This window comes from Micromonospora sp. NPDC047521, from assembly GCF_055587305.1.
In genome coordinates this window covers 113,117-169,925 of the sequence record NZ_JBVJGN010000004.1, presented here as the reverse complement: position 1 = coordinate 169,925, position 56,809 = coordinate 113,117, and the positions used below count along the sequence as shown (strand labels likewise).

The 56,809-nt window shown below is 71.9% G+C and carries 49 protein-coding genes (2 of these 49 cut by a window edge); 30 read left to right on the top strand and 19 right to left on the bottom strand.

Features of this window, described 5'->3' with window-relative positions; genetic code table 11:
• Window positions 1–372 carry the 3' portion of an HIT family protein gene (locus ACZ6N8_RS11495; RefSeq protein WP_466009828.1) on the top strand. It extends 141 nt beyond the left edge of the window, so only the last 372 of its 513 coding nucleotides appear in the window; its start codon lies off the left edge, out of view; it ends in the stop codon at window positions 370–372.
• Window positions 373–408: 36 nt separating this feature from the next.
• Here the strand turns inward: ACZ6N8_RS11495 and ACZ6N8_RS11490 are convergent, their stop codons facing one another.
• Entirely contained in the window at window positions 409–891 is a 483-nt protein-coding gene (locus ACZ6N8_RS11490) for a hypothetical protein (RefSeq protein WP_466009361.1), read from the bottom strand.
• Window positions 892–988: 97 nt separating this feature from the next.
• Here ACZ6N8_RS11490 and ACZ6N8_RS11485 point away from each other — a divergent pair, with 97 nt between their 5' ends.
• Window positions 989–2,047, top strand: a complete 1,059-nt coding sequence (locus ACZ6N8_RS11485) for an aldo/keto reductase (protein ID WP_466009360.1) — start codon at window positions 989–991, stop codon at window positions 2,045–2,047.
• Between the two features lie 509 nt (window positions 2,048–2,556).
• Here the strand turns inward: ACZ6N8_RS11485 and ACZ6N8_RS11480 are convergent.
• A complete protein-coding gene (locus ACZ6N8_RS11480; protein WP_466009358.1) occupies window positions 2,557–4,713 on the bottom strand; it encodes an elongation factor G-like protein EF-G2 in 2,157 nt (718 codons plus the stop codon).
• A 250-nt stretch (window positions 4,714–4,963) separates the two neighbouring features.
• On the opposite strand from ACZ6N8_RS11480, the gene pgsA reads away from it, so the two are divergent.
• The 8 genes from pgsA to ACZ6N8_RS11440 all read left to right on the top strand — a co-directional run bounded on the left by pgsA (window position 4,964) and on the right by ACZ6N8_RS11440 (window position 11,866).
• Window positions 4,964–5,593: a phosphatidylinositol phosphate synthase gene (pgsA, locus tag ACZ6N8_RS11475; protein WP_364371315.1), complete on the top strand. Its 630-nt coding sequence runs from the start codon at window positions 4,964–4,966 to the stop codon at window positions 5,591–5,593.
• Window positions 5,594–5,639: 46 nt separating this feature from the next.
• The gene (locus ACZ6N8_RS11470) at window positions 5,640–6,572 is read left to right on the top strand and encodes a phosphatidylinositol mannoside acyltransferase (RefSeq protein WP_466009356.1); all 933 of its coding nucleotides are present in this window, start codon (window positions 5,640–5,642) and stop codon (window positions 6,570–6,572) included.
• 50 nt (window positions 6,573–6,622) lie between these two features.
• Window positions 6,623–7,783: a glycosyltransferase family 4 protein gene (locus ACZ6N8_RS11465; protein WP_466009354.1), complete on the top strand. Its 1,161-nt coding sequence runs from the start codon at window positions 6,623–6,625 to the stop codon at window positions 7,781–7,783.
• Between the two features lie 83 nt (window positions 7,784–7,866).
• Entirely contained in the window at window positions 7,867–8,370 is a 504-nt protein-coding gene (locus ACZ6N8_RS11460) for a hypothetical protein (RefSeq protein WP_139587601.1), read from the top strand.
• Window positions 8,371–8,495: 125 nt separating this feature from the next.
• Window positions 8,496–9,413: a pyridoxal 5'-phosphate synthase lyase subunit PdxS gene (gene pdxS, locus ACZ6N8_RS11455; protein WP_466009353.1), complete on the top strand. Its 918-nt coding sequence runs from the start codon at window positions 8,496–8,498 to the stop codon at window positions 9,411–9,413.
• A 42-nt stretch (window positions 9,414–9,455) separates the two neighbouring features.
• Window positions 9,456–10,058: a pyridoxal 5'-phosphate synthase glutaminase subunit PdxT gene (gene pdxT, locus ACZ6N8_RS11450; protein WP_466009351.1), complete on the top strand. Its 603-nt coding sequence runs from the start codon at window positions 9,456–9,458 to the stop codon at window positions 10,056–10,058.
• A gap of 258 nt (window positions 10,059–10,316) precedes the next feature.
• Window positions 10,317–11,069 (top strand): YebC/PmpR family DNA-binding transcriptional regulator, encoded by a 753-nt coding sequence (locus ACZ6N8_RS11445; protein WP_364371293.1) that lies wholly within the window; start codon window positions 10,317–10,319, stop codon window positions 11,067–11,069.
• A 179-nt stretch (window positions 11,070–11,248) separates the two neighbouring features.
• A complete protein-coding gene (locus ACZ6N8_RS11440) occupies window positions 11,249–11,866 on the top strand; it encodes a ribonuclease FAU-1 family protein (protein ID WP_466009349.1) in 618 nt (205 codons plus the stop codon).
• 152 nt (window positions 11,867–12,018) lie between these two features.
• Here ACZ6N8_RS11440 and ACZ6N8_RS11435 read toward each other — a convergent pair whose 3' ends face one another.
• The 7 genes from ACZ6N8_RS11435 to ACZ6N8_RS11405 all read right to left on the bottom strand — a co-directional run bounded on the left by ACZ6N8_RS11435 (window position 12,019) and on the right by ACZ6N8_RS11405 (window position 18,428).
• Window positions 12,019–13,080 (bottom strand): ABC transporter permease, encoded by a 1,062-nt coding sequence (locus ACZ6N8_RS11435; RefSeq protein WP_466009347.1) that lies wholly within the window; start codon window positions 13,078–13,080, stop codon window positions 12,019–12,021.
• The gene (locus tag ACZ6N8_RS11430) at window positions 13,077–13,970 is read right to left on the bottom strand and encodes an ABC transporter ATP-binding protein (protein ID WP_466009345.1); all 894 of its coding nucleotides are present in this window, start codon (window positions 13,968–13,970) and stop codon (window positions 13,077–13,079) included. The genes ACZ6N8_RS11435 and ACZ6N8_RS11430 overlap by 4 nt, the downstream gene beginning before the upstream one ends.
• 80 nt (window positions 13,971–14,050) lie before the next feature.
• Window positions 14,051–14,770, bottom strand: coding sequence for a response regulator (locus tag ACZ6N8_RS11425; protein ID WP_466009343.1), 720 nt, complete (start codon window positions 14,768–14,770; stop codon window positions 14,051–14,053).
• On the bottom strand, window positions 14,767–16,107 hold the full coding sequence (locus ACZ6N8_RS11420) for a sensor histidine kinase (protein WP_466009341.1): 1,341 nt from the start codon (window positions 16,105–16,107) through the stop codon (window positions 14,767–14,769). The genes ACZ6N8_RS11425 and ACZ6N8_RS11420 overlap by 4 nt, the downstream gene beginning before the upstream one ends.
• 122 nt (window positions 16,108–16,229) lie before the next feature.
• The gene (locus tag ACZ6N8_RS11415) at window positions 16,230–17,177 is read right to left on the bottom strand and encodes a permease prefix domain 1-containing protein (protein WP_466009340.1); all 948 of its coding nucleotides are present in this window, start codon (window positions 17,175–17,177) and stop codon (window positions 16,230–16,232) included.
• The gene (locus ACZ6N8_RS11410) at window positions 17,174–17,515 is read right to left on the bottom strand and encodes a PadR family transcriptional regulator (RefSeq protein ID WP_110564981.1); all 342 of its coding nucleotides are present in this window, start codon (window positions 17,513–17,515) and stop codon (window positions 17,174–17,176) included. The genes ACZ6N8_RS11415 and ACZ6N8_RS11410 overlap by 4 nt, the downstream gene beginning before the upstream one ends.
• 292 nt (window positions 17,516–17,807) lie before the next feature.
• Window positions 17,808–18,428 (bottom strand): L-threonylcarbamoyladenylate synthase, encoded by a 621-nt coding sequence (locus tag ACZ6N8_RS11405; protein WP_278138678.1) that lies wholly within the window; start codon window positions 18,426–18,428, stop codon window positions 17,808–17,810.
• 108 nt (window positions 18,429–18,536) lie between these two features.
• Between ACZ6N8_RS11405 and ACZ6N8_RS11400 the strand changes: the two genes are divergently transcribed.
• Window positions 18,537–19,094 (top strand): GNAT family N-acetyltransferase, encoded by a 558-nt coding sequence (locus tag ACZ6N8_RS11400; RefSeq protein ID WP_466009337.1) that lies wholly within the window; start codon window positions 18,537–18,539, stop codon window positions 19,092–19,094.
• 135 nt (window positions 19,095–19,229) lie between these two features.
• Window positions 19,230–22,760 carry a DNA polymerase III subunit alpha gene (gene dnaE / locus ACZ6N8_RS11395; RefSeq protein WP_466009335.1) on the top strand — a complete coding sequence of 1,177 codons (3,531 nt, stop codon included), beginning with the start codon at window positions 19,230–19,232 and terminating at the stop codon, window positions 22,758–22,760.
• Between the two features lie 51 nt (window positions 22,761–22,811).
• Here dnaE and abc-f read toward each other — a convergent pair whose 3' ends face one another.
• The 3 genes from abc-f to ACZ6N8_RS11380 all read right to left on the bottom strand — a co-directional run bounded on the left by abc-f (window position 22,812) and on the right by ACZ6N8_RS11380 (window position 27,116).
• Window positions 22,812–24,449 (bottom strand): ribosomal protection-like ABC-F family protein, encoded by a 1,638-nt coding sequence (gene abc-f, locus ACZ6N8_RS11390; RefSeq protein ID WP_466009333.1) that lies wholly within the window; start codon window positions 24,447–24,449, stop codon window positions 22,812–22,814.
• 388 nt (window positions 24,450–24,837) lie between these two features.
• Window positions 24,838–25,533, bottom strand: a complete 696-nt coding sequence (locus ACZ6N8_RS11385; RefSeq protein WP_466009332.1) for a response regulator — start codon at window positions 25,531–25,533, stop codon at window positions 24,838–24,840.
• Entirely contained in the window at window positions 25,530–27,116 is a 1,587-nt protein-coding gene (locus ACZ6N8_RS11380; RefSeq protein WP_466009330.1) for an ATP-binding protein, read from the bottom strand. The genes ACZ6N8_RS11385 and ACZ6N8_RS11380 overlap by 4 nt, the downstream gene beginning before the upstream one ends.
• An 82-nt stretch (window positions 27,117–27,198) precedes the next feature.
• Here ACZ6N8_RS11380 and ACZ6N8_RS11375 point away from each other — a divergent pair, with 82 nt between their 5' ends.
• Window positions 27,199–28,584 (top strand): cation:dicarboxylate symporter family transporter, encoded by a 1,386-nt coding sequence (locus tag ACZ6N8_RS11375; protein ID WP_466009328.1) that lies wholly within the window; start codon window positions 27,199–27,201, stop codon window positions 28,582–28,584.
• Window positions 28,585–28,660: 76 nt separating this feature from the next.
• Here ACZ6N8_RS11375 and ACZ6N8_RS11370 read toward each other — a convergent pair whose 3' ends face one another.
• Window positions 28,661–29,668, bottom strand: a complete 1,008-nt coding sequence (locus tag ACZ6N8_RS11370; RefSeq protein ID WP_466009326.1) for a hypothetical protein — start codon at window positions 29,666–29,668, stop codon at window positions 28,661–28,663.
• Window positions 29,669–29,895: 227 nt separating this feature from the next.
• Between ACZ6N8_RS11370 and ACZ6N8_RS11365 the strand changes: the two genes are divergently transcribed.
• Both ACZ6N8_RS11365 and ACZ6N8_RS11360 read left to right on the top strand, forming a co-directional pair.
• Entirely contained in the window at window positions 29,896–32,070 is a 2,175-nt protein-coding gene (locus ACZ6N8_RS11365; protein ID WP_466009324.1) for an FUSC family protein, read from the top strand.
• A gap of 196 nt (window positions 32,071–32,266) precedes the next feature.
• On the top strand, window positions 32,267–33,304 hold the full coding sequence (locus ACZ6N8_RS11360) for an aminotransferase class V-fold PLP-dependent enzyme (RefSeq protein WP_466009323.1): 1,038 nt from the start codon (window positions 32,267–32,269) through the stop codon (window positions 33,302–33,304).
• Window positions 33,305–33,352: 48 nt separating this feature from the next.
• Here ACZ6N8_RS11360 and ACZ6N8_RS11355 read toward each other — a convergent pair whose 3' ends face one another.
• Window positions 33,353–33,874, bottom strand: coding sequence for a peptidoglycan-binding domain-containing protein (locus ACZ6N8_RS11355; protein WP_466009322.1), 522 nt, complete (start codon window positions 33,872–33,874; stop codon window positions 33,353–33,355).
• 88 nt (window positions 33,875–33,962) lie between these two features.
• Window positions 33,963–35,135, bottom strand: coding sequence for an acyl-CoA dehydrogenase family protein (locus ACZ6N8_RS11350; protein ID WP_466009320.1), 1,173 nt, complete (start codon window positions 35,133–35,135; stop codon window positions 33,963–33,965).
• Window positions 35,136–35,232: 97 nt separating this feature from the next.
• Here ACZ6N8_RS11350 and ACZ6N8_RS11345 point away from each other — a divergent pair, with 97 nt between their 5' ends.
• The 4 genes from ACZ6N8_RS11345 (at window position 35,233) to ACZ6N8_RS11330 (ending at window position 39,428) form a co-directional block, all read left to right on the top strand.
• Entirely contained in the window at window positions 35,233–35,889 is a 657-nt protein-coding gene (locus ACZ6N8_RS11345) for a TetR/AcrR family transcriptional regulator (protein WP_466009318.1), read from the top strand.
• Between the two features lie 68 nt (window positions 35,890–35,957).
• Window positions 35,958–37,412: an aldehyde dehydrogenase family protein gene (locus ACZ6N8_RS11340; protein ID WP_466009317.1), complete on the top strand. Its 1,455-nt coding sequence runs from the start codon at window positions 35,958–35,960 to the stop codon at window positions 37,410–37,412.
• Window positions 37,409–38,572, top strand: a complete 1,164-nt coding sequence (locus ACZ6N8_RS11335) for an alcohol dehydrogenase catalytic domain-containing protein (RefSeq protein WP_466009315.1) — start codon at window positions 37,409–37,411, stop codon at window positions 38,570–38,572. The genes ACZ6N8_RS11340 and ACZ6N8_RS11335 overlap by 4 nt, the downstream gene beginning before the upstream one ends.
• Window positions 38,573–38,606: 34 nt before the next feature.
• Window positions 38,607–39,428, top strand: a complete 822-nt coding sequence (locus ACZ6N8_RS11330) for an NAD-dependent epimerase/dehydratase family protein (protein ID WP_466009314.1) — start codon at window positions 38,607–38,609, stop codon at window positions 39,426–39,428.
• Window positions 39,429–39,485: 57 nt separating this feature from the next.
• Here the strand turns inward: ACZ6N8_RS11330 and ACZ6N8_RS11325 are convergent, their stop codons facing one another.
• Window positions 39,486–40,343, bottom strand: a complete 858-nt coding sequence (locus ACZ6N8_RS11325) for an SPFH domain-containing protein (RefSeq protein ID WP_466009312.1) — start codon at window positions 40,341–40,343, stop codon at window positions 39,486–39,488.
• A 193-nt stretch (window positions 40,344–40,536) separates the two neighbouring features.
• On the opposite strand from ACZ6N8_RS11325, the gene ACZ6N8_RS11320 reads away from it, so the two are divergent.
• The 3 genes from ACZ6N8_RS11320 (at window position 40,537) to ACZ6N8_RS11310 (ending at window position 43,522) form a co-directional block, all read left to right on the top strand.
• Complete coding sequence (locus tag ACZ6N8_RS11320) at window positions 40,537–41,169, top strand: transcriptional regulator (RefSeq protein ID WP_466009310.1); 633 nt, start codon at window positions 40,537–40,539, stop codon at window positions 41,167–41,169.
• Window positions 41,170–41,333: 164 nt separating this feature from the next.
• On the top strand, window positions 41,334–42,902 hold the full coding sequence (locus ACZ6N8_RS11315) for an MFS transporter (RefSeq protein WP_466009309.1): 1,569 nt from the start codon (window positions 41,334–41,336) through the stop codon (window positions 42,900–42,902).
• Between the two features lie 11 nt (window positions 42,903–42,913).
• A complete protein-coding gene (locus tag ACZ6N8_RS11310; RefSeq protein ID WP_466009307.1) occupies window positions 42,914–43,522 on the top strand; it encodes a TetR/AcrR family transcriptional regulator in 609 nt (202 codons plus the stop codon).
• A gap of 10 nt (window positions 43,523–43,532) precedes the next feature.
• Here the strand turns inward: ACZ6N8_RS11310 and ACZ6N8_RS11305 are convergent, their stop codons facing one another.
• A complete protein-coding gene (locus ACZ6N8_RS11305) occupies window positions 43,533–45,452 on the bottom strand; it encodes a helix-turn-helix domain-containing protein (RefSeq protein ID WP_466009305.1) in 1,920 nt (639 codons plus the stop codon).
• A 14-nt stretch (window positions 45,453–45,466) separates the two neighbouring features.
• The gene (locus ACZ6N8_RS11300) at window positions 45,467–46,249 is read right to left on the bottom strand and encodes a 3-hydroxybutyrate dehydrogenase (protein ID WP_466009303.1); all 783 of its coding nucleotides are present in this window, start codon (window positions 46,247–46,249) and stop codon (window positions 45,467–45,469) included.
• A 616-nt stretch (window positions 46,250–46,865) separates the two neighbouring features.
• Between ACZ6N8_RS11300 and ruvC the strand changes: the two genes are divergently transcribed.
• The 8 genes from ruvC to ACZ6N8_RS11260 all read left to right on the top strand — a co-directional run bounded on the left by ruvC (window position 46,866) and on the right by ACZ6N8_RS11260 (window position 56,289).
• Window positions 46,866–47,393: a crossover junction endodeoxyribonuclease RuvC gene (ruvC, locus tag ACZ6N8_RS11295; RefSeq protein ID WP_364371210.1), complete on the top strand. Its 528-nt coding sequence runs from the start codon at window positions 46,866–46,868 to the stop codon at window positions 47,391–47,393.
• The gene (gene ruvA, locus ACZ6N8_RS11290; RefSeq protein ID WP_387123396.1) at window positions 47,390–47,992 is read left to right on the top strand and encodes a Holliday junction branch migration protein RuvA; all 603 of its coding nucleotides are present in this window, start codon (window positions 47,390–47,392) and stop codon (window positions 47,990–47,992) included. The genes ruvC and ruvA overlap by 4 nt, the downstream gene beginning before the upstream one ends.
• Entirely contained in the window at window positions 47,989–49,056 is a 1,068-nt protein-coding gene (gene ruvB / locus ACZ6N8_RS11285; RefSeq protein ID WP_364371205.1) for a Holliday junction branch migration DNA helicase RuvB, read from the top strand. Before ruvA ends, ruvB begins: the two co-directional genes overlap by 4 nt.
• A gap of 121 nt (window positions 49,057–49,177) precedes the next feature.
• Entirely contained in the window at window positions 49,178–49,537 is a 360-nt protein-coding gene (yajC, locus tag ACZ6N8_RS11280) for a preprotein translocase subunit YajC (RefSeq protein ID WP_387123399.1), read from the top strand.
• 280 nt (window positions 49,538–49,817) lie between these two features.
• Window positions 49,818–51,740, top strand: coding sequence for a protein translocase subunit SecD (secD, locus tag ACZ6N8_RS11275; protein ID WP_466009301.1), 1,923 nt, complete (start codon window positions 49,818–49,820; stop codon window positions 51,738–51,740).
• A gap of 1 nt (window position 51,741) precedes the next feature.
• Complete coding sequence (secF, locus tag ACZ6N8_RS11270; protein ID WP_466009299.1) at window positions 51,742–52,935, top strand: protein translocase subunit SecF; 1,194 nt, start codon at window positions 51,742–51,744, stop codon at window positions 52,933–52,935.
• 105 nt (window positions 52,936–53,040) lie between these two features.
• Entirely contained in the window at window positions 53,041–53,607 is a 567-nt protein-coding gene (locus ACZ6N8_RS11265) for an adenine phosphoribosyltransferase (RefSeq protein ID WP_364371193.1), read from the top strand.
• A gap of 171 nt (window positions 53,608–53,778) precedes the next feature.
• Window positions 53,779–56,289, top strand: coding sequence for a RelA/SpoT family protein (locus tag ACZ6N8_RS11260; RefSeq protein ID WP_466009297.1), 2,511 nt, complete (start codon window positions 53,779–53,781; stop codon window positions 56,287–56,289).
• 65 nt (window positions 56,290–56,354) lie between these two features.
• On the opposite strand, the gene ACZ6N8_RS11255 is transcribed toward ACZ6N8_RS11260, so the two are convergent.
• Window positions 56,355–56,809, bottom strand: partial view of a peptidylprolyl isomerase gene (locus tag ACZ6N8_RS11255; protein WP_364371190.1) — the 3' portion only. It continues 385 nt past the right edge of the window; the window shows 455 of its 840 coding nt (coding positions 386–840); its start codon lies off the right edge, out of view; it ends in the stop codon at window positions 56,355–56,357.

Below are 56,809 nucleotides of genomic sequence, written 5' to 3'. Positions count from 1 at the left end.
GTGGTGGCCCGCGGCGAGCACGTCTTCGTGGTGCTCAACCTCTACCCGTACAACCCGGGCCACCTGCTGGTCTGCCCGTACCGCCACGTGGCCGACTACACCGACCTGGACGTGCCGGAGACCACCGAGCTGGCCTCGTACACCCAGACCGCCATGCGGGTGATCCGCAAGGTGAGCAACGCGCACGGCTTCAACCTGGGCATGAACCAGGGCGGGGTCGCCGGCGCCGGCATCGCCGCGCACCTGCACCAGCACGTCGTACCCCGCTGGGGTGGCGACGCGAACTTCATGCCGGTGATCGGCCGCACCAAGGTCCTGCCGCAGCTGCTGCACGACACCCGCGACCTGCTCGCCCGCGCCTGGCCGTCCTGACCCGCGAGGTCCGCGCGGCGTCCGCGCCGGTCGGCGTCAGCCGGCGCGCAGCAGCGCGGTCAGCTCCGGCCAGCTCTCCACCCGGTGTACGTGCGGCAGCAGCGCGGCGTACGCGGCGACCTGTGCCGGGCGTGGTCGGAACAGGTAGCGGTGCGGCACCGAATCCAGGTAGCCCAGCACCTCCAGCTTGTCGTCCACGAAGTGGGTCAACCCGAGCCGCCTGGCGATCGGCGCCTTGTCCTGCCGGGTACGGCAGAAGTGCACCCGCTCGACCGGGATGCCCGTGCGGGCCGGGAAGTCGTGGTGGGCGAGCCACTGTCTGGTCCGCCGCTCGGTGGCCTCGCCGCACTTGGACACCAGGTGCACCTCGTCGAACGCCGGCCCGAGCGTCGCCAGAGCGTCGAAGGCCCCGTCGACAGGGGGTGTACGCAGGTAGTGCGCGCCGAAGAGGGACGTGTCGGCATCCTCGTCGGCCGGCTCGATGATCACGCCGCCGATGTCCACACCCAGCAGTCGCATGGCGAGATCATGCCGCATCGTGACAGTCGCCGCGCCCCGCGTGTTCCCGCCCCGGGAGTTGCTACGCGCCGCCCCACGAAGGTGGCACGATCGGCCGATGGCAGTGACGACACGGACGTTGGGGCGCAGCGGCATCGAGGTCAGCGCCCTCGGCATGGGGTGCTGGGCGATCGGTGGCCCCTGGGCGGAGGGTACCCAGCCGCTGGGCTGGGGCGCGGTCGACGACGACGAGTCGGTGCGGGCCGTACGTCGCGCGCTCGAGGAGGGTGTGACCCTGTTCGACACCGCCGACACGTACGGGGCTGGGCACAGCGAGCGGGTACTCGGCCGGGCGCTCGCCGGCCGCCGCGACGAGGCGGTGATCGCCACCAAGTGGGGCTACACGTTCGACGAGGCGACCCGGCAGGCGACAGGCGAGGACGCGTCACCGGCGTACCTGCGGCGTGCCGTCACCGCCTCGCTGCGCCGGCTGGACACCGACCACATCGACCTCTACCAGCTGCACCTGGCCGACCTGTCCGTCCCCCGGGCGGAGGCGCTCGTCGGCACCTGCGAGGACCTGGTCGCCGAGGGCCTGATCCGGGCTTACGGGTGGAGCACCGACCGCCCCGACCGGGCCGCCGCGTTCGGGCAGGCGGCAGCCGGGGCCACCGCCGTGCAGCACGCCCTGTCGGTGTTGCGCGACGCCCCCGAACTGCTGGCGGTCTGCGACAAGTACGACCTGGCCAGCATCAACCAGGGGCCGCTCGGGATGGGCCTGCTCACCGGCAAGTACACGGCCGCGTCGACGCTGCCCCGCGACGACGTGCGGGGGCTCGCGCCGGGCTGGCTGGAGTGGTTCCGGGGTGGCCGGCCGGCGCCGGAGTGGCTGCGCCGCGTCGGCGCGGTCCGTGCCGCGCTCACCGCCGACGGGCGCACCCTCGCCCAGGGCGCGCTGGGGTGGATCTGGGCGCGCAGCGGGCGCACCATCCCGATCCCGGGCTGCCGTACGGTCGCCCAGGTCGAGGAGAACGCCGCCGCGCTGCACCGGGGCCCGTTGCCGGCGGACCAGTTCGTCGAGGTGGAGCGCCAGCTGGCCGCCCTGCGGACCGCCGCCCTCCGCGACGCCGACCGCCCCCACTGGCCCCCTCCCACGCACCCCACCATCCACCCCTGAGCGGGCATCCGTACCCGTCCGGCGTATTCGTCCGGCGTACCCGTCCGGTCCGTGCCGCCGTTTCGTCCCGGACTCGGGTGCCCACCCCACCTGTGAGTGCGGCCTCCTGTAGAGCTGCCCCGTATCTGGGGCGGTGGCCATGGTCGGGTGGTGGTGGCTTGGTCGGGTGGTGGTGGCTTGGTCGGGTGGTGGTGGCTTGGTCGGGTGGTGGTGGCTTGGTCGGGTGGTGGTGGCTTGGTCGGGTGGCGGTGGCTTGGTCGGGTGGGGGTGGTCTGGTCGGGTGGGTGGTCTGGTCGGGTGGCGGTGGCCTGTGAAGCTGCGGTGTGCATGGGGCGGCGGCTCCGTCAGGTCCCGGCGCGCGGGTAGAGCTGCCCCAGATCTGGGGCAGCTCTACAGGGCGCACGACATGCCATGCCAACCCGCCGCACCACCCCTGTCGATCACGAGGTGTGGTGCCTCGCGGATCGTGGGCTCCAGGCTCAGGGGCTCAGGGCTCGGTGGGGCGATGGTCAGGGGGTGTGTTCCTTGCGGGCCTGGTCGGCCAGGTGGGTGGGCATGGGGTCGTGGCGGACGAAGTGACGGCGGAAGGTGCCGGTGCCGGCGGTCATCGAGCGCAGCTCCACCGCGTACCGGAGAAGTTCGATGGCCGGGACCTCGGCGCGGACGAGGGTGCGGCCCTCGGCGTCGGGGTCCGGTTCGGTGCCCAGCACCCGGCCACGCCGGCCGGACAGGTCACCCATCACGGTGCCGACCGAGCCGTCCGGGATCCGGATGGTGACCTCGTCGATGGGCTCCAACAGGGCCGGCTGGCCGCGCTCGGCCGCGTCGCGCAGGGCCAGCGCGCCGGCGGTCTGGAAGGCCGCGTCGGACGAGTCGACGCTGTGCGCCTTGCCGTCGACGAGGGTGACCCGCAGGTCCACGACCGGGTGGCCGGCGACCAGACCGCGTTCGAGCTGGGCGCGGACGCCCTTTTCCACCGAGGGGATGTAGTTGTGCGGCACGGCGCCGCCGACGACCCGGTCGACGAACTCGAAGCCACCGCCCCGGGGCAGCGGCTCGACCTCGATGTCGCACACCGCGTACTGGCCGTGGCCGCCGGACTGCTTGACGTGCCGGCCGTGCCCGGTCGTCGGAACGGTGAGCGTCTCGCGCAGCGACACCTTTACCGGTTCGGTGTCCAGTTCGACGCCGCCGGCGCGGAGCCGGTCGAGCACCACGTCGGCGTGGGCCTCACCCATGCACCAGAGCACCAGCTGGTGGGTTTCGGCGTTGCGCTCGAGCCGCAGGGTGGGATCGCCGGCGACCAGACGGGCCAGGTTGCGGGCGAGGGCGTCCTCGTCGGCGCGGCTGCGGGCGACGATCGCCACCGGCAGCAGCGGCTCCGGCATCTCCCAGGGGGCGATCAGCAGCGGGTCGTCCTTGGCCGAGATGGTGTCGCCGGTCTCGGCGCTGCCCGACTTGGTGATCGCGCAGATGTCGCCGGCCACGCAGTGCGGCACCTCCCGCAGCGTCGCACCCAGCGGGGTGTAGATGTGCCCCACCCGTTCGTCGGCGTCGTGGTCGGGGTGGCCCCGGTCGGCCATGCCGTGCCCGGAGACGTGCACGGTCTGCTCGGGGCGCAGCGTGCCGGAGAAGACACGGACCAGCGAGACCCGGCCGACGTGCCTGTCGACTGTTGTCTTGACCACCTCGGCGACGAGCGGCCCGCTCGGGTCGCAGGTCAGCGGCGGGCGGGGTGAGCCGTCCACGCCGGCGACCGCCGGCAGTTCGTGTTCCAGGGGTGACGGGAACGCGGCGGTCAGCACCTCCAGCAGCGCGTCCAGGCCGACGCCGGTCTCGGCGCAGACCGGCACCACCGGGTAGAAGTGCCCCCGGGCGACCGCCTTCTCCAGGTCCTCGATGAGCACCTCGGTGCTGATCTCCTCGCCGTCGAGGTACCGGTCCATGAGGGTCTCGTCCTCGCTCTCGGCGATGATCCCCTCGATCAGCTCGTTGCGGGACTCGTCGATGGCGGGCTGGTGCTCCGGGTCCGGGTCGCGCACGTCGGCCGGCAGCCCGGCGGTGTAGTCGAAGACCCGGCGGGTGATCAGGCCGAGCAGACCCTCGGTGGAGACGCCGTCGTCGCCGAGCATCGGCAGGTACAGGGGCATCACGTTGTCGCCGAACACTCGCTGGCAGAGCGCCACCGACTCGTCGAAGTCGGCGCGCGGCTGGTCCAGTCGGGCCACCGCCACGGCACGGGGCATGTCGACGGCTGCGCACTCCTCCCACAGCGCCACCGTGGCCGCGTCCATGCCGCCGGCCGCGGAGACGACGAACAGGGCGGCGTCGGCGGCCCGCAGACCGGCGCGCAGCTCGCCGACGAAGTCGGCGTACCCGGGGGTGTCCAGCAGGTTGACCTTGATGCCGTTGTGCAGCAGGGGCGCGCAGGACAGGCTCACCGAGCGCTGCTGGCGCACGGCCGCCGGGTCGTGGTCGCCGACTGTGGTGCCGTCGATGACGCTGCCGGCCCGCCCGATCGTGCCGGTGGCGGCGAGCAGCGCCTCGACAAGTGTCGTCTTGCCCGCGCCGGAATGCCCGACGAGCACCACGTTGCGTACCCGGTCGGGCTCGGTGACCACCGGCGCGCCGCCGGTGGACCCCTTCTCGTGATTCTTCTGCGCCATGGGGCGCACCTCCCTCAGCCGGTGGTGGGTGGCGACCGCCGCGCGACGGGAAGCGGCCCGGGGCGAGTGCGCGGCGATATCCTCCGGTGGTCTGCTGCACAGCGGGAACGGGACGGGCGGACGGGTGAGCTGGCTCACCTCCCCGGCTCGATCTCACACCCGTTGTCGGGTCGACACAAGCCTGCCCCGGCGGGTCGGCGGTACCGGCTGTGTCGGCGGAGCTGGGCGGACCGTTATCGTGGGGACCGCCATGGCGAAGATCTTCCAAGTGTCGGCCCGCGCGGGGATGACCCGCGTCGTCGAGCCGATTGCCCGCGCCCTGCTGCGCGCGGGCGTCACCCCCAATGCCGTCACCGTCGCGGGCACCGTTGGTGTGCTCGTCGGCGCGCTCGGCTTCGGTGCCCGCGGCCATCTGGTCGCGGGCGCGTTGATCGTCACCCTGTTCGCGCTCACCGACCTGCTCGACGGGACGATGGCCCGGATGAGCGGCGGCTCCACCAGGTTCGGCGCCTTCCTCGACTCGAGCATGGACCGGGTCGCCGACAGCGCCGTCTTCGGCGCTGTCGCGTACTGGCTGGCCACGCAGGGCAACCACTCCGGGGTGGCCGCCGCGCTTGTCTGCCTGGCCGCCGGCGGTCTGGTCTCCTACGTCAAGGCCCGCGCCGAGGGGCTCGGCATGACCTGCAACGTGGGCATCGCCGAGCGCACCGAGCGGCTGCTGATCGTCGGGGTCGGCGGGATCCTCACCGGCGTCGGCCTCGATCCGGCGCTGGAGATCGCGCTGTGGCTGCTCGCCGCGGTGTCGATCTTCACGGTGGGGCAGCGGATGGCACACGTCTACCGCCAGGCCCAGCAGCTCCAGCCGGACGGCCAGGCGTGAGCGGCGCGGTGCCGCCCCGGCGCCGGACGACCGGCGGCCGGGTCGCGTGAACCTCACCGAGCTGGGCTACGTCGCCGGCTGGCGGGTCGTCCGCGCGCTACCCCGGCCGCTGGTGGCTGCGGCGTTCCAGGCGGGCGCGGACCGCGCCCACCGGCGCGGCGGCGGGGGTACGGAGCGCCTGCGCGCGAACCTGCGCCGGGTGGTGGGCCCGGAGCTGCCCGAGGCCGAGCTGGACGATCTCGTCAAGCGCGGGCTGCGCTCGTACGCCCGGTACTGGATGGAGGCGTTCCGGCTGCCCGCGTTGAGTCGGGCGCAGATCCTGTCCGGGTTCCGGCTCGACGGCGCCGAACTGCTCGCGGCCGACGTGGCCGCGGGCCGGGGCGCCGTGGTGGCGCTACCCCACGCCGGCAACTACGACGCCGCGGGCGCCTGGGTGGCGGCCACCGGCTGGCCGATCACCACGGTGATGGAACGACTCAAGCCGGAGGGCGTGTACAAGCGTTTCGTGGCCTTCCGCGGGAGCGTGGGCATGGAGATCCTGCCCACCCACGGCGGGCCGCGTCCGGCGTTCGACGTGCTGCTGGACCGGCTACGTGCGGGCGCGGTGGTGCCGCTGCTGGCCGACCGGGACCTCTCCGCCCGTGGGGTGGAGGTGGACTTCTTCGGCGGGAAGACCCGGATGCCGGCCGGGCCCGCGTTGCTCGCGCTGCACACCGGAGCGCCGCTCTACGTGGCCTCGATGTGGTACGAACCGGACGCAGCGTGTGCGTCGCTCGCCGGTCCGCTGCCGGTGCCGGGGCCCGAGGCGGGGCCTTTGGACCAGCGTGTCCGTTCGGTGACGCAGCTGATCGCCGACCGTCTGGCGGCGGGTATCGCCAGGCATCCGGAAGACTGGCACATGTTGCAGCGGATGTGGCTGGACCAGCGGAGGTCGGGGGGCGGCACGGCGCTGCCCCCGTCGTCCGCCGGCCGGTCCTGAAGGGGGTGGGCACTGTGGGATGGTGTCCCGCGGACGAGGGGCGCTGACGCATGCGGATCGGCATCGTCTGCCCGTACTCCTTCGACGTCCCCGGCGGCGTGCAGAACCACGTGATGGACCTCGCCGAGGCGCTGATCGCCCTCGGCCACGAGGTGAGCGTGCTGGCCCCGGCCGACGAGGACTCCCCGCTGCCGCCGTACGTGGTGTCGGCCGGGCGGGCGGTGCCGCTGCCGTACAACGGGTCGGTGGCCCGGATCGCGTTCGGGCCGGTCTCCACGGCCCGGGTCCGACGTTGGATCACCAATGGCGACTTCGACGTGCTGCACGTGCACGAGCCGCTCACGTTGAGCCTGTCGCTGCTGGCCGTGCTCTCCGCGCGGGGGCCGGTGGTGGCCACGTTCCACACCGCGATGACCCGCTCGCGGGTGTTGGCGGCCGCCCAGGGTGTGCTCCAGATCGTGCTGGAGCGGATCACCGCCCGCATCGCGGTGAGCGCGCTGGCCCGCAAGGTGCAGGTCGAGCACATGGACGGCGGCGCCGTGGAGATCCCCAACGGGGTGGCGGTGGCCAAGTTCGCCGACGCCGAGCCGTTGCCGGGCTGGCCGGGGGAGTGCGCCACGGGTACGGGCGGCACGCTTGGCTTCTTGGGCCGGTTCACCGAGGCGCGCAAGGGTTTCCCGGTGCTGCGCGACGCGTTCGTGGCGCTTGCCGGCACGCGGCCAGGGCTGCGGCTGCTGGTGGCCGGCCCCGGTGACCCCGACGACCTGTACGACCAGTTCCCGCCCGAGCTGCACGAGCGGGTGACCTTCCTCGGTCTGGTCACCGAACCGGACAAGGCGCGGATGCTGCGAAGCGTGCACCTCTACGTCGCGCCGAACACCGGCGGCGAGTCGTTCGGCATGATCCTCACCGAGGCCCTGGCGGCCGGTACGACTGTGGTCGCCAGCGACCTGGACGCGTTCCGGCGGGTGCTCGACGGCGGGAGGGCGGGGCGGCTGTTCCCGACCGGCGATCCGGTGGGGCTGCGGGACGCGGTGGGCGAGCTGTTGGACGATCCGGCCGGCCGGGCGACCCTGAGCGCCTGCGGCGACCAGGTGGTGGCGAATTTCGACTGGCCTGTGGTTGCCCGCCGTGTTCTGGAGGTATACGCAGCGGCGATCGAGGCGACCGACGGGCGGGTCATCGACCAGGAATGGGTGGGGCTGGGCTGAGCCGGTGTGACGGATGGTGCGATCGTGACCGGTGCGAACCGGGGTGAGCGCGCCCAATCGGAGGCGAACGGAGCAGCACTACGATGCCGCACATGTGGTGGGTGGTGGCCGGGAGCGTGGTCGTGGGGCTGGTCGCGGCGTACCTCATCTGGACCGCCGGTCGGGTCGAACGACTGCAGGGCCGCGCGGAGCTGGCGGCCCGGGCTCTCGACGCCCACCTGTTGCGCCGGGCGGCGGCCGCGGCCGTGCTCGCGGAGCGCCGCTTCGGCGTCGAGTTGTACGCGGCGGCGCGCATCGCGCTCGACGCGCAGCCCGAGGAGCGGGAGGCGGCGGAGAACGACCTGACCCGGCAGCTACGGTCGGTGCGGTTGGACCCGGCCGATCCGGACTGCGGGGCGGTGATCGCCGCGAGTCGCCGGCTGGCGCTGTCCCGGCAGGTGCACACCGATCTGGTCCGGGACGCCCGTTCGGCGCGCAGCCGTCCGCTTGTGCGGTTGTTGCGGATGGGGCGGGGTCACGAGTGGCCGCGGTACTTCGACATCGACGACCCGACCCTGACGGTGCCGGCGGACGTGCCCGCGAGCTGACCCCGGGGCGGTGAGCGGTGCCACACCGCAGGCCACCGGGGGGTTGATTGGCTGTCGGTGTGGCGTTGTGCCGTACGTAGCATTTTTTCTGCCACCCCCACCGCACGTCCGAGGAGCGATGAGCCGTGTCTGAGACCCCTGCCCCGACCACCGGCACCACCCCCGTCGTCGGCACCGCTCGCGTGAAGCGGGGCATGGCCGAGATGCTCAAGGGTGGCGTGATCATGGATGTGGTCAACGCCGAGCAGGCCAAGATCGCCGAGGATGCCGGCGCGGTCGCGGTGATGGCCCTGGAGCGGGTGCCCGCCGACATCCGCGCGCAGGGCGGGGTGTCGCGGATGAGCGACCCCGACATGATCGACGGGATCATCGAGGCCGTCTCCATCCCGGTGATGGCCAAGGCCCGCATCGGGCACTTCGTGGAGGCGCAGATCCTCCAGTCGCTGGGCGTGGACTACGTGGACGAGTCCGAGGTGCTGACCCCGGCCGACTACGCCAACCACATCGACAAGTGGGCGTTCACGGTCCCCTTCGTGTGTGGCGCGACCAACCTGGGCGAGGCGCTGCGCCGGATCACCGAGGGCGCGGCCATGATCCGCTCCAAGGGTGAGGCCGGCACCGGTGACGTCTCGAACGCCACCACCCACATGCGGAAGATCCGCCAGGAGATCCGCCGGCTCTCCTCGCTGCCCGCCGACGAGCTGTACGTCGCGGCCAAGGAGTTGCAGGCCCCGTACGAGCTGGTCAAGGAGGTCGCCGAGAGCGGCAAGCTGCCGGTGGTGCTGTTCACCGCGGGCGGGATCGCCACCCCGGCGGACGCGGCGATGATGATGCAGCTCGGCGCGGAGGGCGTCTTCGTCGGCTCGGGCATCTTCAAGGCCGGCAACCCGGCCCAGCGGGCCGCCGCGATCGTCAAGGCCACCACCTTCCACGACGACCCGGACGTGCTGGCGAAGGTCTCCCGCGGTCTCGGTGAGGCGATGGTCGGCATCAACGTGGACGAGATCCCGCAGCCGCACCGCCTGGCCGAGCGCGGCTGGTGAGCGCTCTGCCGGGCGGCGTGACGCGGAGAGGAACGGTGTGACGTGACGGCACCCGTGATCGGCGTACTCGCGCTCCAGGGAGACGTCCGCGAGCACGTCGCGGCGCTGGCCGCGGCAGGCGCGGACGCCCGACCGGTCCGCCGTCCGGGGGAGTTGGACGCGGTCGACGGGCTGGTGATCCCCGGCGGGGAGTCCACGACCATCAGCAAACTCGTCGACATCTTCGAGATGCGCGAGCCGATCGACAAGCGGATCGCCGGCGGGATGCCGGTCTACGGCTCCTGCGCCGGCATGATCATGCTGGCCGCCGAGGTGCTCGACGGCCGAGCGGACCAGCGGGGCTTCGCCGGCATCGAGATGACGGTCCGGCGCAACGCGTTCGGCCGGCAGGTCGACTCGTTCGAGGCGCCGGTGGAGATCGACGGGGTGGCGGGGGAGCCGTTCCACGCCGTCTTCATCAGGGCGCCGTGGGTCGAGCGGGTCGGCGCCGGGGTCGAGGTGATCGGCACGGTGACCGGCGGCCCGGCCGCCGACCGGATCGTGGCCGTACGCCAGGGCAACCTGCTGGCCACCTCGTTCCACCCCGAGCTGACCGGCGACCCGCGCGTACACGCGTACTTCGTGGAGCTGGTGCGGTCCGCCTGAGCGGCGGTCGCGGGCGGACGGGCAGGAATCCCGCCCCCGGATCGTTGGTCTGGTAGGGCCCCGGCTCCGTGCCGGCACCCCGGGCAGGTCCCGGGTGTGACATGGCGGGGTGTGACCTCGGTAAGATTGCCGCGGTTCGGCAGGGCCGTCGCCCGGCGCGGCACTCCCGCGGGGCCGACCGGCCGCCGGATCGCCTAATGCGGCGCGGAATCGGTGCGGCAGTCGACGCAGGCGTGGAATGACAGACGGAGGTAGAAGATGTCCGGCCACTCAAAGTGGGCGACGACCAAGCACAAGAAGGCCGTCATCGACGCCAAGCGCGGCAAGATGTTCGCCAAGCTGATCAAGAACGTCGAGGTGGCCGCGCGGACCGGCGGTGGCGACCCCGCCGGCAACCCGACGCTCTACGACGCCATCCAGAAGGCGAAGAAGAGCTCGGTGCCGAACGACAACATCGACCGCGCCGTCAAGCGCGGCTCCGGCCTGGAGGCCGGCGGCGCCGACTGGCAGACGATCATGTACGAGGGGTACGGCCCCAACGGTGTGGCGATGCTCATCGAGTGCCTCACCGACAACCGTAACCGCGCGGCGACCGAGGTGCGCACCGCGCTCACCCGCAACGGCGGGTCCCTCGCCGACGCCGGCTCGGTGTCGTACATGTTCTCCCGCAAGGGCGTGGTGATCGTCCCCAAGGAGGGCACCACCGAGGACGACGTGATGATGGCCGTCCTGGACGCCGGCGCCGAGGAGGTCAACGACATCGGTGAGGCGTACGAGGTGGTCTCCGAGCCGACCGACCTGATCGGCGTGCGCACCGCCCTGCAGGACGCCGGCATCGAGTACGAGTCGGCCGAGTCCTCCCTCATCCCCAGCATGAACGTGCCGCTGGACGAGGAGGGCGCCCGCAAGGTCTTCAAGCTGATCGACGTCCTGGAGGACTGCGACGACGTGCAGAACGTCTACGCGAACTTCGACGTCAGCGACGACGTGATGGCGGCGGTCGACGCCTGACGTCCGGCCCGTCCGGCGTGATCCACACCAGGTCGCCGATATGGGGTGTCCGCGCGAGCGGTTGCCGCCACATCGGCGACCTGACGTGTGTCGGCGCCGCTTCGATCGGGTCGGGACGACGGGGGCCATGGCGGCGGGCCGTAGGCTCTCCTGGGGCGAACGAGGAGGTTCCGGGAGAGATGGTGGAACGCCGATTCGCGCCGGGTGACGTTGTCGTCCGGCGGGAGATCCTGCGGGGCGAGGTCTGGTTCGGCTGCCCGACGATATGTGTCGAGGACTCGCCCGACCTGCTTGCCCTCTACCTCCCGACGGGGGCCGAGTTCGGCTTTCCGACCGACGGTGTCTTTCCCTGTGGTCGGCACCCGTGGGAGACGGCCGGGCACCGCTCCTGGTCGGGGCACGGCAAGCTGATGCTGCACCGGCCGGGCGAGGCGCACTCGGTGGACGTGTTCTGGACGGGCCCGCAACGCGACTTCGCGGGCTGGTACTTCAACCTGCAGGCTCCGCTGCGGCGTACGCCGATCGGGGTGGACACGCTCGACCACGAGCTGGACCTGTGGTGGGGCGCAAACGACGACCGGTACGTCTGGAAGGACGTCGAGATCTTCGCGCAGCGACTCGTCGAGGGGCGCTACCCGGGTATGGCGGACGCGATCCGCGGCGAGGGCGACCGGATCGCCGCCCTGCTCGACGCGGGTCAGCGCTGGTGGGACCCGGCGTGGGCGCGGTGGCAGCCCGACCCGGCCTGGTCGGCGCCCCGGTTGCCGGCCGGCTGGGCCACGGTGCCCACCGGCTGACGACCAGGTCGTTGCCCGTCGGCTCACCGTGGGATCGCCAGCTCCGTTCGCAGCCACGAACGGGTGTGCGGGCCGGTGCCGTACGGGCGGGGGACGGCGACGGGCGCCGGCGTCCGCTCAGGGACACCGACGCCCGCGTGGGCCGTCGCCGCTCAGCCGATGCTCTCGCGCTCCCGCCAGGCGGCGCGCAGCGATGTCCGGCCGTTGGTGCGCAGCAGTGAACCCTCGTAGACCCGGGCCCCGGCGACCACGAACGCGCCGGCGGCGAGCAGCAGGATGACCAGCGACACGATCGGCTCCCAACCGGCCGCGTCGCCGGTGAACAGCCGCAGCGGCATGGCCGTGGGCGACGAGAACGGCACGTAGGACAGCACCCGCATCGCTGTGGCGTTGTCGTTCAGGAAGATCACCGCGAAGAACGGCAGCATGACGGCGAGCTGCACAGGTGTCGACACCGCGGCGACGTCCTCCTGCCGGTTGGCCAGCGCCCCGGCCGCCGCCCACATCGCGGCGAGCAGCACGAAGCCGACCAGGAAGAACGGCACGAACCAGCCGATCGCCGGGGCGAGCAGGCTGAGCAGGCCGGCGCTGTCGCCGATCTGCATGCCGATCACGGCCACCACGGCGATGAGCGCGATCTGTGCGAACGCCAGGATGCCACCGGCCACCACCTTGCCGGCCAGCAACGCCCGTACCGGCACCGCCGCGACCAGGATCTCCACGATCCGGGTCTGCTTCTCCTCGGTGACGCTCTGCGCGATCTGCAGGCCGAAGGTCTGCGAGGTGATGAAGAAGACGAACGCGAAGATGAACGGCACCAGGAACGCCACCACCGGGTCCACCGCGTCCGGGTCGAGCAGTTGCACGGGTGGCGAGGTGCTCAGCGCCTGGACCACATCGGTGGGGGACTCGTCCATCGCGAGGACCTTCGGACCGGAGACCACCGCCGCGTCCACGTCACCGTCGCGGACGGCCTGCTCGGCGGCCCGGTCGTCGGCCACCACGCGGACGTCGAGTCCGGCGTCCCGTAGCGGCCCGGCTGCCTCCTGGGTGACGGCCACAGTGTCCGGACCGCCGGAGAGCAGCGGCGGCAGGATGGTGCCCGCCGCCGCGATCAGCAGGAAGAACAGGGTGCCGAACAGGAACGTGCGGTCGCGGATTTTGACCCGGATCTCACGTTCGGCGACCAGCCGGGTGGCCTGGGTGACGTTCACTGGGTGACCTCTCGGAAGATCTCGGTGAGCGAGGGGCTGACCGGGCGGAAGGCGCGGACCGGGCCGCGGGCGAGGGCCGCCTGCAGCACGGGCTGTTCGTCGCCGCCGGCCGGCAGGTCGAAGACGACTCGCGCGCCGTCCAGTTCGACCAGGGTGACCCCTGGGTGGTCGCGTACCCAGCCTGCGTCCCCGGCCACCACCAGCTCGTAGCGGGGCACGGTGTACGAGTCGCGTAGTTGCTGCCGGCTGCCCGCGGCGCGGATCACCCCGTCGCCGATGATCACCAGGTCGTCGCAGAGGCGCTCCACGACATCGAGCTGGTGGCTGGAGAAGAGCACCGGCGCTCCGGCCGAGGCCCGTTCCCGCAGCACTGTGACGACGGTGTCGACGGCGAGGGGGTCGAGGCCGGAGAACGGCTCGTCGAGCACCAGCACCTCGGGGTCGTGCACCAGCGCGGCGGCGATCTGCGCGCGTTGCTGGTTGCCCAGCGACAGCGTCTCCAGCAGGTCGTCGCCGCGCGCACCGAGCCCGACCCGTTCCAGCAGCGTGTCGGTGGCGCGCCGAGCCGCCGGTGCGTCCAGGCCGTGCAGCCGGCCCAGGTAGGCCACCTGCTCCCGGGTGGTCATCTTGGGGTAGAGGCCGCGCTCCTCGGGCATGTAACCGAAGCGCCGGCGGTCCTGCCGGGTCAGCGTCCTGCCGCCCCAGCTCACCTCGCCGGCGTCGGCGGACAGCACACCCAGGATGATCCGCATGGTGGTGGTCTTGCCGGCGCCGTTGGCGCCCACGAAGCCGGTCATCCGGCCGGCGGCCACCTCGAAGGACACGTTCTTGAGCACCTGCCGGTCGCCGAAACAGCGGTCGACGCCGTCGAGGCGAAGCGTTCTGGTCACGCATCCACGCTAGATCGAACACGCCGGCCCGCCGTCCGTCCGACGGCTGAGTCGGTGGTCCGTCGTGCGACGGACGGCGGTCAGCCGCCGGGGCGAACCACCCCGTTCTCGTAGGCGAACACCACCGCCTGCACCCGGTCGCGCAGGCCCAGTTTGGCCAGCACCCGACTCACGTGCGTCTTCACCGTCGCCTCGCCGAGGTGGATGCTCGCGGCGATCTCCGCGTTGCTCGACCCGCCGGCGAGCAGCACCAGCACCTCCCGTTCCCGCGGGGTCAGCCCGGCCAGCGCGGCGTCGGCCTCCGGTCCCCGGTGAGCGGTGCCCGCCGGGTCACCGGGACGGGCGAAGGTGGAGATCACCCGGCGGGTGATCTCCGGGGCGAGCAGACCGTCGCCGCGGGCCAACACCCGGATCGCCTCGACCAACTCCTCCGGCGTGCCGTTTTTGAGCAGGAAACCGCTGGCCCCGGCCCGCAGCGCGGCGAAGAGATAGTCGTCGCGGTCGAAGGTCGTGAGGATCAGCACCGCCGGCCCACCGGGCCCACCGGCGGTGATCTGCCGGGTGGCCTCCAGGCCGTCCATCCCGGGCATCTCCACGTCCATGAGTACGACGTCCGGGCGGGTGGCTCGGGTCATGGCGACGGCCCGTCCGCCGTCGGCCGCCTCGCCGACCACCTCAATGTCGTCCTCCACCTCGAGGATGACCCGGAAGCCGGTGCGGACGAGGTGCTGGTCGTCGGCGAGCAGCACCCGGACGGTCGGACCCGGGGCCGACGTTTCGCCGGTCGGTGCGGCGCTCATGCCGAACGCGCCGTTTCGACGATGACCGGCTGCTGCTCGTCGCTCGGCGCCCGCTGCGCGCCGACCTGCGGGTCCGCCGGTGCCGGCAGTGGGAAGCGGGCGCGTACCCGCCAACCGCCGCCGGCGCGGGGGCCGGCCTCCAGTTCGCCGTCGTGGGCGGTGACCCGCTCGCGCATGCCGATCAGGCCGAGCCCGGCGGCGTCGGGTCGGCCGGGTCGTCCGTCGTCTGTCACGTCGACCTCCATCTCCCGGGCCAGGTACCGGACCCGCACGTCCAGCAGGCCCGCCCCGGCGTGCTTCAGCGTGTTGGTGACCGCCTCCTGCGTCACCCGGTAGGCCGCCTGCGACACCGACTCGGGCAGCGCTACGGGGTCGCCGTACACCCCGAGGGTGGCCGTCAGACCCGCGGCCCGCGCCCGCTCGACCAGCTCGGCGATCCGCTCGACGTCGCCGGCCGTGGGCTGTTCGACGTCGGCGTCGCCGGAGGCGCGCAGCACGCCGAGCATCCGGCGCAGTTCGTCGACGGCCGTGCGGGCGCTCTGCTCGATGGCGGTCAACGCGGTGCGGGCCTTGCCCGGGTCGCGGTCGAACACCCGCCGGCAGGCGGACGCCTGCACCCCCATCACCGACACGTGGTGGGCGACCACGTCGTGCAGTTCCCTGGCGATCCGGACCCGTTCACCGAGCACCGCCCGTTCCCGGGACTCGGCCTGGGAGCGGCGCAGGTCCTCGGCCTGTTCGCGAAGCTCGTGCTCGCGTCGTGCGGCCACCCAGGCGGTCTCGCCGAAGAAGTACGCGAACCCGAAGACGAGCACGTTGGCCAGGACGCCGGTGACCATCGCGGCGAGCACCGGCGGCACCGGCCCGACCGCGTCGGCGAACGCGTCCGGCGGGATGTGGTCGATCTTCACCGCGTAGTAGACGCCCAGCCAGGCGAACATCGTGGCGATCACGCCGATCCGCAGCCGGCGGGCCAACAGGTGATCGGGCCCCCACGCGCCGAGGGTGTAGAGGGCGCAGAACAGGGCCCACGAGGAGAACTGGGTCTCCGGGGCCGACCGTGCCTGCGCGGCGATGAACGCCCCCGAGACGACCAGCAGGGTGGCGGCCGGCCAGCGTCGGCGCCAGATCAGCGGCAGGGTCACCGCGACGGTCCAGAACAGTTGCTCCGGCCCGGACGGGGGCGGACCCAGCTGGAACGCCCCGGTGCTGCGGGCCAGCGTGAGGCTGACCAGCGCCAGCCCGGTCACCGCCAGCCCGAGCCACACGTCGTTGCGGCGCTGCTGCGGCGTCGGCCCGGGACGGCGCCATTCCTCTCGCTCTGCGACGACTGCCATCCGGGAACGATGCCACGTCAGCCGCCGTACCGGCAGACCTGGCGGGTCGGTGCGGCCCGGGTCACGTCCACGGGCGGCGGCCCGGCGCGGGGTACGCGCCGGGCCGCCGTGTCCGGTGTCGCTCACGCCGCCTGGCGGCGCGTCTTCAGGGCGGTGTCGATCAGATCCCACACCATGATCACGGCCACGCCCACCGCGATCGTTGCGCCGAGCGTGTTGCGGTTGTCCGCGTCGGCCAGCCAGGCCAGGCGCTCGCCGAGGGCCGGGTTGAGCAGCCGGTCGTTGAGGGCCAGCCACACAACCGGCACCGAGAACGCCAGGTTGAGCAGGGCCTTGGTCCCGTACAGGGGCCAGGTCCAGCGTCCGACCCGGTACTTCACGATCTCGAACACCACGCTGGCGGCCAGGACGACGATCAGCGCCGGCAGCCAGAAGGACCAGAGCGCCGGTTCGAGGACCGGGATGTTGTCGCCGTCGGTGTCGCGCACCCAGGACCGGTAGTGCTGCAACGGCAGGTACGCGATCGTCACCAGCAGCATGACCACGGACGCGACGGTCTCGGGCAGGGAGATGTCGCGGTGCGCCGGGACGTCGGGCAGTTGGTCGACGGTCCAGTCCGGCAGGTCGACGGCGGGCTGGAACCGGTCGATGAGGACGAAGGTCAGGGTGAGCCAGAAGGCGATCTGCACCCCTGTCTGCATGGCCGCGACGATGCCGGGCCCGATGGCGCCGAAGCCCTTGCCCTCGGCGACCTCGACGATGGCGACGATCGTGCCGACGATCGCCGGGATGAGACTGAGCAGCAGCTTCATCAGCCGCCACCAGATCAGGTAGTACGTCGGCCCGAGGAGTTGCAGTCGACGGTCGGCGTACCGGGCGGCCAGCAGATCGGGGTTGCCCAGCTCGGTGAGCACGTCCCGCTCGGCGGTGACGGGGTCGGCGCCGCCGCTGGTGCGGTCGTCGATCATGTCGCCGATGGAGGCGCGCAGCTCGGTGGCGATCTCGTCGCGGCGCTGGGTGGGCACCGAGCGGAGGGTGGCGGCGAGGTAGCGGTCGGTCAGGGTGTTCATCGGTCGACTCCTTGGATCAGCCCGGTGATGGAGGTCTGCACGGCGGCGAGGTCGTCGAGGAGCCGGCTCAGCATCGACTCGCCCTCGTCGCTGGTCCGGTAGAACTTGCGCGGCCGGCTCTCCTCGGTGTTCCACTCGCTGGTGAGCAGCCCCTGGTCCTCGAGGCGGCGCAGAAGCGGGTAGAGGGTGTTGGCGTCGACCGGGAAGCCGTGGTCGGTGAGCCGTTGCAATAGTGCGTAGCCGTAGTCCGGTCGGCGGAGCGCCACCAGGCTGGCCACCACGACGGTGCCTCGACGCAGCTCCTGCAGATGCGTCCGTAGAACGTCCTCGCTAACCATGTGTCACACCGTACTGTGTGGCACACACTGTTGTCTACGCCTATAACGTCGCGTCTGTTGGGGGTGCGCGGCGGCGGCCGGACGTTCGGCCCGGCGACGGAGCCGCGCAGGCCCTCCGACCAGGCACTCCGGCTCTCCTTTGCTCTGCCGCCGCGGATGCGCCACCCAGGTCGCTGCCGGGGGGCGGTGCGTATGTGGCAGCAGAGCAAAGGAGGGCGCACATGAGCCTGGCCCGGCGCCCAGGGGGCGTCGGGCCAGGTGGTCGGATGACGCGCTCGCCGCGTCGTACGTGCTACTCGAAGCGGGACACGTCTCCCGCGCCCCGGCGCAGGATCTCCGGCTCCGACCCGGACAGGTCGATCACCGTCGTCGGCTCCTTGCCGCAGTCGCCGGCGTCCAGCACCGCGTCGAGCTGGTGGTCGAGCCGTTCCTTGATCTCCCAGCCCTGGGTCATCGGCTCGTCGTCGCCGGGAAGCACAAGCGTGCTCGACACCAGTGGCTCGGCCAGCTCGGCCAGCAGCGCCTGGGTCACCGTGTGCCGGGGTACGCGGACACCGACTGTGCGCTTTCTGGGGTGCAGCATCCGGCGGGGCACCTCACGGGTGGCCGGCAGGATGAACGTGTAACTGCCCGGGGTGGACGCCTTGACCAGCCGGAACACCGCATTGCTGATCTGGACGAACTGGCCGAGCTGCGCGAAGTCCCGGCAGACCAGGGTGAAGTGGTGCCTGTCGTCGAGGTGACGGATCTGCCGGATCCGGTCCAACCCGTCCTGGTTGCCCAGCTGGATGCCGAACGCGTAACAGGAATCCGTCGGATAGGCGACCAGCCCTCCACCGCGGATCAGGTCGGCGACCTGGCCGATGATCCGGGGCTGCGGGTTCTCCGGGTGCACGTCGTAGTACCTCGCCATGCTGACGAGCCTAGGCTCATCCGCCGACGTCGAGGGGGCGCGGGCCCGGCCGGACCGGTCGGTCCTGCGGAACGCCCCGGCTGTCGCTCAACGGGTAACGTCCACCCGATGGAGCACGGTGAGACTCGCCTGACAGGCCCTCTTCATGCCCGGTCCCTGGAGACTCCGCGGCTGCTGCTGCGCCGCTGGCACAGCGATGATCTGGACGGGTTCGCCGCCGTCAACGCGCACCCCGAGGTGATGCGCTACATCCATGACGGCCGCACCCTGGACCGGGCCGCGACCGCGGAGCGTCTGGCCACCTACCGGCGGCACTGGGACGAGCGCGGCTTCGGCCTGTACGCGGTAGAGATCAGAGAGACGGGCGAGCTGGCTGGTTTCACCGGACTGGCGGTGCCGACCTTCCTGCCCGAGATCATGCCGGCGGTGGAGATCGGCTGGCGGCTCGGCCGCGCGTACTGGGGCCGGGGTCTGGCCACCGAGGCGGCCCGGGCGGTCGTCGCCCACGCTCGTGCCGAGCGCGGCCTGCGGCGACTGGTCAGCATCCACGTCGTCGGCAACGAGGCGTCCGCGCGGGTGATGATCAAGCTGGGGATGTCGCTGGAGCGCGAGACAGTGCAGCCGGACACCGGCCGCCGGGTCCGGGTCTACGCGATGAACCTCTGAGCGGGTCGTCGTGTCCAGGACCGAGGCCGCCGACACACGGGCGGCGCGGCCGGTGGAGCCGTCGAGATCACCTCGGTAGGGTAGGTGCCGGTCGGCTCCGACCAACAAGATCCACACCGCCGGGGGGCGCCACGCATGGCCGATTCGTTCGCGCATCTGCACGTGCACACCGAGTACTCGATGCTCGACGGAGCGGCCCGGCTGAAGGACCTGTTCACCGAGGCCAACCGGCTTGGCATGTCGGCCGTGGCGATCACCGACCACGGCAACATGCACGGCGCGAACGACTTCTACAAGCAGGCGATGGCCGCCGGGATCACCCCGATCCTGGGCGTCGAGGCGTACGTGGCGCCGGAGTCGCGCTACCACAAGGCGCGGGTCAAGTGGGGTCGGCCGGAGCAGAAGAGCGACGACGTCTCGGGTAACGGCGCGATCACCCACAAGACGATGTGGGCGAAGAACGCGCAAGGCCTGAAGAACCTGTTCACCCTCAACTCGCGGGCGTCCATGGAGGGCCACTACATCAAGTGGCCACGGATGGACATGGAGCTGATCGCCGAGTACGCCGAGGGGATCATGGCCACCACCGGCTGCCCGTCCGGCGCGGTGCAGACCCGGCTGCGGCTGGGTCAGTTCGACGAGGCCCTCAAGGTCGCCGCCAGCTACCAGGACATCTTCGGCAAGGACAACTACTTCGTCGAGATCATGGACCACGGGCTCTCCATCGAGAGCCGGGTCCGTGAGGGGCTCACCGAGATCGCCCGCAAACTGAACATCCCGCCGGTGGTCACCAACGACTCGCACTACACGGTCGAGGAGCAGGCCACCGCCCACGACGTGCTGCTCTGTGTGCAGACGGCCAGCAACATCGACGACCCGAACCGGTTCCGCCTGGAGGGCGGCGGCTACTTCATCAAGAGCGCCGACCAGATGCGCGCGGTCGACTCGTCCGAGTTGTGGCAGCAGGGCTGCCGCAACACGCTGCTGGTCGCCGAGAAGGTCGACCCGAAGGGCATGTTCGAGTTCCACAACCTGATGCCGCGCTTCCCGGTGCCCGACGGGGAGACCGAGGAGTCCTGGTTCCGCAAGGAGACCTTCGCCGGCCTGGCCCGCCGCTACCCGAACGGCATCCCCGAGGGCCACGTCGTGCAGGCCGAGTACGAGCTGGGCGTCATCAACCAGATGGGCTTCCCGTCGTACTTCCTCGTGGTCGCCGACTTCATCCAGTGGGCGAAGAGGCAGGGCATCGCGGTGGGTCCGGGTCGTGGCTCGGCCGCCGGCTCCCTGGTCGCGTACGCGCTGGGCATCACCGACCTCGACCCGATCCAGCACGGCCTGATCTTCGAGCGGTTCCTCAATCCCGAGCGGGTCTCGATGCCGGATGTCGACATCGACTTCGACGAGCGTCGGCGCGGTGAGGTGATCAAGTACGTCACCGACAAGTGGGGTGAGGACAAGGTCGCCCAGATCGCGACGTTCGGCACGATCAAGGCGAAGGCCGCGATCAAGGACTCGGCCCGGGTGCTGGGTTTCCCGTACGCGGTGGGCGACCGGATCACCAAGGCGATGCCGCCGGCCGTGATGGGCAAGGACATCCCGCTCACCGGCATCTTCGACCCGAAGCACCCCCGGTACGCCGAGGCCGGCGAGATCCGGGGCCTGTACGACTCCGACCCGGACGTGCGCAAGGTGATCGACACGGCGAAGGGCATCGAGGGGCTGATCCGGCAGACAGGTGTGCACGCGGCGGGCGTCATCATGTCCGCCGAGCCGATCATCGAGCACATCCCGTTGATGCGCCGCGACGCCGACGGGGCGATCATCACGCAGTTCGACTATCCGACCTGCGAGTCGCTCGGGCTGTTGAAGATGGACTTCCTCGGCCTGCGCAACCTGACGATCATCGACGACGCGGTCAAGAACATCGAGTTGAACCACGGCACGAAGCTCGACCTGCTGGCCCTGCCACTTGACGACAAGGCCGCCTACGAGCTGCTGGCGCGCGGCGACACCCTGGGCGTGTTCCAGCTCGACGGCGGGCCGATGCGCTCGCTGCTGCGGTTGATGAAGCCGGACAACTTCGAGGACATCTCGGCCGTCCTGGCGCTGTACCGGCCCGGCCCGATGGGCGTCGACTCGCACACCAACTACGCGCTGCGCAAGAACGGGCTCCAGGAGATCACGCCGATCCACCCGGAGCTGGAGGAACCGCTGCGGGAGATCCTGGCGCCCACCCACGGCCTGATCGTCTACCAGGAGCAGGTGCAGCGGGCCGCGCAGATCCTCGCCGGCTACACCCTCGGTCAGGCGGACCTGCTGCGCCGGGCCATGGGTAAGAAGAAGAAGGAAATCCTCGACAAGGAGTTCATCCCCTTCCGGGACGGCTGCCGCGAGCGCGGCTACTCCGACGAGGCGATCCAGGCCGTTTGGGACGTCCTGGTCCCGTTCGCCGGATACGCCTTCAACAAGGCGCACTCCGCCGCGTACGGGCTGGTCTCCTACTGGACGGCGTACCTCAAGGCGCACTACCCGGCCGAGTACATGGCCGGGCTGCTGACGTCCGTCGGTGACGACAAGGACAAGATGGCGCTGTACCTGTCCGAGTGCCGCCGGATGCGCATCCAGGTGCTGCCACCGGACGTGAACACCTCGGCGGGCCCGTTCACACCTGTCGGCAAGGACATCCGCTTCGGCCTGGCCGCCGTGCGCAACGTCGGCGCGAACGTCGTCGCCTCGATCATGCGGTGCCGCCAGGAGAAGGGCGACTACACCGACTTCTACGACTTCCTGTCCAAGGTGGACGCGGTGGTCTGCAACAAGAAGACGATCGAATCGCTGATCAAGGCGGGGGCCTTCGACTCGCTGAACCACCCGCGTAAGGGCCTGCTCGCGGTGCACGCGGACGCCATCGACGCGTACGCCGACGTCAAGCGCAAGGAGGCAGTCGGCCAGTACGACCTGTTCGGCGCGGGCTTCGGCGACGCCGACACGGGCAGCACGACCGTGATGCCTGTCATCGGCGACAGCGAGTGGGACAAGCGCGACAAGCTGGCCTTCGAACGCGAGATGCTCGGCCTGTACGTCTCGGACCACCCGCTGTTCGGCCTGGAGCACATCCTCAACGCGGCGGCCGACACCACGATCGCCTCCCTCGCCGAGGACGGCGCGGTGCCCGACGGGGCTGTGGTCACCCTCGCCGGCATCCTCTCCGGGGTGCAGCGGCGGGTCACCAAGCAGGGCCGGGCGTGGGCGTCGGCCACCCTTGAGGACCTGGCCGGTGGGGTGGAGACGCTGTTCTTCCCCAACACGTACGAGGTGATCGGGCAGTACATCGCCGAGGACGCCATCGTGGTGGTCAAGGGCCGCGTGGACCGCCGCGACGACACCCCACGCATCATGGCCATGGACATGTCCATGCCGGACGTCAGCACCAGCGCCACCAACAAGCCGGTCACCCTGACCATTCCGGTGCACAGGTGCACGCCACCGCTCGTGGAACGCCTCAAGGAGACCCTGGTGCTCCACCCCGGCGACACCGAGGTGCACGTCAAGCTGCTCAACGGTGGTCGCACCACCACCCTGCGGCTGGGTCCGTTCCGGGTCGCGGCGACCACCGCGCTGATGGGTGACCTGAAGAGCGTCCTCGGCCCGGCCAACGTGAGCTGACCGGTCCGCGGCCCGGCCGGCGTCGGCCGGGCCGCGCACGGCCGTCGGGGGTCAGCCCCGGTCGGGGGCGGCGATCTCCCGCAGCTGGCCGTCGGCCAGCCGCAACCAGCGCCGCACGCCGATCTCGGCGAGGAACCGTTCGTCGTGGCTGACCACCACGAACGCCCCCTGGTACGCGGACAGCGCGCTCTCCAACTGCCCGACGCTCACCAGGTCCAGGTTGTTCGTCGGCTCGTCGAGCAGCAGCAGTTGCGGTGCCGGCTCGGCGCAGAGCACGCAGGCGAGGGTGGCGCGCAGCCGTTCGCCGCCGGAGAGCACCCCGACGGGCAGGTTCACCCGCGAGCCCCGGAACAGGAACCGGGCGAGCAGGTTCATCCGTCGCGCGTCCGGCAGGCTCGGCGCGTACGCGGCGAAATTCTCCGCGACCGTGCGGTCGAGGTCCAGCAGGTCCAGCCGCTGCGACAGGTACGCGATCCGCCCGTCCGCCCGCCGGATCTCGCCGCCGGCCGGTTCGAGGTCACCGTTGACGAGGCGCAGCAGTGTCGACTTGCCGGCACCGTTCGCCCCGGTGAGCGCGATCCGCTCCGGTCCCCGGATCACCAGGTCGGCGCCGTCGCCGCCGAACAGGTCCCGGTCGTCGAAGCGGGCCCGCATCCCCGTACCGGAGAAGACCGTGCGACCACTCGGGACGGTGGTGTCCGGCAGGTCGACGGTGATCCGGTCCTCCTCGCGGAGCGCCCGGCCGGCCTCGTCGAGTCGCGACCTGGCCTGCCCGAGCCGGTTGGAGTGCGTCTCCTGCGCCCTGCCGGCCGACTCCTGCGCGCTGCGCTTGAGGCCGCCGGCGACGATCCGGGCCAGCCCGGCGTTCTTCAGGTTCTTGGAGGCGTTGCTGGCCCGCCGGTCGGCGCGCTCGCGGGCCTGCTGCATCTCCCGCTTCTCCCGCTTGACCTCCTGCTCGGCGTTGCGCAGGTTGCTCTCGGCCACCTCCCGCGCGGCCTGCACCGCCTCGGTGTACGCGGTGAAGGTGCCGCCGTACCAGGTGATCTCGCCTCGTTCCAGCTCGGCGATGCGGTCCATCCGGTCCAGCAGTTCCCGGTCGTGGCTGACCAGCAGCAGGCATCCCGACCAGTCGGTGAGGACGTCGTAGAGCTTGTGCCGGGCATCCAGGTCGAGGTTGTTGGTCGGCTCGTCGAGCAGCAGCACGTCCGGGCGTCGGAGCAGTTGCGCCGCCAGGCCCAGGGAGATCGCCTGGCCGCCACTGAGGGTGTGCAGCGGGCGATCGAGCGACAGCTCGCCCAGGCCGAGCCGGTCCAGTTCGGCGTGGGTGCGCTCCTCGATGTCCCAGTCGTCGCCGATGGTGGCGAAGTGTTCCTCGCTGGCGTCGCCCGCCTCGATGGCGTGCAGCGCCGCGACCCGCTCGGCGACGCCGAGCACCTGCGCCACGGCCAGGTCGCCGGCCAGCGGCAGCGTCTGCGGCAGGTAGCCGAGCAAACCGTCGACGGTGATGCTGCCGCCGCTGGGCCGCAGCTCACCGGCGATCAGCCGCAGCAGCGTGCTCTTGCCGGCGCCGTTGGGCGCGACCAGGCCGGTGCGACCGCCGGGGACGGTGAAGGACAGGTCCGAGAAGACAGGGGTGTCGTCCGGCCAGGAGAAGGACAGGTTCGAGCAGACGATGAACGCGTCAGACATGCGAGTGACCTCAAGGGTGGGGTGGGCGCGCCGAGGCTGCCCGACGACAACGGGAACCGGGTGGAACGACACATGGCCACGCCAGCTGCGCGGACGCGCGCCGAACGGTGGCCGAACACATCCGGTCTCACCCGGAGATGTCGTCGTCACCCGCCATGTCTGGTCTCCCTGGTCGTGCCACAAACCCAACTCGGCCAAGTCTAACAACGGATCTTCACCCCGCCACCGAGTTCCCGCCCCCGACCACCACCCATCGCGACGGCGCCTCGCGCCCATCGTCAAGATCCACGCAACATCAGGGATGTTGGTGTCTCACGCGTTTGTGAGGCAACAACGACAGGGAAGTTGCTCGGATCTTGACGATGGGCGGTAGGAGAGGGTGGTTTGGTCAGCGGGGCCGGTATTCCACCTCGGGGCGGCCGGGGGTGCCGTAGCGGGGGGTGCGGACGGCCCGGTCGACTGTCACCAGGTACTCCAGGTAGCGGCGGGCCGTTACCCGGGAGATGCCGGTCGCCGCGCTCACCTCGGTCGCCGACAGTCCCGCCTGCGCGTCAGTGCCGTCGGTCAGGGCGGCGCGTACCCGGTTGAGGGTCTGCGCGTCGAGCCCCTTGGGCAGGGAGTGCCCGGCGGTGCCGCGCAGGGTGGCGAACATCCGGTCCACGTCGTGCTGCGCGGCCACCTCACCGTCGGCGAGGGCCTGCGCGCGGTAGTCCGCGTAGCGCTCCAGCTTGTCGCGGAACGCGGCGAACGTGAACGGTTTGAGCAGGTAGTGGGTCACCCCGAGGGACACCGCGGTGCGCACCACCGCGAGGTCCCGCGCGGACGTCACCGCCAGCACGTCGACGCTGCTGCCGGCGGCCCGCAACGCCCGGCAGACGTCCAGGCCGTGCAGGTCGGGCAGCCGAAAATCCAGGAGTACGAGGTCCACGTCGCCGCCGTCGTTGGCGCGCAGGGCCGCCATCGCCGCCCGCGCCGTGTGTGCCACCCCGGCGACCACGAAACCGGGAACCCGTTCGGTGTACGCGGAATGTGCCTCGGCCAGCAGCGGTTCGTCCTCGACGACGAGCACCCGGATGGCGGTCACCGTCGTTCACCTCCACCGGGCAGGCGGACGGTGAACAGGCTGCCGCCGTCGTCCGAGCGGCCCACGTCGTAGCTGCCCCCGTGCCGGCGTACCACCTGCCCGACGAGCGCCAGGCCGAGGCCGCGACCTGTGCTCTTGGTGGACCAGCCGCGCCGGAACGCGTCGGCCACCCGTTCCGGGGCCAGCCCGGGGCCGCTGTCGGCGACCCGCACCACCAGTTCGTCGTCGACCGCGCCGACGAAGACGCGTACCCGGCGGGGCGCCGGCGTGCCGGCCACCGCCTCGAGCGCGTTGTCGACCAGGTTGCCGACCACGGTGAGCAGGTCGCCGCTGGGCAGTGGGCTGTCGTCGAGGCGGCAGTCCGGTTCGATGACCAGGTCCACTCCGCGCTCGCCGGCCTGCGCGGACTTGCCGAGCAGCAGCGCCGCCAGGGCCGGCTCGGTGACCGCGCCGACCACCCGGTCGGTCAGCTGCTGGGCGAGGGCCAGGTCGCGGGTGCCGAGCCGTACGGCCTCCTCGGTGCGGCCCAGCTCGACAAGGGTCAGCACGGTGTGCAGCCGGTTGGCCGACTCGTGGGTCTGCGCCTGCAACGCCTCGGTGAGCGCCCGTACCGAATCCAGCTCGCTGGCCAGGGTGCGCAGCTCGGTCTGGTCACGCAAAGTCAGGACGGTGCCGAGCGTCGCGCCCTCGAAGCGGGTGGTCCGCTGGTTGGCGACAAGCACCCGGTCACCGGCGAGGACTGGTTCGTCGCGGGCGTCACGACCGGAGCCGAGCAGGTCGGCGACGGCGGGCGGCAGGTCGATCCCGGCGGCCGGCTGGTCGATCACCGGCGCGTCCGCGTCCAGCCCCAGCAGCCGGCGGCCCTCGTCGTTGATCAGGGCGATCCGCCGGTCGGTGGTCAGCACCACGAGACCCTCGCGCACCGAGTGCAGGACCGCGTCGTAGTACTCGTACATGCGGGTCATCTGCGCCGGTCCCAGACCGTGCGTCTGGCGTCGCAGTCGCCGGCTGAGCAGCCAGGAACCGGTCGCGGCGAGGGCGAGCGCCGGTGCGGCGACACCCAGCAGCACAGGCAACTGGCCGAGCAGCTTACGGTCGATCGCGCGGGTGGTGATGCCCACCGAGACCAGGCCGACGATGCGCTGCCGCTCGTCGTACACCGGGACGACCGCGCGCACCGACTCGCCGAGCGTGCCGACGTTGGTGGTGGTGAACGGTCGGCCGGCCAGGGCGGGTCCGATCTCCCCGACGAACGGCTTGCCGATCAGGTTCCGGGTGGGGTGCGAGAAACGGGTGCGGTCGGGGGCCATCACCACCACGAAGTCGGTGCCCGTCGCGAGTCGGGTCGATTCGGCGTACGGCTGGAGGATGCTGGCCGGGTCGGCGGTCGTGAGGGCCGCGCGGACGTCGGGGGAGCCGGCCACTGTCTGCGCCACCGACAGCACCTCCTCCTGCGCCGCCTGGCGGGAGTCGCTGCGGGCCAGCCACACGGCACCGGCCGCGCCGGCCAGCACGAGCAGCGTCACCACCATCGCCTGAAGGGCGAAGAGTTGCCCCGCGATGCTCCACTGGCGTCGGGCCACCTCCACCACCTCCTGGGGTTTTCGCGGTGAACAGAATGACCGCAAGGCTGTCAACGGGTGAGACGCGCTTCACATTGTCGACATGGACACCACCGCAGCCACCACCACAGCGGAGCCGTCGGCTCGCCGGGACCGTACCCGTTACCTGTATCTGGCCGTCATCGTGGCGGTGCTCGCCGGCATCGTGGTCGGCCTGGTCGCCCCCGATTTCGGCAAGGAACTCAAGCCGATCGGCACCGGCTTCGTCAACCTGATCAAGATGATGATCAGCCCGGTCATCTTCTGCACAATCGTGCTCGGCGTCGGCTCCGTCCGGCAGGCCGCGAAGGTCGGCAAGGTCGGCGGCCTGGCCCTCGGCTACTTCCTGACCATGTCGACTGTCGCGCTCGCCATCGGCCTGGTCGTCGGCAACCTCATCCACCCCGGCTCCGGCCTGAACCTCGGCCAGGACCTGGCCGGCGCCGGCAAGGCAGCCGCGGGCGACGAGGCCGGCGGGACCGTGGAATTCCTGCTCGGCATCATCCCGACGACGCTGTTCTCCGCGCTCACCGAGGGCGAGGTGCTCCAGACGCTGCTGGTCGCGCTGCTTGTCGGCTTCGCCGTGCAGGCGATGGGCCGGCGGGGTGAGCCGGTGCTCGGGGCCATCGCCGTCATCCAGCGGGTCGTCTTCAAGGTCCTCGCCATGATCATGTGGCTGGCGCCGATCGGCGCGTTCGGCGCGATGGCGGCCGTGGTCGGCGCAACAGGCGTGGACGCCCTCAAGAGCCTCGCCCAGATCATGGTGGGCTTCTACGCCACCTGCCTGATCTTCGTGCTTGTGGTCCTGGGTGCGCTGCTCTGGTTCATCGCCAGGATCTCGATCTTCTCGCTGCTGCGCTACCTGGGCCGGGAGTTCCTGCTGATCCTCTCCACCTCGTCGTCCGAGTCGGCGCTGCCGCGACTGATCGCCAAGATGGAGCACTTCGGCGTCAGCAAGCCCGTCGTCGGGATCACGGTGCCGACCGGGTACTCGTTCAACCTCGACGGCACGGCGATCTACCTGACCATGGCGTCGCTGTTCATCGCCGACGCGCTGGGCAAGCCGCTCGCCGTCGGGGAGCAGATCTCGCTGCTGCTGTTCATGGTCATCGCCTCGAAGGGCGCGGCGGGCGTCACCGGCGCCGGGCTGGCCACGCTCGCCGGCGGGCTCCAGTCGCACCGCCCGGACCTCGTCGACGGGGTCGGGCTGATCGTCGGCATCGACCGGTTCATGTCCGAGGCCCGGGCGTTGACGAACTTCGCCGGCAACGCCGTGGCGACAGTGCTCGTCGGCACCTGGACCGGCGAGTTCGACAGGGACCGGGCGGCGGGCGTGCTGCGCGGCGACGACCCGTTCGACGAGGCGACCATGCTCGACGAACACGACGACGAGGGCGAGACGCCGGCGCGGCGGTCCGACGACGAGAAGGCGACGGTGGTGCCTGCCTGACCGAATCGGCTCCGGCTCGGCGATGTCGGGGTGACCCCGCCTCCAGGGCACCCCGATGTCGCCGAACTCGTGTCGATCACTGTGGACGTGCCGGCTCACGACTCCACAGCAGGAGGTGGAAGGGGTCCTCGCCGCAGGTGAGCCAGGTGCCGTCCCCGAGTGCCATCGGGCTCTCCGACACGGGCACCGGGTACTCCACCCGACCGAGCACCTCGCCCCGCGTCGCGTCGACCAGCCAGTGCCGCTGGCGGCCGTACTCCTCGTCATCGTCCTCGGCGGCGCTCGCGATCACCGTGCCCTCGTCCACGAAGCCGCACAGATAGTCCCAGTAGGGCTCCTCCGCCAGGTCCGACGCCTGCCGCGGGTGAAGCTGATCGGCGGCGACCTCGTGCAGCACCGCCCCGTCAGGGAGCCGATGGACCGCCAGATCGTCCTGCTGGTGCGCGACCGTGAGGAGCAGATCCCCGGACGGGCTGACGTCGATGAGGCAGCGGTCGTCGTCGCCGATGGACGTGACCGTCAACCGCACGCCGTCCCACCGCCCCCACCGCAGCGGGACACCGTCCTGGCCCTCGCCGATGCTGAGGCCCATCTGGCCCGGGTCAGGGTGGGGTACGTGGTGCGAGCCCGCGGCCGCGGTGCCGGTCGGGACCCGCCCCAGGATCCGGCCGTCGATGGCGTCGACGACGAGCCATCCCTCGTCGTACGCCGGTTCGGCGTCGTCCGGCAGCGGGGTGCGCACGTGCGCCCAGACCGTGGAGCCGTCCGCGCTGATCGCGCACGAGCCCTGATCCGGGTGGCGGTGCTCGCCGTCGCCCGCGTACTCCTCGTAGGACTCGTGCAGGGACATGCAGTGCGAGACCCAGCACGCGTGCCGTATCTGCCACCGCGGCGCGCCCGTCGCGTCGACCGCGTGCAGCGCGTGCGAACCGCTGAAGACCGCCACGTCGAGGTCGGGACTCACCGCGTCGACCCCGCCCGCCCAGCGCGGCCACGGCGCGGGAAACCGCGCGGCGGGAGTGTCGTCACCGGCGACGAGACGGTCGAGGTCGTACGCCGACAGCTCGTCATCCCGGCGGATCACGATGAGCCGGCGATGCGGCCACCGTTGGACGGCCGGAGTGTCAGCGGTGCTGGCCGTACCGGGTACGCGAGGGGCGTTCGACGGAACTCGGAACGACGTCACGAGGCGAGGGGTGAAGCGCACCGGAGCATCCTGCCAGGATTGCCGCGAAACGGCTCGTGGCCGCTGGGCCGCATGGAAAATAAGGGATCGGGGAGGGGTGCGGCGACGAACCCGGGGGAGCAGGCGTGCGCGCAACGAGCCTCCTGGGCCGGCTTCGCCGCCGTGACCCCGGGGACGCCGTCCTGCGGCGCGCGGCCCGGCTGACCCTCGTCGCGTCGGTGGTGTTCTACGCCTGCCGGTACGGGGCGGGTAGTCCGATGCTCGCCACGTACGGCCTGTTCGGAACGATCGCGGCCGGCTCGTTCGCTCAGCTGCCCGGTCCGGCGCCGCAGCGGGCGCGGATCCTCGTCACGTCGCTGCCCGTGGTGTGGGCGTTGGTCGCGGCGGGTTCGCTGTTGGCGTGGAGCACGTGGGCGGCGGCCGGCGGGATGCTGGTGATCGGGTTCGTCGTGGCGTTCGCGGGAGTCGGCAATCCACGCCTGGTGGGGTGGGCCAGCGCGTTCCAACTGTTCTACATCCTGGCGTCCTTCCCGCCGTACCAGCCGGACACCCTGCCGCAGCGCCTCGGCGGCGTCACCCTCGCCATCGTGCTGCTCGCCGCCGCCGAGGTGTTCCTCTGGCCCGATCCGGTGCCGGTCTCGTACCGGCAGCGGCTCGCCGAGGCGGCGGACGGCGTCGCGGCGTTCCTCGACGCCGCCGCCGAGACACTGGCCGACCCGCACGCCGGTCCCGGTGGTCGCGAGGCCCGGCGCCAGCGGGCGTACGACGTGGTCGCCGCTCTCGACCTGGCCCGCAACCCTCCGGCGTGGGCGCCCACGGCGGCGGGTGCCCAGGACCGGGCACTGCGGATCTGCGCGGCGGCGTTACGGGAGGTGCTCGCCGAGGCGGATCGCCTGGCGGCGGACGCCCCACCGGAGCCGATCCCGGATCTCGCCGCGGCGGGACTGCTGCGCTCGGGCGCCGCCACGACCCGCGCCGCCGGCCGCAGCCTGTCCCCGGGCGCGCCGCCGGTCGACCTCGACGACCTGGATGTCGCCATCGGGCGGGCCGAGGCGGCGTACGCCGGGGGTCGGGACGCGCCGGACGTACCCCGCCTGTGTCGGGACGCGACGGCCCTGGCCCTCGCCGACCAGGTGCGGGTCTTCGCCGTCGGCGCCCGGGTGGCCACCGGGTCGCGGGCCGACGGCGCGGACGACCCTTCGGGGCTGTTCGAGTTCGCGCGGCACAGTCCGTGGACGTTGTACTGGAGGCAGTTCCGCTCCCACCTCGCCCCCCGATCGGCCCACCTGCACAGTTCGCTGCGGCTGGCCGTGGCGCTGGCCGTCGCCCGGGTGGCGGCGGGGCTCCTGCAGCTCACCCACGGCTTCTGGGTGCTGCTGGCCACCCTCACCGTCCTGCGCACCTCCGCGGCGGACACCCGCACGGCTCTGCGGCCCGCGCTGCTGGGCACCGTCGCCGGCGCCGCCGTCAGTGGCCTGGTGATGCTTGTCGTCGAGGAGCCGGTCGTCTACGCCGTCGTCCTGCCGGTGACCCTGATCCTGGCCTTCGGTGTCGGTCGCCTGCTGGGGCCGGTCTGGCAGCAGGCGCTGTTCACGGTGCTGCTGACTGTCGTGTTCGCCCAGCTCAGCCCGGAAGGGTGGCGGCTCGCCGAGGTTCGCCTGGTCGACGTCCTGCTCGGCGCGGTGGTAGGTGTGCTCGCCGGGGTGGCGATGTGGCCGCGCGGCGCGGGTCACGACCTGCGACGCAACGCCGCCCGCCTCCTGGTGTCCAGCGGGGACGCGGTCGAGCGGACCGTCCAGGCGGTGCTCGGCGGCCCCGACCACCCCGGCCGGGCCATCGACCAGATCCGTCGACGGATGGTCCTTGTCGATTCGTCGTACTGTCAGTTCCACTCTGAGCGGCACGACCCGCGTCGACAGCAGGTGAGCTGGGATGTCGTCCTCGGCGCCGGGCACCGCGTGGTGCCGGGCGTCGAGTCGCTGCTGCGCCGCAACCCGCCCGGCTGCCTCGCCGGCTGGCCCGCCGCGGCGGCCCTGCTGCGGGACACCGCCGGGCACCTGCATTCGGCGTACGACGACCTCGCCGACGACGTGGCGCACGGCCGGACGGCGGCACCCCTGCCCGTTCCGAGCGACTGTGTGGACGAGCTGAACCGCGTCCGACCGCTGCTCGGCACGGCCGACCCCGCCTCGGTGCGGCATCTCGTGGAGGTGGACCGGTGGCTCGCTGGCCTCGCCGACACCCTCGCCCGGATCCGCCCGCCCGTCGACCGGGAGGTCAGCCGGGGCGGGAGAGCGTGAGGGGCCGAGGTGGGCCGAAGGGGTGCTCGTGAGCGGTATACCTCAGAGTCATATTCATGCCGCAGAGTCATAACGCTCATCGGGGCTGCCGCACCCGAGCCCCGACCGGCGGGCGCGGTGCTCGGCGGCGCGCCACAGGCCGCCCGTCGCCGATTGGCCGTGCCGCCGCGAGGCGATGCCGCCTAGCGTCGATGGCATGCAGATCGCGCAGGCGCAGCAGTTGTGGAAGCCGGAGCCCGGCTGGTTGAACACCGCCTCCTACGGGCTGCCGCCCGAGCCGGCCTGGACGGCGTTGCAGGAGGCCCTGTCCGACTGGCGCGTGGGCAGCAGGTCGTGGGAGGGCTGGGACGACTCGGTGCGGCGTTCCCGTACCGCGTTCGCCGGTCTGATCGGCGTGCCGGACACCGACGTGGCGGTCGGCGCCACCGTCTCCCAGATGCTCGCGCCTGTCGCGGCGGCGCTGCCGGCCGGGGCGACAGTGGTGGTGCCCGAGGTCGAGTTCACCTCCAACCTGTTCCCCTGGCTGGTGCAGGAGGAGCGGGGTGTCACGGTCCGCACGGTGCCGGCGGACCGGCTGGTCGACGCGATCGACGCCGACACCGACCTGGTCGCGTTCAGCCTGGTGCAGTCCGCCGACGGGTCGGTCGCCGCGTACGACGAGATCGTGGCCGCCGCCCGCGCGCACGGCGCGCTGGTGGTGGTCGACGCGACCCAGGCGTGCGGGTGGTTGCCGTTCGACGGGAGCCTCGCCGACGTGGTGGCGGTGGGTGGCTACAAGTGGCTGATGAATCCGCGCGGCACCGCGTACGCCTATCTGGCCCCGGCGTTGCGCGACCGTCTGCGCCCGGACGCGGCCGGCTGGTACGCGGGCCGCGACCCGCACGCCTCCTACTACGGCCCGCCGCTGCGGCTGGCCGACGACGCCCGCCGGTTCGACATCTCACCGGCCTGGTTCAGCTGGGTCGGTGCGGCTCCCGCCATGGAACTGGTCGCCCAGATCGGTGTGCCGGCGATCCGGGAGCACAACGTGGCGCTGGCCAACCGGTTCCTGACCGGGCTGGGCCGGCCGCCGGGGGACAGCGCCATCGTCGCCGTCGACATGCCCGACGCGGAGCAGCGCCTGGAGGCGGCGGGCATCCGGGCGGCCGTGCGCGCCGGACGGGTCCGCGCCTCGTTCCACGTCTACTCCACCGAAGCGGATGTGGACGCGGCCCTGGCGGCGTTGACCGGCTGACCCCGGTACGGAGGGCGGCCGAGCACGGACCGGCCGCCCTCCGTGCGGTCAGGAGCAGCGGTCGAAGGTCGCAGCGGCGTAGGAGAGCGGCTGCCACTCCAGATTGATGCCGATGCTCATGTCCCACCGACCGTCAGCGAGGCGGCCGAAGTGGACGATCTCGCTGCCGGCGCCGTCGTAGTAGTACCAACCCTCGCCCTCGTACACACCGAGCCGGGTGGCCGCCTTGGCCAGGGTTCTCGGGCCGACGACGCCGTCGGCGACGAGACCCCGGGCGGTCTGCCACTTCTTCGTGGCGGCAGTCGTCACCGGCCCGAACTGGCAGTCGACGTCCGAGTAGGCGAGGTAACCGTCCGCCCACAGGATCATCTGCCACATGGCGACCACGTTGCTGTACGAGCGGGTCGACGCGGAGATCGGACCCTCGTCGTTCCAGTCGTCGGTCCAGGTGCCGGAACCCGCGACGTAACCCTGGCTGACGCTCGCGGACGCCGGTACGGCCGCGACGGCGACGGCACCGAACGTGGCCACGACCATCGCCAGCGCAGCAGCCTTGATTCGTAGGTGCATGAGCGTTCCCCCTCTGATCCCTGGGTAGGTGTCAGTGGGGTAGATGGCCGGCGGACCTATTTTGTTCACGACCGACGGACATCACATATCAGGCCAGGTGGCCACCGATCTTCGTGTACCCGCGCAGCAGGTCACGGGAGATGATCAGCCGCTGCATCTCGTCGGTGCCCTCGAAGATGCGGTACAGCCGGACCTGCCGGTACCAGCGCTCGATGGGCAGCTCCCGGGTGTAGCCCATGCCGCCGTGGATCTGGAGCACCCGGTCGACCACCCGGTTGACCATCCCGGCGCCGTAGAGCTTGCCCATCGACGAGGCGTGCCGGGGGTCCATGCCCTGGTCGACGGTCCACGCCGAGCGCAGCACCAGCCAGCGGGCCGCCTCCAGCTCGGTCTCCGAGTCGGCGATCATCCACTGGATGGCCTGGTTGGTGCCGATCTTGGTGCCGAAGGTCTCCCGGGTGTTGGCGTACTCGATCGCCATCTGGAGCACCCGCTCGGCGATGCCGATGGCGTGCGACGGGATGGTGTAGCGGCCCTTGCCGATCCACTCCATGCCCAGCGTGAAGCCCTGCCCGATCTCGCCGAGGATGTTGCGGTGCGGCACGCGTACGCCGTCGAAGATCAGCGACGCGGGCCCGCCCTCGCCCATGGTCTGGATGAACTCCGAACGCCAGCCCATCGACCTGTCCACCAGGAACGCGGTCGCGCCGCCGTTGCGGGCGCCCTTCTCCCGGTCGGTCACCGCGACCACGATGGCGAAGTCGGCGTCGTGGCCGCCGGTGATGAAGGTCTTCTCGCCGTCGAGGACCCAGTCGTCGCCGTCACGGCGGGCCGACAGCCGGATGTTCGCCGCGTCGGAGCCCGCGCCCGGCTCCGTGATCGCGAAGCAGGACCGCCGCTCGCCCTCGATGGTCGGGATGAGGAACTCGCGCTTCTGCTCCTCGGTGGCGTGGAACAGGATGTTGTCCGCCTCGCCGCCGAAGCGGAACGGCACGAACGTGCGGCCCAGCTCCGTCCAGATCAGCGACTGCAGGACGGCCGGCAGGTTCATCCCGCCGTACTCCTCGGGGGTGGCCAGGCCCCAGAAGCCGAACTTGCGCGCCTTGAGTTGCAGCTCGCGCACCTCGGAGTGGTCCAGGCCCGGCTGGTGCGCCCGCTCCCGGCGGAGCACCTCCGCCTCCAGGGGCATCACCTCGCGCTGGATGAACGACCGGACGGTGTCCCGTACCGCCCGCTCCTCGTCGGTAAGCGAAAAGTCCACGTTGGTCCTCCTGGCGTCGGTGCGGCCGGTCACCCTTAAACTAGCGGTGTAAGTTTTGCCGCGTCCAGACCTGGCCGCCGCGACCGCGAGGAGCGCAGTGCCCCGACCCCGCCAGCCCCGGCTCACCCGGCAGCTCATCGTCGACACCGCCACCGCGCTCATCGACGCCGAGGGGCTGCCGGCGTTCTCCACCCGCCGGCTCGCCGCCGAGCTGGGCGTCCGCGGCCCCTCGCTGTACAACCACTTCGCCACCAAGGACGAGATCCTCGACGCGGTCGCCGACACGGTCACCGGGGCCGTCGACACCAGCGGCTTCGCCAGCCGGGACTGGGTCGCCGCCCTGCGCGACTGGGCCTGGTCGTACCGGCGGGCGCTCACCGCGCACCCGAACATCGTGCCGTACCTGGCCCAGGGTCCCGGACGACGGCCGGCCGCCCTCGCCATGGCCGACGCGGTCTACGGCGGCCTGGTCCGCGCCGGCTGGCCGCCCGCGCGGGCCACCCACATCGGCGCGGCGCTGCGCTACTTCGTGGCCGGGTCGGCGCTCGGCTCCTTCGCCCGCGGGTTCGTCGAGGACCCCGAGCTGTACGCGGCGCACTACCCGCACCTGCGCGACGCGCACCGGCTCGCCGAGCACCAGCAGAGCGTCGACGAGGGCGCGTTCGCGCTCGGCCTGGACGCCCTGCTGCACGGCCTCACCGCCGAGTACGTTCGCACCGCCGGCCCGGTGGAGTCCACCCGGCCGAGCGGGTAGCGTCCAAACTCCCAGCGCTAGTTTCATCGTCCACCACCATCGCCCCCGCCCACCCCCGAAGGGACGCCATGGACCTCGCCGCCCCGCCGTCGCAGCTACCCGACACCCTGCGCCTCAGGCGCCACCTGCACATCGGCGGCGAATGGACGTCTCCCGCCGGCACCGACGCGATCGACGTGGAGAGCCCGAGCACCGGCGAGCTGTTCGGGCAGGTGCCCGCCGGCACGGCTGCCGACGTCGACGCCGCGGTCGCCGCGGCCCGTGCCGCCTTCCCCGGCTGGGCGGCGCTCGCGCCCGCCGACCGGTCCAGCCATCTGGACCGGCTGCACACCGCGCTCGCCGCGCGCGCCGACGACCTCGCCCGCACCATCGCCGTCGAGATGGGCGCCCCGCTCAAGCTCGCCACCCGGGTGCAGGTCGGGCTGCCGCTGACCGTGCTGCGGGACCACGTCGCGCTCGCCGCCCGCCCGCCGGTCGAGGAGACCATCGGCAACTCCCTCGTGGTCCGCGAGCCGATCGGCGTGGTCGGCGCGATCACCCCGTGGAACTACCCGCTGCACCAGGTGATGGCGAAGCTGGCGCCCGCGCTGGCCGCCGGCTGCGCTGTGGTGCTCAAGCCCAGCGAGCTGACCCCGCTGACCGCGTACCTGCTCTTCGACGCGGTCACCGAGGCCGGGCTGCCGCCGGGCGTGCTCAACCTCGTACCCGGCACCGGCCCGGTCGTCGGCGAGGCACTGGCCGGGCACCCCGACGTCGACCTGGTGTCGTTCACCGGCTCCACCGCCACCGGCACCCGGATCATGCGGCTCGCCGCCGAGCGGCTCGCCCGCGTCGCGCTGGAACTGGGCGGCAAGTCCGCGAACGTGATCCTCCCCGACGCCGACCTGGCCACCGCCGTCAAGGTCGGTGTCGGCAACGCGCTGCTCAACTCCGGGCAGACCTGCACGGCGTGGACCCGGATGCTCGTGCACCGCGACCGGTACGACGAGGCGCTCGACCTGATCGCCACGGCGGTGGCCGGCTACCGCCTCGGCGACCCGTTCGACCCGGCCACCCGGCTCGGTCCACTGGTCTCCGCCGCCCAGGCCGAGCGCGTACGCGGCCACGTCGACAGGGCGCTCGCCGACGGTGCCCGCCTCGTCGCCGGCGGCCCCGACGCGGCGCTGCCGGAACGGGGTCACTTCGTCGCACCGACAGTCTTCGCCGACGTGCACCCCGACAGCGCGCTCGCCCAGGAGGAGGTCTTCGGGCCGGTGCTCGCCGTCCTTCCGTTCGCCGACACCGACGAGGCCGTCGCCATCGCCAACAACTCCCGGTACGGGCTTGCCGGGGCGGTCTGGTCCACCGACACCGACGCCGCCCTCGCCGTCGCCCGGAGGATGCGCACCGGCGCGGTCGACATCAACGGCGCGCCGTTCAACCCGCTCGCCCCGTTCGGCGGCTACAAGCAGTCCGGGCTCGGCCGCGAGTTGGGTGTGCACGGGCTCGCCGAGTTCTGCGAGCTGAAGGCGATCCAGCGATGAGCGCCCCCGAGCCGACGACCGACACCGCGCCGACGACCGACACCGCGCCGGCGTCCGACACCGCGCCGGCGTCCGAGCCGGTCACCGTCCGCGCGCTGGTCGCGCGCGGCTCCGGCGCCGAGCTGCGGGTCGAGCGGGTACGCCTGCCCGCTCCCGGCCCCGGCGAGGTGCGGGTGACGATCACCGCCGCCGGGGTCTGCCACTCCGACCTGTCGATGGCGAACGGCACCCTCGCGGCGAGGTTCCCGCTGGTGCTCGGGCATGAGGCGACCGGGGTGGTGGCCGAGACCGGGCCGGGAGTGGACCTGGCCGTCGGCACCCCTGTGGTGCTCAACTGGGCGCCGGCCTGCCGGGCCTGCTGGTGGTGCCGGCGCGGCGAGCCGTGGCTCTGCGCCGCCACCACCGCCCCGACGGTGCCGCGCGGCGAGACCGACGACGGCGTACCGCTGCACCTGACCCTCGGCCTCGGCGCGCTCGCCGAGGCGGTGGTGGTGCCGCAGCGTGCCGTCATCCCGGTCCCCGCCGGGCTGCCCGCCGAGCAGGCGGCGCTGCTCGGCTGCGCGGTGCTCACCGGCGTCGGCGCGGTCCGTAACACCGCCCGGGTGGCGCCCGGCGAGGCCGTCGCCGTCGTCGGGCTCGGTGGGGTGGGGCTCGCCGTGCTCACCGCCGCCCGCCGGGCCGGCGCCACGACGATCCTGGCCGTGGACGTCGCCGAGGCCAAGCGGGACCTGGCCCTCGCCGCCGGGGCGACCGACTTCCTGCTCGCCGATGACAGGCTCTCCAAGGAGGTACGGGCGCGTACGGAGAGCCGGGGCGTCGACCACGCCTTCGAGTGCGTGGGCCGTGCGGCCACCATCCGCGCCGCCTGGCGGCTCACCAGGCGCGGGGGAGCGGTGACGGTGGTCGGCATGGGCGCCAAGGACGACATGGTCAGCCTCGGCGCGCTCGACATCTTCCACTCCGCGCGGACGCTGCGCTCCTCGGTGTACGGCTCGTCCGACCCGGACCGGGAGGTGCCGGTGCTGGCCGCCGAGCTGGCCGACGGCGCGCTCGATCTGGGCCTGCTGGTCAGCGGCACGATCCCGCTGGACGAGGCGCCCGCGGCGTTCGACAGGCTGGCCCGGGGCGAGGGCGCCCGCTGGGTGGTCACGCTGGACTGAGCATCGTGTCGGTGGGGGCCGGCAGGATGGCGTCATGGATTCACGTCTGGGCACTGTCGTGGTCACGGGTGCCGCGGGTCGCATCGGTTCGGTGGTCTGCCGGCACCTGCGCGACGAGGTTCGCCAGCTCGTTCTGGTCGATCGGGTGCCCGTGCATCCGCGATCGCCTACGGACCGGGCGATTCAACTGGATCTGGCGGACGCCGACGCGGTGAGCGCCGCGCTGGAGGGCGCGGACGCGGTGGTGCACCTGGCCGGGCTGCCGGACGAGGCGCCCCTGGCCGACCTGCTGGCGAGCAACGTGCTGGGCACGTACCACGTGTTGGAGGCCGCCCGCCGGCAGCGGGTCGGGCGGGTCGTCCTGGCCAGCAGCAACCGGGTCACGGGTTTCTACCCGGTCGGTCAGGTGGTGGGGCCTGACGATCCGGTTCGACCTGACGGTTTCTACGGGGTGAGCAAGGTCGCCGTCGAAGCGCTCGGGCGCCTGTACGCCGACAAGTTCGGCCTGTCGGTGGTGTGCCTGCGCATCGGCAGCTTCGAGGACGAGCCGGACGAGGCCCGCTACCTGGCGACCTGGTTGAGCCCGCGCGACGGCATCGGTTTCGTCCGCGCGGCTCTCACCGCTCCCGACGTTCACTTCGTGACCGCCTACGCCGTGTCCGCCAACACCCGGGCGTTCTGGGACACCACGGCCGGGGCGCGGCTCGGCTACCTGCCGGTGGACGACGCGGAGGTTTTCGCCGACCGGGTGCCCGGGTCGCGCGACCCGGTCGACCCCGCCGCCTTGCAGGGCGGCGCCTTCACCGCCGCCGCGTACTCGCTGCGGCACGTCGGTGCGGACAAGCAGGCTTCCTGAGCCGAGCATCGAACGGCGGGGAGCCGGCCGACCCGTGACGGGTGGGCCGGCTCCTTCTCACTTGCCGGTGACGATGCCCGGGTTGATGCAGAGCCCCGGGTTGGCGCCGTTCTTCTCGGCGATCTCCAGGCAGCGGGTCACCTTGTCGACCTTCGCGTTGGTCTCGGTGATCTGCTTGGAGATCTCGGCGTTCTTGCGGTCCTGCTCCAGGTTGCGGGTCTGGGCCAGCTTGTCCTGGAACGCCTTGATGTTGCCCTCGGTCTTGTCGTCGTGGTTCACCCGCGTGATGGTGACCGAGAGGATGTCCACGTCGGTGGCGAGCCGGGTCTCCGCGCTGGTCTTGATGTTCGCGGCGAACGGCTTCAGGTCGACGTTGAGGTCACCGGTCTGCGCGTCGATCTTCTCCAGTGGGTTGTACGCGGCGAACGCGTCGTTGACGGCGCTGTCGAGCTGCACACCCACCCGCTGGCCCCGGAAGCTGGTGAAGTCGCCCTTGTAGTCCATGAACTGCTTCGGCGCGTTCTCCGGCTTGACCTGCCACTCGACGAGCACCTCGACGCAGGCGTCGGCGAGGGTGCCGGTGCGCACCCGTACGCAGTTGTTGCCGCCGATGTGGTCGTACTTCTGGCGGCCGGCGTCCCACTCGCCGACCTTCTGCCAGGGGGCCACCCACTTCAGGCCCGAGCCGGTCACCTCGCCGGTGGGCTTGCCGAAGCTGGTGACGATGCCTACCGAGCGGATCGGCACCGAGTGGGCGCTGGAGGCGATGCCGACCACCAGGGTGAGGGCGAGAAAGCCGAGCGCCGCGAGGGCGGCCGCCCGCTTCAGCGGCCGGGCGGGGGCGACCAGGGCGACGACGGCACTGACCGCCAGGGCGACGGCGAAGACGATCGCCGTGGTGAAGCCGACGGGCATGGGGTGGGGACCTTCCGTTGGGCTGTGTGGATCATCAACCTAGGGGGTCAGGTCAAATCGGCCGTACGGGCCGGTGACCCCGCGCTGGCCCACCGGCCGGCGGGCCGCCGCCGGCAAATTCCGCGACGGCGCATCCGCCGCGCGTCGTTTCAGCGAACCCTCGGGTAGGGAACGTCTACCCGGGGGTACGTCTGTGTTGACCGATCCGATGCCGGCCGAGGCCGTGGAGACCGCGCACAAGCAGGTCCGCCTGGCCGCCGAGGACCTGGACGGCAGCCGTGTCGCCACGCTGGTGCTGGAGTTCGCCGACGTGTGGGGTGTGCCGGCGCTGTGGGAGCAGGTGTGCCGGCCGCTGCTGGTCCAGCTGTCGGGGCGTACCGCCGCCGAGATCGCCGTGGAACGCGCCCTGTGCGAGGGCGTCCGGGTCGGCCTGGACGTGTACCGCAGAGAGCCGGGCCGCTCGCTGCCCACCGGCGGGGTGCTGCTGGCCGGCGCCGAGAAGGAGGCGCACTCGCTCGGCCTGCACGCGCTCGCCGCGGCGCTGCGCGAGCGGGGGCGAGGCTGTCTGCACCTCGGCCCCGCGCTGCCCTGGTCGGCGTTGACAAGCGCCGTGCACCGGGCCGTGCCGCACACCGTCGTGCTCTGGTCGCAGACGCCGGTCACCGGCCGCGCGTACCGCCTGGTGCGGTTCGCGCGGGACTTCCCGCTCCTGCGGGTGTACGGCGCCGGGCCGGGCTGGCTCGAGCCGCTCGCCGCGCCGGCCCGCCGACTGGGCACGCTCTCCGCTGCCGTGCAGGTCTGCCTCGACGGCACGCGTTCGCGCTGATCCCGACCGGGTCGCGCGCCCCCCAGACGTCGCTCTGGACGTGACGCCCGCCACATGCGATACGAAACCGTTCCGTATCGTTATTGGCCGTCGTAGTCTGATCGCCGTTACGAGTCTGACCCGTATCGTATTGCGGCGGGTGAAAACCGGGGGGAGAACCGGGCATGGAACTGCACGACAACACAGGACACCCGAGGAGGTGGGCGATCCTGGGGGTGCTGGTGATCAGCCTCCTCGTCGTCGTCCTGGACAACACGATCCTCAACGTCGCCCTGCGCACCCTGGCCGACCCGGTGCACGGCCTCGGCGCCAGCCAGGGCGAGCTGGAGTGGTCCATCAACTCCTACACGCTTGTCTTCGCCGGGCTGCTGTTCACCTTCGGAGTGCTCGGCGACCGCTCCGGCCGCAAGCGCTTCCTGATGATCGGTCTGGTGCTGTTCGGGCTGGCGTCGCTTCTCTCCGCGTACGCGCAGAGCCCGGCCCAGCTCATCGCGGCCCGCGCCCTGATGGGGGTCGGCGGCGCGGCCATCATGCCGGTGACGCTGTCGATCATCTCCAACGTCTTCGACCCGCGGGAGCGCGGTCGGGCCATCGGGGTCTGGGCCGGCGCGGTCGGCCTGGCCGTGGCGATCGGCCCGATCCTCGGCGGCGCGCTGCTGGAGCACTTCTGGTGGGGCTCGGTCTTCCTGATCAACGTGCCGGTGGTGGCCGCCGGCGTCGTCCTGGTGGCGCTGCTCGTCCCCGAGTCGCGTGACCCGCGGCCCGGGCGCGTGGACGTGCTCGGCGTCCTGCTCTCCGTGGTCGGCCTGGTCGCCCTCTCCTACGGCATCATCGACGGCGGCGAGCACGGCTTCGACCGCCCGGTGGCCTGGGGTTCGATCCTGGTCGGGCTCGCGGTGCTGGCCTGGTTCGTGCAGCACGAGCGCCGCAGCGACCACCCGTCGCTGGATGTCCGGCTGTTCAAGGTGCCCCGCTTCGCCGCGCCGGTCGCGATCGTCGGCCTCGTGTTCTTCGCCGCGATGGGCGTGATGTTCTTCAGCTCCTTCTACCTGCAACTCGTGCGCGACTACAGCCCGCTCCAGACCGGCCTGCTCTTCCTGCCCTTCGCCGGCGCGCAGCTGATCTTCGCGCCGCGCAGCGCCGCGATGGTCCGCCGTTACGGCGGTCGGGCCGTGGCCACCGTCGGCCTCGCGCTGACCGTGGTGGCGCTCGCCGCGTTCGCCTTCATCGGCGCGTCCACCCCGATCTGGATCGTGCTCGTCGTGTTCTTCATCCAGGGCGTCGGAATGGCGAACATCATGCCGCCCGCCACCGAGTCGATCATGTCGGCGCTGCCCCGGGAGAAGGCAGGCGTCGGCTCCGCGGTGAGCAACACCGTCCGCCAGGTCGCCGGCGCGCTCGGCGTGGCAGTCCTCGGCTCGGTGCTGTCCGCGGTCTACCGCGCCGACGTGAGCGACGCCTTGACCGGACTGCCCACCCAGGCGCAGGACGCGGCCAACGAGTCGATCTCCGGGGCGTACGCGGCGGCCGGGCAGCTCGGCCCGGCGGCGCCGACGCTGATCGCGGCGGCCAACGACGCCTTCGTCACCGCCATGCACTGGGCCGCGGGCCTCTCCGCGCTGGTCGCCGCGCTCGGAATGCTTGTGGTGCTGCGCTGGATGCCGGGTCGGGAGACCGCGACCGGCGCCGCGGTGACGCCCGTCGCCGAGCCCGAGTTGGCCGGCACGGCATAGGTTCGGGAACAATGTCGGACATGACGTCCACTGCTGATGCTCCGCGGTCGCCCGGGCGACCGCGGAGCGTCCGCGCCGACGAGGCGATCATCGAGGCCACCCTCGACCTGCTCGCCGAGGGCAGCACCATCGAGGCGCTGTCGATCGAGGCGATCGCCGCCCGCGCGGGGGTCGGCAAGGCCACCATCTACCGCCGCTGGGCCGGCAAGGAAGCGCTGCTGCTGGACGCGCTGCGACGCCTCAAGGGCATCCTGGCGCAACCCGAGGGGCACTCCGTCCGGGACGACCTGATCCTGCTCGTCGGCGCCATCGGGAGGAACGTCGACCCGCGCGCGTCGAAGATCATGCCGTGCCTGGTGCCCGAGGTGAACCGCAGCCCGGACCACTTCCGGCTCTACCAGAGCATCATCGCCCCGCGCCGGCAGCTGATGCGCGAGGTGCTGCGGCGCGGCATCGACGAGGGTGTGATCCGCGCCGACATCGACGTCGAGGTGACCATGGCGCTGCTCACCGGGCCGATGCTGATCCAACGGGTGCTCCAGTGGAACCCGGAGCTGGACGAACGGACCCTGCCCGCGCAGGTCGTCGACACCGTCCTGGCGGGCATCCAGACGCGTTGACCGCCGCCGGTCAGGCGGCGGGGGTACGCAGCCGGTGCAGGCGCAGCGCCAACTGCACCTCCAGCGCCCGCTCCGGCCGCTGCCAGTCCGCGCCGAGCAGCTGACCGACCCGCTCCAACCGCTGGGTCACCGTGTTGACGTGCACGTGCAGCTGCTCGGCGGCCCGGGCCAGGCTCCCACCCACCCCGAAGTACGCCTCCAACGTCTTCACCAGCGCCGTACCCCGGCGGGCGTCGTAGTCGACCACCGGACCGACTGTGGCGCGCAGGAACTGCGTCACGTCCGTCTCGCCCCGGTCACCCACCGTGCCCAGCAGCAGCCCGACGAAGCCCAGCTCCGCCGTGCTCGCCCCCTGGCCCGCCCGACCCAGCGCGCCCAGCGCGGTCAGGCACCGATCCGCCTCCTGGAACGTCCCGGCAAGCGCCGTCGGCCCGGTGGCCGGGCCGCTCGCACCGGCGGTCACCGGGCGGCCGGTCACCCGGGACAGGTCCCGGGCCACCGCGCGGGCGCTGCCACCGGCGTCCCGACCCGGCAGCATCAGCACCACCCGACCGTCGCGCGCCGCCGCCAGGCCACCACGTGCCGAGGCGTACGTGGTGGCCCAGGACAGCACCCGCTGCCGGGCCGAACCGGTCGCGGCGATCGCGTCGTCGCCCACCGCCACCAGCACGTGCGGGGCGTCCAGGTCCACACCCAGCCGACGGGCCCTGCTGCGCAGTGCGTCGGTGTCCCGCAACGGCCGGGCGATCAGGTCGTCGAGCAGCTCGCCACGGACCCGCCCCTCGGCCTCGGCCACGGTCCGCCGGAACAGCAGCAGCAGCGCGGTCACCAGCGCCGCCCGCTCAAGGATCCGCTGGTCGGCGTCGACCAACTCGTCGTCGGGGCGCAGCACCAGCGCGCCCAGATTCTCCGCGCCCGCCACCACCGCCGCGTACCAGAGCGGGCCGCGGCGCACACTGCGCCCCTCGGTCCGTGACGCGGCCACCGCCTCGACGATGTCCGTGCGGTCCGGCTCGTCGATTTCACCCACCCGGGCCAGCAGCCGCCCCTCGGCGTCCAACGCCAGCAGCGCCCCGCCGAGCACCTCGGTCACCGCGGCGGCCACGTCCTCCACCCCGCCGCCGCGCAGCACAAGAGCCGTCATCCGGTCGTGCGCCGCCGCGGCCCGCTCCACCGAACTGCTGTGCGCCCGGATGGTGGTGTTCGCCGCCGACAGCTCGGCCAGCGCCGACCGGGTCTCGGCCAGCAGCCGCGCGGTGTCGATCGCCACCGCGGCGTGCGCGGCGAGGGACACCAGCAGCGCCACCTCCTCCCTGGCGAACGGCCGGGCGGAGCGGTTGGCCGAGTAGAGCACCCCGATCGAGGTCGAGCCGAGTCGCAACGGCACGCCGAGGATCGCCACCAGGCCCTCCTCGCCGACCCCCGCGTCGATCTCCCCGGTGTGGTGGAAGCGCTCGTCCTCGCCGTAGTTCGCCGTCACGTACGGGGCGCCGGACTGGGCCACCAGACCACCGAGGCCCGCGCCCATGGGCAACCGCAGACGTTGGAAGCGGGCCGAGACCGACCCGTCGGTCACCCGCATGTACGTGTCGCCGCGCTCGTCGTCGTTGAGCGTCATGTAGGCCACGTCGGCGCCGAGCAGGTTGCGCGCCCGGTGCACGATCGCCCGCAGTACGTCGTCCAGGTCACGCAGGCCGGCCAGGTCACTGACCGTGTCGTACAGCCCGGACAGCTCGGTCTCCCGGCGACGCCGGCGCTCCAGCAGCGCGCGGACCCGCAGCGCCACGGTCCTGGCCTGTTCCAACTCGGCCAGCCGCTCGGCCGGCAGGCCGGCGGCCCGCGCGGCCACCAGGGGTCCCTCGAACTCCACAGGTGCGGCCTCGCGGGCGAGCAGCTCCAGGAACTCCACCGACGACGACATGGTCAACATTGTGCTCGGGCGCACTAGTTCGCCGTCCAGCCCCCGTCGAGGGCGATCGACGCGCCGGTGATGAAGGCCGCCGGGGGCGAGCACAGGTACGCCAGCAGCTCCGCCACCTCCTCGGGCTCGATCAGCCGCTTGATCGCCGCGCGGGCCAGCATGATCTTCTCGATCACCTCGGACTCGTCGATGCCGTGACTGGCGGCCTGGTCGGCGATCTGGCTCTCCACAAGCGCTGTGCGCACGTACGCCGGGTTGATGCAGTTGGCCGTCACGCCGTGCGCGGCGCCCTCCAACGCCACCACCTTCGACAGCCCCTCCAGGGCGTGCTTGGCCGAGACGTAGGCCGCCTTGTACGGCGAGGCGCGCAGCCCGTGCACCGAGGAGATGTTGACGATCCGGCCCCAGCCGCGCGCGTACATGTGCGGCAGCGCCCGACGGATCAGCAGGAACGGCGCCTCCACCATCACCCGCTGGATGTACTCGAAGCGTTCGACGGGGAAGTCCTGAAGCGGGGCGACGTGCTGGAGCCCGGCGTTGTTGACCACGATGTCGACGTCCGCGTCAAGCCGGTCCACCGCGGCGGCGTCGGCCAGGTCCACGCCCTCGGCCCGGCCGCCGACCTCGGCGGCCACCGCCTTTGCCGCCTCCAGGTTGCGGTCCACCACGAGCACCTTGGCGCCGGCCGCGCCCAGCCGCAGGGCGCACGCCCGCCCGATGCCGCTCCCGCCCCCGGTGACCAGGGCGGTACGACCGGCGAGGTCGACCTGTACGACGTGGGGGACCGCCACGGGTTCTGCCGTCATGGCGCAAGAAGTTACGAGCTGTGAGACCCCCGGCACATGGGCCGACGACACATACTCCGGTCCCAAGCTGTGTGGCCCACCCGCCCGCCCGGCCCCGCCCGCCTCGCCCTGCCCGGCCCCGCCCGCCTCGCCCTGCCGCCTCGCCCTGCCTGGCCCCGCCCGCCTCGCCCTGCCGCCTCGCACTGCCCGGCCCCGGCGCCTCGCGTCGCCGCCCCGCCCCGCCGCCTCGCGTCGCAAGATCGCGCAACATCCTGGATGTAGTGGCTTCCCGGCGCTCGGTGGCCACTACATCCAGGATCGAGCGTGACCTTGATGGCGCCGCCCGCCCCGACCCGCGCTCCCGGTCGCTGTCCACGGTGTTCGCCGTCAAGATCCGCGCAATATCAGGGTTGGTGCTGTCTCTCGCGCGTCGGAGGCAGCAACTTCCGGGATGTTGTAAGGATCTTGGCGCGGGGCGCGGGGCGCGGGGCGCGGGGCGCGGGGCGCGGGGCGCGGGGCGCGGGGCGCGGGGCGCGGGGCGCGGGGCGCGGGGAGGGCGTGTCCCGTGGGGCTGGTGGGAAAGGCGCCGGTTAGGGTGTCGAACACACGTACTGCTGATGGTCGGGGAGGGGGCGGCGTGCGCGTGCTCGGTGTCGACCCGGGGTTGACCCGGTGTGGGGTGGGCGTGGTCGAGGGTGTTCCCGGCCGGCCCTGCACGCTTGTCGCCTACTACGTGGTCTACACCGATCCGGCCGACGACCTGGCGCTGCGCCTGCTGCACCTGGACCGCTCCCTTGCCAAACTGGTGGCCGAGCACCAGCCGGAGAGCGTCGCCGTGGAGCGGGTGTTCAGCCAGCACAACGTGCGCACCGTGATGGGCACCGCACAGGCCAGCGGCATCGCCGTGCTGGCCGGGGCGCGTGCTGGGCTGCCCGTGCAGACGTACACCCCGAGTGAGGTGAAGGCGGCCGTGACCGGCTCCGGTCAGGCCGACAAGGCGCAGATGACGGCGATGGTGACGCGGCTGCTGCGGCTGGACGAGCCGCCGAAGCCGGCCGACGCGGCCGACGCGCTCGCCCTGGCCATCTGCCACGTGTGGCGTGGCGGGACCCGCTCCAAGCTGGCCGCGGCGGCCGACCGGGCACGACGAGGAGGAACACGATGATCGCCAGCGTGCGCGGCACGGTGACCGCGACGGGGCCGGACCTGGCCGTGATCGAGGTCGGCGGGGTCGGCCTGGCCGTGCACTGCGCTCCCGGCACGCTGGCCGAGCTGCGGGTCGGTCAGACCGCACGTCTCGCCACCAGCCTGATCGTGCGGGAAGACTCACTGACCCTCTACGGATTCGCGGACGACGACGCCAGGGCGCTGTTCGAGCTGTTGCAGACCGCCAGCGGGGTCGGCCCGCGGCTGGCCCAGGCGGTGCTGGCCGTGCACACCCCCGACGCGGTCCGCAAGGCCATCGCCAACGCCGACACCGCCGCGTTGACCCGCGTGCCCGGAATCGGCAAGAAGGGCGCCGAGCGCCTCGTGCTGGAGCTGCGCGACCGCATCGGCCCGGTCTCGATCGGGCCGGACGGCGTGGGCGGGGTTACCGGCGGCGCCTGGCCCGACCAGGTGCGCCAAGCGCTCGTCGGCCTCGGCTGGACAGCCGGGCAGGCCGACCAGGCGGTGGCCGCCGTGGCGGAGACCATCGACGGTGCGACGCCGCCCGTGCCGGTCCTGCTCAAGCAGGCCATCCGCCTGCTGGGCCGTACCCGATGAGCGAGACCGAGGGGCTCGTCTCGGCGTACGTCAGCGACGCCGACCGGGACGTGGAGGCCACGGTCCGGCCGAGGCGGCTGGCCGAGTTCATCGCCCAGGACCGGGTACGCGACCAGCTCGACCTGTTGTTGCAGGGCGCGATGCGGCGGGGCTCGCCACCGGATCACATCCTGCTGTCGGGTCCACCCGGCCTGGGCAAGACGAGTCTGGCCAACATCGTCGCCGCCGAGCTGGGCGCGGGCATCCGAGTGACGAGCGGTCCGGCGATCGAGCGGTCGGGTGACCTGGCGGCGATCCTGACCAGCCTCGCCGAGGGTGACGTGCTGTTCATCGACGAGATCCATCGGATCGCGCGTCCGGCGGAGGAACTGCTGTACAGCGCCATGGAGGACTTCCGGGTCGACGTGGTGGTCGGCAAGGGGCCCGGCGCGACCGCGATCCCGTTGGACGTGGAGCCGTTCACCCTGGTCGGGGCGACGACCCGTTCGGGTCTGTTGACCGGACCGATGCGCGACCGGTTCGGCTTCGTCGCACACCTTGACTTCTACGCCCCTGCCGACCTGGAGACGCTGCTGCACCGTTCGGCCCGGATCCTGGGTGTGCCGATCACCGCCGACGGCGCGGCGGAGATCGCCGGCCGGTCCCGGGGGACCCCGCGGATCGCCAACCGGCTGCTACGCCGGGTCCGCGACTACGCCGAGGTCCGGGCCGACGGCGTGGTCACCCTGGGCACCGCCCGCAAGGCGCTGACGGTGTACGACGTGGACGCGCTGGGCCTGGACCGGCTGGACCGGGCTGTGTTGACCGCGCTCGTCGACTCGTTCCGGGGCGGGCCGGTGGGGTTGTCGACGCTCGCCGTGGCGGTGGGGGAGCAGCCGGACACCGTGGAGGAGGTCTGTGAGCCCTTCCTGGTGCGGGCCGGCCTGCTGGCGCGTACCCCTCGGGGTCGGGTGGCCACCGAGGCCGCCTGGCGGCATCTGGGCCGAACACCCCCGAATGGTACATTTGGTGTAGAAGTCCCACCAGTGCCCGATCTGTTCTCGTTGGAGACCGATCAGCCGTGATGTGAACGTGATCTGTGCCGCATTCGGTGTTCTCAGGTGCAGGGATTAGACTTCGCCGCGGTCTGTACGGGACGTGAGAATCCGCCTCCGCTCCGGCACTCCCGTGCCGGGCAGGTGGCCAATGGGAAGGTCAGTAACTGTGCATTACCTAGCAGCGGGCGGCGGTGGGGCCGGCGGCTTCACGCCGATCCTGATGATCGCCCTGCTCTTCGGTGTCATGTACTTCATGATGATCCGCCCCCAGCAGAAGCGCCGCCGCGAGGCGGAGGCGATGCAGTCCGCGCTCGGCCCCGGCGACGAGGTCGTCACCATCGGTGGGCTCTACGGCACGGTCACGGGCGTCGAGGACGAGACCGTCCTGATCGAGGTAGCCCCCGGCGTGCAGACGCGCTACGCCCGGCCCGCCATCGCCCGGGTCGTCACCCGCGCGGAGCTGCCGAGCGAGCCGGTGACCGAGGACGCGGACACCGTCAAGGAGTGATTTTCCCTCCCGGGGTGGTGCCCTCCGGCGTACGGCCGGGTCGAGCCCTCCTCGGGGCCACCGCGCCCGACGGGGCAGCGGACGAGACGTGAAAACTGGATAGTTGGGTCGACGCCGGGCGTCGGCACGTTCCCGTGACCGTCGGCGTCCCGCGTCGGCCCGTCCGGCCATCGTGTCGGCACCTCGCCGGCTCAGGTCAGACCCGTCGGCCGGGGCCCCCGGCCCGACACTCGCCGCCGCCGCTCGCAGCGGCGCGACCGTACAGGGAGACAGGACAACCGTGGCACCACCTCAGGGACAGATGCGCCCCGGCCGGCAGCTCGCCGTGCTCGGGTTCATCTTCGTGGTCCTCTACCTTCTGGTGTTCTTCGCGGGCGGTGCCAGCGGCAGTTGGAAGGACCGGCTCGAGCCACGGCTCGGTCTGGACCTGATCGGCGGCACCCGGGTGACGCTGGAGGCGACCAACTCCGTCGACGGCAAGCCTCCGACGGCGGACAACCTCGAGGAGGCCCGGCAGATCATCGAGAGCCGGGTCAACGCGTTCGGCGTGGCCGAGGCCGAGGTGGTCACCGAGGGCAACCGGAACATCGTCATCTCCCTGCCCGGTGAGAACCGCAACCTCGACGACGTCGGCGAAGCGGCCGAGCTGCGCTTCCGCAAGGTGCTCAAGGCCGCCGACGGCAGTGGGGCGGCAGCGGCGCCACCGGCCGCCACGCCGACCCCGTCCGGCGCCGCGTCGCCGGCCCCGTCGGGCAGCGCCGCGCCGAAGGTGACCCCGTCGGGCAGCGCCGCGCCGAAGGCGACCGCGTCGCCCAGCGGCGGCCAGGGCGGGATGGCCCCGGCGTCGCCAAGCGTCGCGCCGACCCCGTCGGCATCCGCCCCGGCCTCGCCGAGTGCCGCCGCGCCGACGCCGAGCGCCAGCGCCGAGCCGGTGCCGGCCAGCATCGAGGAACAGCGCAAGGCCGTCGAGCAGAAGGTGGGCGCCGCCGCGTGGCAGGCGGCCAACGGCCTGCAGGCCCCGGCCGACCTGACCGCCGACCCGTCGCTTGCCGACAAGCTCAAGCCGTTCGGCACGCTGTCGCCGCAGGAGGTGGCGGTGCTGCCGGCGCAGATGCAGTTCAACGTGCCGACGATCGGCTGCGCGCAGCTCGACCAGCGCCCTCCGGCGTCGATCTCCGACCCGAAGCAGCAGGTGGTCTCCTGCGAGGACGGCGCCTCGAAGTACCTGCTCGACCAGGCCAAGGTGCTGGGCACGGACGTGTCCGACGCCGACGCGGTGCTCGACCAGACCAACTCCTGGGTGGTCAGCCTCGACTTCACAGGCAACGGCCAGGGCAAGTGGACCGCGCTGACCCGTGAGGCGTTCAACAACGAGGGCCAGGCCTGCGACGCGACCGCGCTGGGCCAGGACGGCAAGTGCCGGGTGGCCGTCGTGCTGGACAACGAGATCGTCTCCTCCCCGGAGATCCAGGGTGTGCTGACCGGTAACTCCCAGATCACCGGCAACTTCACCCAGAAGGACGCCAGCGCGCTCGCCGGCCAGCTCCGCTACGGCGCGCTGCCGGTGACCTTCGAGCAGCAGGAGGCGCAGAACGTCACCGCCACGCTGGGTGCCAGCCACCTGCGCGCCGGTCTGCTCGCGGCCGGCATCGGCATGCTGCTGGTCATCATCTACGCGTTCTTCTACTACCGGCTGCTCGGCTCGGTGATCTTCCTGAGCCTGATCCTCTCCGCGCTGCTCGTCTTCGGCGCGCTCGTGGTGCTCGGCCGGCAGATCGGCTTCACGCTCACCCTCGCCGGCATCGCCGGCATGATCGTGTCGTTGGGTGTGGCGGCGGACTCGTTCGTCATCTACTTCGAACGGTTGAAGGACGAGATCCGGGAGGGGCGCAGCCCGCGTAGCGCGGTGCCCCGCGCCTGGATCCGCGCCCGCCGGACGATCATCTCGGCCAACGCGATCACCCTGCTCTCCGCGGTGGTGCTCTACGTGGTCTCGGTCGGCACGGTCAAGGGCTTCGCGTTCGCCCTCGGTCTGGCCACGGTCCTGGACCTGGTCGTGGTCTTCCTCTTCCGCCACCCGATCATGACCATGTTCGCCCGGACCCGGGCGTTCCTGTCCCCGCGGGTCAGCGGTCTGGGCCGGGCGCTCCCGGCCCGCAACCAGCCGGCTCAGCCCCGCAACCCGCGCGCCAAGGAGGCCTGAGATGGCTGAAAACGGTCTGGCGAGCCGCCTCTACAACGGCGAAGCCGGTCTCAACGTCGTCGGCAAGCGCAAGCTCTGGTTCGGCGTCGCCGGGGTCCTGATCCTGATCGCGCTCCTCAGCTTCGGGCTGCGTGGCTTCAGCCTCGGCATCGAGTTCGCCGGCGGCAACTCGTTCCAGGTGCCGGCCAGCGTCGGCACCCTCGAGGACGCCGAGCGGGAGGTCAACTCGGCCCTCGCCACGGAGAACACCGGCGTCGAGGTGGTCACCGCACAGAAGGTCGGCGGCACCGGCGGCGACACCTACGAGTTGCGCACCGCGCAGCTCGACGCCGACCAGACCACTGCGGTCAAGGAGCAGATCGCCGAAGACCTCGGCATCGACCCAGGTCAGATCAGCAGCAACCAGGTCAGCGAGGCGTGGGGCAGCCAGGTGACCGAGCGGGCCGTGCTCGGTCTGGTCATCTTCATCGCGCTGGTGATGGTCTACCTGATCCTGCGCTTCGAGTGGCGGATGGCCGTGGCAGCCGTCGCCTCGCTGATCACCAACCTGATCCTCACCGCCGGCATCTACTCGCTTGTCGGCTTCGAGGTCACGCCGTCGACGATCATCGGTTTCCTCACGATCCTGGGCTTCGCGCTCTACGACGTGGTGGTGGTCTTCGACAAGGTGCAGGAGAACACCAGGGGTATCACCGCCAACAACAACCAGACGTACGGCGAGGCGGCCAACCTGGCCGTCAACCAGAGCCTCATGCGGTCGCTGAACACCTCAGTGGTGGCGCTGCTGCCCGTCGGTGGTCTGCTCTTCATCGGCGCCGGCCTGCTCGGCGCGGGCACGCTGAAGGACCTCGGCCTGGTGCTGTTCGTCGGTATGGCGGTGGCGTTCCTGACCTCCATCCTGGTGGCGACGCCGCTGCTGGCGCTGCTGAAGAACTACGACCCGCGGATCCAGGCGCACAACAAGCGGGTGCTGGCCCGCCGGGGCGCGTTGGCCCGCGGTGAGGTCACGCCGAAGGGCGCACCGAGCCCGACCCAGTCCGACGGCACCGCCGCCGAGCCCGACCCGGACGCGGCCGCGCTGGCCGGCGCCGCGCCGAAGGTGGGTGCGCGGCCGGCGGGCAAGCGGCCGACCGGCGCCCGGGGCGGTCGCCCCGGTGGCGGCGGCAACCGGCCGGGTGGCGCCAAGAGGCGCTGACCGGCCCCCGGGACCGCCCCGGGAGGAAACGCCCGAACGGCGTCCGGCATGCTGTGCGAGCAGCATCGCCGGACGCCGTCGTCGTCGAAAGGGAACGGAACAGTCGTGACGGAGACCCACAGCACCGCCGCGCGCGGGGACAGCGGCCCGGAGACCGCCCGGCTGGTCGCCAGCCGGGTGCTGGACGTACCCGACTTTCCCCAGCCCGGCGTCCTGTTCAAGGATCTGATGCCGTTGTTCGCCGACGGGAAGGTGTTCCGCGAGGTGGTCGACGGGATCGTCGGGTACCACGGGCGGGACGGCTTCGACGTCGTGGTCGGCATCGAGGCGCGGGGGTTCGTCGTCGCGGCGGCGGTCGCGTACGCGGCAGGGGTGGGTGTGGTGCCGGTGCGCAAGGCCGGCAAGCTGCCCCGCGTGGCGCACTCGGTCTCCTACGCCCTGGAGTACGGCGAGGCGACCCTCGAGGTGCACGAGGACGCGTTCACCGCCGGGCACCGGGTGCTCGTGGTCGACGACGTGCTGGCCACCGGCGGCACCGCCGAGGCGACGCTGGATCTGGTCGAGCGGGCCGGCGGTACGGTCACCGGTTTCACAGTGCTGCTGGAACTCGCCTTCCTGGGCGGCCGGGAGCGGCTGGCCCCGCGTCCCGTCCATGCCCTGCTGACCGTTTGAGCCCGAGCCTGGTGGTCGGGGCCGGGCGTCGACCGTCCGGCGGAGCGGCAGGGGACCGTCCGTGCGGGTAGCATTGCCCTTTGCTGACGCCGGCGGTACCCCGTCCGGCGGCACGAGACCAGGCCGGCCGGTGTTCGGCCGGTGTGTTTCCGGCGAGCGGTGAGGAGGCCGGTGTCCCACGATGTCGTCCCTCCGGTGGAGGGCACGGTGCATCCGACAGGCGACGCTGACGGCTCGGTGACCGAGCGGACGGGTGACACGCCGGCCCGGGTGACGGGCAACGGCAACGGCAGAGCCCCGGGCGAGAGCGCGGTGCTCCCGGCCAGCGCTCCGCAGGCGGCGGAGGCGGGCGCCGACGGGGTCGTCGTCCCGTTCCCGACCGACGCCGGTGTCGACCCGTCCCCGAGCGGCGGCTTCGGGCTGTCCAACGCGCCCACCGGCCGCCGGGTCCGCGCCCGGCTGGCCCGGTTCAACGCGCCGTGGCAGACCTCCCAGGTCAGCGAGGTGCTGGAGCCGCTCATCGCGAGCCATCGGGAGAACCACCCGAAGGCCGACGCGCGGCTGCTCCAGCGCGCCTTCGACACGGCCGCGCGGTGGCACTCCGGGCAGTACCGCAAGTCCGGTGACCCGTACATCACGCACCCCCTCGCCGTGGCGACCATCCTGGGCAACCTGGGCATGGACACCACCACGCTCGTCGCCGCGCTGCTGCACGACACCATCGAGGACACCGAGTACACGCTCGACGCGATGCGCGCCGACTTCGGCGGCGAGGTCGCCCTGCTTGTCGACGGCGTCACCAAGCTCGACAAGGTCAAGCTGGGCGACGCGGCCAAGGCCGAGACGATCCGCAAGATGGTCGTGGCGATGGCCAAGGACCCGCGGGTGCTGGTGATCAAGCTGGCGGACCGGCTGCACAACATGCGCACCCTGACCTTCCTGCCCCGCCCCAAGCAGGAGCAGAAGGCCAAGGAGACGTTGGAGATCCTGGCACCGCTCGCGCACCGGCTCGGTATGAACACGATCAAGTGGGAGCTGGAGGATCTCGCCTTCGGCACCCTGTTCCCGAAGCGCTACGAGGAGATCAACCGGCTGATCGGGGAGCACCAGCCGCAGCGGGAGTCGCTGCTGCGCCAGGTCACCCAGAAGGTCGGCACCGACCTCAAGGCCGCCAAGATCAAGGCGGAGACGACAGGGCGGCCGAAGCACCTCTACTCGATCTACCAGAAGATGATCGTGCGGGGTCGCGACTTCAACGACATCTACGACCTGGTGGGTGTGCGGATCCTGGTCGACACGGTGCGCGACTGCTACGCGGCGCTGGGAGTCATCCACGCCAACTGGCAGCCGGTGCCGGGCCGCTTCAAGGACTACATCGCGATGCCCAAGTTCAACATGTACCAGTCGTTGCACACGACTGTCATCGGGCCCACCGGCAAGCCGGTGGAGATGCAGATCCGCACGTACGCGATGCACCGCACCGCGGAGTTCGGCATCGCCGCGCACTGGAAGTACAAGGAGCACAAGGGCACCCAGATCGTCGGCCCGCCGGCGCACATCGACGAGATGACCTGGCTGCGGCAGCTGCTGGACTGGCAGCGCGAGGCGGCCGACCCGAGCGAGTTCCTGGACGCGCTGCGCTTCGACCTGTCCAGCCAGGAGGTGTACGTCTTCACCCCCAAGGGTGACGTCATCCCGCTGCCGACCGGGTCGACGCCGGTGGACTTCGCGTACGCGGTGCACACCGAGGTGGGACACAAGTGCATCGGGGCGCGGGTCAACGGCAAGCTGGTGCCGCTGGAATCGACGCTGTCCAACGGCGACGTGATCGAGATCTTCACGTCGAAGTCCGAGACGGCCGGCCCGACGCAGGACTGGCTGGGTTTCGTCAAGAGCCCCCGTGCCCGGACGAAGATCCGCCAGTACTTCAACAAGGAGCGCCGCGAGGAGGCGATCGAGGCCGGCAAGGACGCGATCGTCAAGGCGATGCGCAAGCAGGGCATGCCGTTGCAGCGGATGCTCACCTCCGACGCGCTGATGTCGATCGCCCGGGACCTGCACCTCGCCGACGTGGCGTCGCTGTACGCGGCGGTCGGCGACAGCCAGGTCTCCGCCCAGTCGGTCGTGCAGAAGCTGATGGCCGCGTACGGCGGCGAGGAGGGCGCGGCGGAGGACATCGCCGAGACCGCCGTCGCCACCCGGCCGCCGCGCAGCCGGCAGAGCAGCAGCGACCCCGGTGTCGTGGTCCGGGGCGTCAGCGACGTCTGGATCAAGCTGGCCCGCTGCTGCACGCCGGTCCCACCGGACTCGGTGTTCGGCTTCGTCACCCGCTCCGGCGGGGTGAGCGTGCACCGCGACGACTGCGCCAACGCCGAGGACCTGCGGGCGCAGGCCGAGCGGGTCGTCGAGGTGAGCTGGAAGCTCACGTCCGCCTCGACGTTCCTGGTCGCCATCCAGGTCGAGGCCCTGGACCGGCACAAGCTGCTGGCCGACGTCACCCGGGTGCTCTCCGACGAGCGGGTCAACATCCTCTCCGCCACCGTCACCACCACCCGCGACCGGGTGGCGGTGAGCCGGTTCAGCTTCGAGATGGCCGACCCGAAGCACCTGGGCCACCTGTTGGCCACGGTCCGCAAGGTCGACGGCGTGTTCGACGCGTACCGGGTCACCTCGGGCGCCTGAGGCGTACCCGGACACGACAGCGCCCGCCGGCTCAGCCGGCGGGCGCTTCGTCGTCTGCGCTGGTGTCAGCCCTGCGGCGGGCCCATGGTGAGGTCGGTGATGACGACCTCCTTCTTCGGGTGTCCACCACCGGCCTGCTGGGCGAACGCTCCGTCGTCACCGGCCTTGGCCACGTCCTTGACGAGGTCCATGCCGCCGGTGACGGTGCCCAGCACCGTGTACGCCGGGTCCAGCGGCGAGTCGCCGTAGACGATGAAGAACTGACTGCCGGTGCTGCCCGGCTGCCCGGAGTTGGCCATCGCGATGACACCCTCCGGGTACGGCGGGCGCTTGTCGGTGGGCAGGTTCTCCTCCGGCAGCCGGAAGCTCGGGCCGCCCGTGCCGTCGGTGTCCCGCCAACCCTTGCCGGTGGCGCTCGGGTCACCGCACTGGAGCACCTTGATGCCCTCGGTCACCAGGCGGTGGCACTTGGAGTTGTCGAAGAAGTTCTTGTCCGCGAGGAGCGTGAACGCCCCCGCCG

What these genes read in the sequence shown, in the direction of transcription:
- ACZ6N8_RS11490 (WP_466009361.1), bottom strand. Translation starts at nt 891, where the DNA reads ATGCGACTGCTGGGTGTGGACATCGGCGGCGTGATCATCGAGCCGGCC.
- ACZ6N8_RS11485 (WP_466009360.1), top strand. Translation starts at nt 989, where the DNA reads ATGGCAGTGACGACACGGACGTTGGGGCGCAGCGGCATCGAGGTCAGC.
- ACZ6N8_RS11480 (WP_466009358.1), bottom strand. Translation starts at nt 4,713, where the DNA reads ATGGCGCAGAAGAATCACGAGAAGGGGTCCACCGGCGGCGCGCCGGTG.
- pgsA (WP_364371315.1), top strand. Translation starts at nt 4,964, where the DNA reads ATGGCGAAGATCTTCCAAGTGTCGGCCCGCGCGGGGATGACCCGCGTC.
- ACZ6N8_RS11465 (WP_466009354.1), top strand. Translation starts at nt 6,623, where the DNA reads ATGCGGATCGGCATCGTCTGCCCGTACTCCTTCGACGTCCCCGGCGGC.
- ACZ6N8_RS11460 (WP_139587601.1), top strand. Translation starts at nt 7,867, where the DNA reads ATGCCGCACATGTGGTGGGTGGTGGCCGGGAGCGTGGTCGTGGGGCTG.
- ACZ6N8_RS11445 (WP_364371293.1), top strand. Translation starts at nt 10,317, where the DNA reads ATGTCCGGCCACTCAAAGTGGGCGACGACCAAGCACAAGAAGGCCGTC.
- ACZ6N8_RS11440 (WP_466009349.1), top strand. Translation starts at nt 11,249, where the DNA reads ATGGTGGAACGCCGATTCGCGCCGGGTGACGTTGTCGTCCGGCGGGAG.
- ACZ6N8_RS11425 (WP_466009343.1), bottom strand. Translation starts at nt 14,770, where the DNA reads ATGAGCGCCGCACCGACCGGCGAAACGTCGGCCCCGGGTCCGACCGTC.
- ACZ6N8_RS11420 (WP_466009341.1), bottom strand. Translation starts at nt 16,107, where the DNA reads ATGGCAGTCGTCGCAGAGCGAGAGGAATGGCGCCGTCCCGGGCCGACG.
- ACZ6N8_RS11415 (WP_466009340.1), bottom strand. Translation starts at nt 17,177, where the DNA reads ATGAACACCCTGACCGACCGCTACCTCGCCGCCACCCTCCGCTCGGTG.
- ACZ6N8_RS11410 (WP_110564981.1), bottom strand. Translation starts at nt 17,515, where the DNA reads ATGGTTAGCGAGGACGTTCTACGGACGCATCTGCAGGAGCTGCGTCGA.
- ACZ6N8_RS11405 (WP_278138678.1), bottom strand. Translation starts at nt 18,428, where the DNA reads ATGGCGAGGTACTACGACGTGCACCCGGAGAACCCGCAGCCCCGGATC.
- ACZ6N8_RS11400 (WP_466009337.1), top strand. Translation starts at nt 18,537, where the DNA reads ATGGAGCACGGTGAGACTCGCCTGACAGGCCCTCTTCATGCCCGGTCC.
- dnaE (WP_466009335.1), top strand. Translation starts at nt 19,230, where the DNA reads ATGGCCGATTCGTTCGCGCATCTGCACGTGCACACCGAGTACTCGATG.
- abc-f (WP_466009333.1), bottom strand. Translation starts at nt 24,449, where the DNA reads ATGTCTGACGCGTTCATCGTCTGCTCGAACCTGTCCTTCTCCTGGCCG.
- ACZ6N8_RS11375 (WP_466009328.1), top strand. Translation starts at nt 27,199, where the DNA reads ATGGACACCACCGCAGCCACCACCACAGCGGAGCCGTCGGCTCGCCGG.
- ACZ6N8_RS11360 (WP_466009323.1), top strand. Translation starts at nt 32,267, where the DNA reads ATGCAGATCGCGCAGGCGCAGCAGTTGTGGAAGCCGGAGCCCGGCTGG.
- ACZ6N8_RS11355 (WP_466009322.1), bottom strand. Translation starts at nt 33,874, where the DNA reads ATGCACCTACGAATCAAGGCTGCTGCGCTGGCGATGGTCGTGGCCACG.
- ACZ6N8_RS11340 (WP_466009317.1), top strand. Translation starts at nt 35,958, where the DNA reads ATGGACCTCGCCGCCCCGCCGTCGCAGCTACCCGACACCCTGCGCCTC.
- ACZ6N8_RS11335 (WP_466009315.1), top strand. Translation starts at nt 37,409, where the DNA reads ATGAGCGCCCCCGAGCCGACGACCGACACCGCGCCGACGACCGACACC.
- ACZ6N8_RS11330 (WP_466009314.1), top strand. Translation starts at nt 38,607, where the DNA reads ATGGATTCACGTCTGGGCACTGTCGTGGTCACGGGTGCCGCGGGTCGC.
- ACZ6N8_RS11325 (WP_466009312.1), bottom strand. Translation starts at nt 40,343, where the DNA reads ATGCCCGTCGGCTTCACCACGGCGATCGTCTTCGCCGTCGCCCTGGCG.
- ACZ6N8_RS11315 (WP_466009309.1), top strand. Translation starts at nt 41,334, where the DNA reads ATGGAACTGCACGACAACACAGGACACCCGAGGAGGTGGGCGATCCTG.
- ACZ6N8_RS11310 (WP_466009307.1), top strand. Translation starts at nt 42,914, where the DNA reads ATGTCGGACATGACGTCCACTGCTGATGCTCCGCGGTCGCCCGGGCGA.
- ACZ6N8_RS11305 (WP_466009305.1), bottom strand. Translation starts at nt 45,452, where the DNA reads ATGTTGACCATGTCGTCGTCGGTGGAGTTCCTGGAGCTGCTCGCCCGC.
- ACZ6N8_RS11300 (WP_466009303.1), bottom strand. Translation starts at nt 46,249, where the DNA reads ATGACGGCAGAACCCGTGGCGGTCCCCCACGTCGTACAGGTCGACCTC.
- ruvA (WP_387123396.1), top strand. Translation starts at nt 47,390, where the DNA reads ATGATCGCCAGCGTGCGCGGCACGGTGACCGCGACGGGGCCGGACCTG.
- ruvB (WP_364371205.1), top strand. Translation starts at nt 47,989, where the DNA reads ATGAGCGAGACCGAGGGGCTCGTCTCGGCGTACGTCAGCGACGCCGAC.
- yajC (WP_387123399.1), top strand. Translation starts at nt 49,178, where the DNA reads ATGGGAAGGTCAGTAACTGTGCATTACCTAGCAGCGGGCGGCGGTGGG.
- secF (WP_466009299.1), top strand. Translation starts at nt 51,742, where the DNA reads ATGGCTGAAAACGGTCTGGCGAGCCGCCTCTACAACGGCGAAGCCGGT.